The sequence below is a fragment of the Streptomyces sp. SS8 genome (assembly GCF_054072955.1).
In genome coordinates this window covers 1-56,084 of the sequence record NZ_JBSVCZ010000033.1, presented here as the reverse complement: position 1 = coordinate 56,084, position 56,084 = coordinate 1, and the positions used below count along the sequence as shown (strand labels likewise).

General features: G+C 75.0%; 48 protein-coding genes, 1 tRNA gene and 1 pseudogene. 19 read left to right on the top strand and 31 right to left on the bottom strand.

From position 1 onward, the window contains the following. Positions 1 to 210: 210 nt before the first annotated feature. Both ACW69E_RS25010 and ACW69E_RS25005 read right to left on the bottom strand, forming a co-directional pair. The gene (locus ACW69E_RS25010; RefSeq protein ID WP_457500554.1) at positions 211 to 1,845 is read right to left on the bottom strand and encodes an MDR family MFS transporter; all 1,635 of its coding nucleotides are present in this window, start codon (positions 1,843 to 1,845) and stop codon (positions 211 to 213) included. 146 nt (positions 1,846 to 1,991) lie between these two features. Beyond that, complete coding sequence (locus tag ACW69E_RS25005; protein ID WP_457500557.1) at positions 1,992 to 2,678, bottom strand: TetR family transcriptional regulator; 687 nt, start codon at positions 2,676 to 2,678, stop codon at positions 1,992 to 1,994. A gap of 250 nt (positions 2,679 to 2,928) precedes the next feature. Between ACW69E_RS25005 and ACW69E_RS25000 the strand changes: the two are divergent. Beyond that, positions 2,929 to 3,036 (top strand): annotated as a pseudogene (locus ACW69E_RS25000) (GNAT family N-acetyltransferase); the annotation flags it as partial. Here the strand turns inward: ACW69E_RS25000 and ACW69E_RS24995 are convergent. Further along, complete coding sequence (locus ACW69E_RS24995; RefSeq protein WP_457500553.1) at positions 3,023 to 4,606, bottom strand: PH domain-containing protein; 1,584 nt, start codon at positions 4,604 to 4,606, stop codon at positions 3,023 to 3,025. The pseudogene ACW69E_RS25000 and the gene ACW69E_RS24995 sit on opposite strands and share 14 nt — an antisense overlap. A 314-nt stretch (positions 4,607 to 4,920) precedes the next feature. Between ACW69E_RS24995 and ACW69E_RS24990 the strand changes: the two genes are divergently transcribed. Beyond that, complete coding sequence (locus ACW69E_RS24990; protein WP_457500552.1) at positions 4,921 to 5,817, top strand: CAP domain-containing protein; 897 nt, start codon at positions 4,921 to 4,923, stop codon at positions 5,815 to 5,817. An 80-nt stretch (positions 5,818 to 5,897) separates the two neighbouring features. Here ACW69E_RS24990 and ACW69E_RS24985 read toward each other — a convergent pair. The 3 genes from ACW69E_RS24985 to ACW69E_RS24975 form a co-directional block, all read right to left on the bottom strand. Beyond that, positions 5,898 to 5,971, bottom strand: a tRNA-Met gene (locus tag ACW69E_RS24985). A gap of 63 nt (positions 5,972 to 6,034) precedes the next feature. Further along, positions 6,035 to 6,463, bottom strand: a complete 429-nt coding sequence (locus tag ACW69E_RS24980) for an EamA family transporter (protein WP_457500556.1) — start codon at positions 6,461 to 6,463, stop codon at positions 6,035 to 6,037. Beyond that, a complete protein-coding gene (locus ACW69E_RS24975; RefSeq protein WP_457500551.1) occupies positions 6,402 to 6,971 on the bottom strand; it encodes an EamA family transporter in 570 nt (189 codons plus the stop codon). Before ACW69E_RS24975 ends, ACW69E_RS24980 begins: the two co-directional genes overlap by 62 nt. On the opposite strand from ACW69E_RS24975, the gene ACW69E_RS24970 reads away from it, so the two are divergent. The 6 genes from ACW69E_RS24970 to ACW69E_RS24945 all read left to right on the top strand — a co-directional run bounded on the left by ACW69E_RS24970 (position 6,970) and on the right by ACW69E_RS24945 (position 13,348). Continuing rightward, positions 6,970 to 8,385, top strand: coding sequence for an aminotransferase-like domain-containing protein (locus ACW69E_RS24970; RefSeq protein ID WP_457500550.1), 1,416 nt, complete (start codon positions 6,970 to 6,972; stop codon positions 8,383 to 8,385). The two genes, ACW69E_RS24975 and ACW69E_RS24970, sit on opposite strands and share 2 nt — an antisense overlap. A 276-nt stretch (positions 8,386 to 8,661) precedes the next feature. Continuing rightward, positions 8,662 to 9,501, top strand: coding sequence for a UbiA family prenyltransferase (locus ACW69E_RS24965; RefSeq protein WP_457500549.1), 840 nt, complete (start codon positions 8,662 to 8,664; stop codon positions 9,499 to 9,501). After that, positions 9,498 to 10,697 (top strand): NAD(P)/FAD-dependent oxidoreductase, encoded by a 1,200-nt coding sequence (locus ACW69E_RS24960; protein ID WP_457500548.1) that lies wholly within the window; start codon positions 9,498 to 9,500, stop codon positions 10,695 to 10,697. Before ACW69E_RS24965 ends, ACW69E_RS24960 begins: the two co-directional genes overlap by 4 nt. Further along, the gene (locus tag ACW69E_RS24955; RefSeq protein ID WP_457500547.1) at positions 10,694 to 11,782 is read left to right on the top strand and encodes a type III polyketide synthase; all 1,089 of its coding nucleotides are present in this window, start codon (positions 10,694 to 10,696) and stop codon (positions 11,780 to 11,782) included. The genes ACW69E_RS24960 and ACW69E_RS24955 overlap by 4 nt, the downstream gene beginning before the upstream one ends. Beyond that, on the top strand, positions 11,779 to 12,297 hold the full coding sequence (locus ACW69E_RS24950; RefSeq protein WP_457500546.1) for an isoprenylcysteine carboxyl methyltransferase family protein: 519 nt from the start codon (positions 11,779 to 11,781) through the stop codon (positions 12,295 to 12,297). The genes ACW69E_RS24955 and ACW69E_RS24950 overlap by 4 nt, the downstream gene beginning before the upstream one ends. 22 nt (positions 12,298 to 12,319) lie before the next feature. Beyond that, a complete protein-coding gene (locus ACW69E_RS24945; protein ID WP_457500545.1) occupies positions 12,320 to 13,348 on the top strand; it encodes an FAD-dependent oxidoreductase in 1,029 nt (342 codons plus the stop codon). Positions 13,349 to 13,376: 28 nt separating this feature from the next. Here the strand turns inward: ACW69E_RS24945 and ACW69E_RS24940 are convergent, their stop codons facing one another. From ACW69E_RS24940 to ACW69E_RS24915, 6 genes are all read right to left on the bottom strand, one after another. Further along, positions 13,377 to 14,777, bottom strand: a complete 1,401-nt coding sequence (locus ACW69E_RS24940) for an alpha/beta hydrolase domain-containing protein (RefSeq protein ID WP_457500544.1) — start codon at positions 14,775 to 14,777, stop codon at positions 13,377 to 13,379. 78 nt (positions 14,778 to 14,855) lie between these two features. Beyond that, a complete protein-coding gene (locus ACW69E_RS24935) occupies positions 14,856 to 15,131 on the bottom strand; it encodes a hypothetical protein (RefSeq protein ID WP_457500543.1) in 276 nt (91 codons plus the stop codon). 395 nt (positions 15,132 to 15,526) lie between these two features. Next, positions 15,527 to 16,312 (bottom strand): ABC transporter permease, encoded by a 786-nt coding sequence (locus ACW69E_RS24930; RefSeq protein WP_457500542.1) that lies wholly within the window; start codon positions 16,310 to 16,312, stop codon positions 15,527 to 15,529. Then, positions 16,309 to 17,289, bottom strand: a complete 981-nt coding sequence (locus ACW69E_RS24925) for an ATP-binding cassette domain-containing protein (protein WP_457500555.1) — start codon at positions 17,287 to 17,289, stop codon at positions 16,309 to 16,311. Before ACW69E_RS24925 ends, ACW69E_RS24930 begins: the two co-directional genes overlap by 4 nt. A gap of 89 nt (positions 17,290 to 17,378) precedes the next feature. Further along, the gene (locus ACW69E_RS24920; protein ID WP_457500541.1) at positions 17,379 to 18,224 is read right to left on the bottom strand and encodes a DUF4097 family beta strand repeat-containing protein; all 846 of its coding nucleotides are present in this window, start codon (positions 18,222 to 18,224) and stop codon (positions 17,379 to 17,381) included. An 84-nt stretch (positions 18,225 to 18,308) separates the two neighbouring features. Next, positions 18,309 to 18,818: a toxin-antitoxin system HicB family antitoxin gene (locus ACW69E_RS24915; RefSeq protein ID WP_457500540.1), complete on the bottom strand. Its 510-nt coding sequence runs from the start codon at positions 18,816 to 18,818 to the stop codon at positions 18,309 to 18,311. A gap of 420 nt (positions 18,819 to 19,238) precedes the next feature. Here ACW69E_RS24915 and tap point away from each other — a divergent pair, with 420 nt between their 5' ends. Both tap and tpg read left to right on the top strand, forming a co-directional pair. Then, complete coding sequence (gene tap, locus ACW69E_RS24910) at positions 19,239 to 21,431, top strand: telomere-associated protein Tap (protein WP_457500539.1); 2,193 nt, start codon at positions 19,239 to 19,241, stop codon at positions 21,429 to 21,431. Positions 21,432 to 21,434: 3 nt separating this feature from the next. Beyond that, positions 21,435 to 21,989 carry a telomere-protecting terminal protein Tpg gene (gene tpg, locus ACW69E_RS24905; RefSeq protein WP_237881330.1) on the top strand — a complete coding sequence of 185 codons (555 nt, stop codon included), beginning with the start codon at positions 21,435 to 21,437 and terminating at the stop codon, positions 21,987 to 21,989. 101 nt (positions 21,990 to 22,090) lie between these two features. Here tpg and ACW69E_RS24900 read toward each other — a convergent pair whose 3' ends face one another. The 8 genes from ACW69E_RS24900 to ACW69E_RS24865 form a co-directional block, all read right to left on the bottom strand. Further along, positions 22,091 to 24,499, bottom strand: a complete 2,409-nt coding sequence (locus ACW69E_RS24900; protein WP_457500538.1) for an ATP-binding cassette domain-containing protein — start codon at positions 24,497 to 24,499, stop codon at positions 22,091 to 22,093. Between the two features lie 85 nt (positions 24,500 to 24,584). Beyond that, on the bottom strand, positions 24,585 to 25,001 hold the full coding sequence (locus ACW69E_RS24895) for a VOC family protein (protein ID WP_457500537.1): 417 nt from the start codon (positions 24,999 to 25,001) through the stop codon (positions 24,585 to 24,587). Positions 25,002 to 25,011: 10 nt separating this feature from the next. Beyond that, complete coding sequence (locus ACW69E_RS24890) at positions 25,012 to 25,431, bottom strand: helix-turn-helix domain-containing protein (RefSeq protein WP_457500536.1); 420 nt, start codon at positions 25,429 to 25,431, stop codon at positions 25,012 to 25,014. Beyond that, positions 25,428 to 25,745, bottom strand: a complete 318-nt coding sequence (locus ACW69E_RS24885; protein WP_457500535.1) for a hypothetical protein — start codon at positions 25,743 to 25,745, stop codon at positions 25,428 to 25,430. Before ACW69E_RS24885 ends, ACW69E_RS24890 begins: the two co-directional genes overlap by 4 nt. 43 nt (positions 25,746 to 25,788) lie before the next feature. Next, positions 25,789 to 26,199 (bottom strand): VOC family protein, encoded by a 411-nt coding sequence (locus tag ACW69E_RS24880; protein ID WP_457500534.1) that lies wholly within the window; start codon positions 26,197 to 26,199, stop codon positions 25,789 to 25,791. 69 nt (positions 26,200 to 26,268) lie between these two features. Then, entirely contained in the window at positions 26,269 to 26,616 is a 348-nt protein-coding gene (locus tag ACW69E_RS24875; RefSeq protein ID WP_457500533.1) for a DUF1330 domain-containing protein, read from the bottom strand. A gap of 121 nt (positions 26,617 to 26,737) precedes the next feature. Next, positions 26,738 to 27,421, bottom strand: coding sequence for an ABC transporter ATP-binding protein (locus tag ACW69E_RS24870; RefSeq protein ID WP_457500532.1), 684 nt, complete (start codon positions 27,419 to 27,421; stop codon positions 26,738 to 26,740). Continuing rightward, positions 27,418 to 28,524, bottom strand: a complete 1,107-nt coding sequence (locus ACW69E_RS24865) for an ABC transporter permease (protein ID WP_457500531.1) — start codon at positions 28,522 to 28,524, stop codon at positions 27,418 to 27,420. Before ACW69E_RS24865 ends, ACW69E_RS24870 begins: the two co-directional genes overlap by 4 nt. Positions 28,525 to 28,701: 177 nt before the next feature. Here ACW69E_RS24865 and ACW69E_RS24860 point away from each other — a divergent pair, with 177 nt between their 5' ends. Continuing rightward, on the top strand, positions 28,702 to 29,958 hold the full coding sequence (locus ACW69E_RS24860; RefSeq protein WP_457500530.1) for a sensor histidine kinase: 1,257 nt from the start codon (positions 28,702 to 28,704) through the stop codon (positions 29,956 to 29,958). Further along, a complete protein-coding gene (locus tag ACW69E_RS24855; protein WP_457500529.1) occupies positions 29,955 to 30,590 on the top strand; it encodes a response regulator in 636 nt (211 codons plus the stop codon). The genes ACW69E_RS24860 and ACW69E_RS24855 overlap by 4 nt, the downstream gene beginning before the upstream one ends. A gap of 43 nt (positions 30,591 to 30,633) precedes the next feature. Here ACW69E_RS24855 and ACW69E_RS24850 read toward each other — a convergent pair whose 3' ends face one another. Both ACW69E_RS24850 and ACW69E_RS24845 read right to left on the bottom strand, forming a co-directional pair. Next, the gene (locus ACW69E_RS24850) at positions 30,634 to 30,834 is read right to left on the bottom strand and encodes an IclR family transcriptional regulator domain-containing protein (RefSeq protein WP_457500528.1); all 201 of its coding nucleotides are present in this window, start codon (positions 30,832 to 30,834) and stop codon (positions 30,634 to 30,636) included. A 59-nt stretch (positions 30,835 to 30,893) separates the two neighbouring features. Further along, positions 30,894 to 31,571, bottom strand: coding sequence for an ArsR/SmtB family transcription factor (locus tag ACW69E_RS24845; RefSeq protein ID WP_457500527.1), 678 nt, complete (start codon positions 31,569 to 31,571; stop codon positions 30,894 to 30,896). Positions 31,572 to 31,656: 85 nt separating this feature from the next. Here ACW69E_RS24845 and ACW69E_RS24840 point away from each other — a divergent pair, with 85 nt between their 5' ends. The 3 genes from ACW69E_RS24840 to ACW69E_RS24830 all read left to right on the top strand — a co-directional run bounded on the left by ACW69E_RS24840 (position 31,657) and on the right by ACW69E_RS24830 (position 34,682). Then, positions 31,657 to 32,937, top strand: a complete 1,281-nt coding sequence (locus ACW69E_RS24840) for an MFS transporter (RefSeq protein WP_457500526.1) — start codon at positions 31,657 to 31,659, stop codon at positions 32,935 to 32,937. A gap of 154 nt (positions 32,938 to 33,091) precedes the next feature. After that, positions 33,092 to 33,499, top strand: a complete 408-nt coding sequence (locus ACW69E_RS24835) for a YciI family protein (protein WP_457500525.1) — start codon at positions 33,092 to 33,094, stop codon at positions 33,497 to 33,499. Positions 33,500 to 33,506: 7 nt separating this feature from the next. Continuing rightward, positions 33,507 to 34,682: an RNA polymerase sigma factor gene (locus ACW69E_RS24830; protein ID WP_457500524.1), complete on the top strand. Its 1,176-nt coding sequence runs from the start codon at positions 33,507 to 33,509 to the stop codon at positions 34,680 to 34,682. A 72-nt stretch (positions 34,683 to 34,754) separates the two neighbouring features. Here the strand turns inward: ACW69E_RS24830 and ACW69E_RS24825 are convergent, their stop codons facing one another. From ACW69E_RS24825 to ACW69E_RS24790, 8 genes are all read right to left on the bottom strand, one after another. Further along, positions 34,755 to 35,348, bottom strand: a complete 594-nt coding sequence (locus ACW69E_RS24825) for a DUF4291 domain-containing protein (protein ID WP_457500523.1) — start codon at positions 35,346 to 35,348, stop codon at positions 34,755 to 34,757. A gap of 85 nt (positions 35,349 to 35,433) precedes the next feature. Further along, entirely contained in the window at positions 35,434 to 37,311 is a 1,878-nt protein-coding gene (locus ACW69E_RS24820) for a hypothetical protein (protein ID WP_457500522.1), read from the bottom strand. After that, a complete protein-coding gene (locus ACW69E_RS24815) occupies positions 37,308 to 40,949 on the bottom strand; it encodes a DUF5682 family protein (RefSeq protein WP_457500521.1) in 3,642 nt (1,213 codons plus the stop codon). The genes ACW69E_RS24820 and ACW69E_RS24815 overlap by 4 nt, the downstream gene beginning before the upstream one ends. A 5-nt stretch (positions 40,950 to 40,954) precedes the next feature. After that, on the bottom strand, positions 40,955 to 42,124 hold the full coding sequence (locus ACW69E_RS24810) for an ATP-binding protein (protein ID WP_457500520.1): 1,170 nt from the start codon (positions 42,122 to 42,124) through the stop codon (positions 40,955 to 40,957). 35 nt (positions 42,125 to 42,159) lie between these two features. After that, complete coding sequence (locus ACW69E_RS24805) at positions 42,160 to 47,295, bottom strand: hypothetical protein (protein ID WP_457500519.1); 5,136 nt, start codon at positions 47,293 to 47,295, stop codon at positions 42,160 to 42,162. Next, positions 47,292 to 48,146, bottom strand: coding sequence for a DUF4132 domain-containing protein (locus ACW69E_RS24800; RefSeq protein ID WP_457500518.1), 855 nt, complete (start codon positions 48,144 to 48,146; stop codon positions 47,292 to 47,294). The genes ACW69E_RS24805 and ACW69E_RS24800 overlap by 4 nt, the downstream gene beginning before the upstream one ends. A 170-nt stretch (positions 48,147 to 48,316) precedes the next feature. Further along, positions 48,317 to 49,492 (bottom strand): macrolide family glycosyltransferase, encoded by a 1,176-nt coding sequence (locus tag ACW69E_RS24795; protein WP_457500517.1) that lies wholly within the window; start codon positions 49,490 to 49,492, stop codon positions 48,317 to 48,319. A 203-nt stretch (positions 49,493 to 49,695) separates the two neighbouring features. Further along, a complete protein-coding gene (locus ACW69E_RS24790; RefSeq protein ID WP_457500516.1) occupies positions 49,696 to 50,802 on the bottom strand; it encodes a protein kinase family protein in 1,107 nt (368 codons plus the stop codon). Between the two features lie 291 nt (positions 50,803 to 51,093). Here ACW69E_RS24790 and nagB point away from each other — a divergent pair, with 291 nt between their 5' ends. From nagB to ACW69E_RS24775, 3 genes are all read left to right on the top strand, one after another. Continuing rightward, entirely contained in the window at positions 51,094 to 51,879 is a 786-nt protein-coding gene (gene nagB / locus ACW69E_RS24785) for a glucosamine-6-phosphate deaminase (protein WP_457500515.1), read from the top strand. Between the two features lie 247 nt (positions 51,880 to 52,126). Beyond that, a complete protein-coding gene (locus ACW69E_RS24780; RefSeq protein ID WP_457500514.1) occupies positions 52,127 to 53,071 on the top strand; it encodes an RNA polymerase sigma-70 factor in 945 nt (314 codons plus the stop codon). 151 nt (positions 53,072 to 53,222) lie between these two features. Beyond that, positions 53,223 to 54,422 carry an NAD(P)/FAD-dependent oxidoreductase gene (locus tag ACW69E_RS24775; protein ID WP_457500513.1) on the top strand — a complete coding sequence of 400 codons (1,200 nt, stop codon included), beginning with the start codon at positions 53,223 to 53,225 and terminating at the stop codon, positions 54,420 to 54,422. A gap of 102 nt (positions 54,423 to 54,524) precedes the next feature. Here the strand turns inward: ACW69E_RS24775 and ACW69E_RS24770 are convergent, their stop codons facing one another. Further along, positions 54,525 to 55,055 (bottom strand): pyridoxamine 5'-phosphate oxidase family protein, encoded by a 531-nt coding sequence (locus ACW69E_RS24770; RefSeq protein ID WP_457500512.1) that lies wholly within the window; start codon positions 55,053 to 55,055, stop codon positions 54,525 to 54,527. Positions 55,056 to 55,314: 259 nt separating this feature from the next. On the opposite strand from ACW69E_RS24770, the gene ACW69E_RS24765 reads away from it, so the two are divergent. Next, complete coding sequence (locus ACW69E_RS24765; RefSeq protein WP_457500511.1) at positions 55,315 to 55,959, top strand: dihydrofolate reductase family protein; 645 nt, start codon at positions 55,315 to 55,317, stop codon at positions 55,957 to 55,959. The last annotated feature ends 125 nt before the right edge of the window (positions 55,960 to 56,084 follow it).

Below are 56,084 nucleotides of genomic sequence, written 5' to 3'. Positions count from 1 at the left end.
GGCCCGGCCGCAGGCGGAGAGCGGGACGGAACAGGGGGAGGACGCCATCCGCACCCTCGCCGCCGGGTTCTGACCCGCCGGACCCCGCTGCTCCGGAACACCCGCCTCACCGCCGTCCCGGCCGTACCGCGTCCACGGGACCACGGGGGCGACCGGGGCCGGGGCAGGCGTCGCAGGCCGTGCCCCCGGTTCCGGTCGGCCCTGCCGGGCTCAGCCGACCGGGGCCGCGGGCTCCCTGCCGGGCTCCCCGCCGGCCCGCGGAGCACCGTCACCGTCCGACGCCCGCTGCTCCGGGCCGCCGTCCGAGGCCCGGGCGCCGGCCTCCTCGGCCAGCCGTTCCATGCCGCTGGTGGTCTTCAGCGGTTTCTCCTTGATGAACACGACGGCGACCAGGGCGAGCAGGGCGAAAGGCGTCGCGACGAGGAAGAGGTCCGCGGTGGCGACACCGTAGGCGTGCTCCACGATCGCCCGGATCGGCGCGGGCAGGGCGGTGACGTCGGGGACGCCGCCCTCCGGGCCGCCGGGGGCCTGGGCCCCGGCGGCGGGAACGCCCGCCTGCTCCAGCCCCCGGGTCATCTCGCTCGCGACCCGGTTGGCCAGGATCGCGCCGAGCACGCTGGTGCCGATCGTGCCGCCCATGCTGCGGAAGAAGGACAGCACGGAGGTCGCCGCGCCCAGCTCGGCGGCGGGAACGTCGTTCTGCGCGGCCAGCACCAGGTTCTGCATCAGCATGCCGACACCGATGCCGAGCACCGCCATGTAGACGCCGAGCAGGCCGAAGCCCGTATCGGAGTCGATCGTGGCGAGCAGCCCGAGACCGGCGGTCATGGTGACCGCGCCCGCCACCAGGTACACCTTCCACCTGCCGGTGGCGCTGATGACCTGGCCGGCGACGGTGGAGGAGACCAGCAGCCCCAGGATCATCGGCAGGCTCATCAGACCGGCGACGGTCGGGGACTTGCCCAGCGAGATCTGGAAGTACTGGGAGAGGAAGACGGTGCCGCCGAACATGGCCACACCCACCAGCAGGCTGGCGACGGTGGTCAGGGTCACGGTGCGGTTGCGGAAGATGTCCAGCGGGATGACCGGCTCGGGCACCCGCGACTCGACGTAGACCGCGGCGATCAGCAGCACCGCGCCGCCACCGGTCAGAACGGCGGTCTGCCAGGAGAGCCAGTCGAACCGGTTCCCGGCCAGCGAGGTCCAGATGAGCAGCGCGCAGACGCCCGCGACGATCAGGAAGGCGCCCAGGAAGTCGATCCTCACCTCGCGCCGGACGGTGGGCAGCCGCAGGGTGCGCTGCAGCAGCACGATCGCCAGCAGCGCGAACGGTACGCCGATGAAGAAGCACCAGCGCCACCCCAGCCACGAGGTGTCCACCAGGACACCGCCGATCAGCGGCCCGGCCACGGTGCCCACGGCGAAGACGGCGCCGAAGATGCCCGCGTACTTGCCCAGCCTGCGGGGCGGGATGACGGCGGCCATCACCACCTGCGCCAGGGCGGTGAGGCCGCCCGCGCCGATGCCCTGGACGACCCGGCTGAAGATCAGCAGCTCGACGCCCTGGGAGAAACCGGCCAGCAGTGAGCCGGCCACGAACATGCCCAGGGAGAGTTGCAGCAGCAGCTTCTTGTTGTAGAGATCGGACAGCTTGCCCCACAGCGGCACGGTCGCCGTCATGGCCAGCAGTTCGGAGGTGACGACCCAGGTGTAGGAGGACTGGCTGGCCCCCAGGTCGGTGATGATCCGTGGCAGCGCGTTGGCCACCACCGTGCCCGCCAGGATGGCGACGAACATGCCGGCCATCAGGCCGGACATGGCCTGGAGGATCTGCCGGTTGGTCATGGATGTGGGCGGCGCCTGGTCAGGCGCCTGTGATGCGGTCACAACGTCCTTCTCTGGGGCTTTGGGGGCTTCATGGGCCGCTCATGAGCCGGCCGCGGAACGCGGGGCCTTCTCACCGGGTCCTGCCGGGGGCGGGGCGGGTCGGGTCAGCGCCGCCGGTTCTCGCCGGACGGGGCCGGCAGTCCGGCGGCCAGGTGCTCGAAGACCTGCCGGAAGACGTCGGTGAAGGCGAGCCGGTCCTGCTGTGCGCACCAGTGCTCGACGGCGACCCGGACGGCGGTGCCGCCGACGGCGGCCAGCAGGCGCGGGTACAGGTCCAGCGCTCCGCGCCGTTCCTTCTCGGAGGCGGAGGGCGCCGGGCCGGCGGCGGGACCACCGCCGAGGCGCTCGGCGAGCGCCTCGGCCAGGCCGAGTTCGTCGGCCAGATGCGCGGCGAGGCTGCGGGCGAGCAGATGCGGCGAGGCGCTCAGCACCCTGGCGTGGAGATCCCACACCTCGTGGCGCTGCTCGATCTCCGCCAGCTCCGCCGCCATGGCCTCGCGCAGCGCCTCCAGCGGGGAGAGGCCGGCCGGTGCTTCGAGCACACCGCGACGGACCCGCGCGCCCGACTCCGCGTCGACCATGACGAAGGCGTCGTCACGGGCGTCGAAGTAGTTGAAGAACGTCCGGGGGGAGACGCCGGCCGCCTCGCTGATGGCCTCGACGGTGACGTGCTCCGCCCCGTGCTCCGCCGCGAGCCGTACCGCCGCTTCCGTGAGAGCGGCACGCGTGGCCCGCTTCTTGCGCTCCCGCAGCCCGCTCCCCGCGGCCTTCTTCTCCACCACATCTTGCATGCTAGGCAAAAATGCATGCTCTGTAAAAATTATTTCCGGCCGTTCCCGGCGTCGGGGCCGCCCGTCCCGGTGCCGTGGGCCGGCCAGGCGCGCGGATCGGTGGGGAGCGGTTCCACCGCCGCGCGGGCCGCCTGCGCCGGGCCGCCCCGGTCCGTCCACCCCGGCTTCCGGTGTGCTCGTGAGCCGTGGTGTCCGGGCGTGCGGCCGCCTGGCCGGGGATCACCGGAGGGCTGAGGGGGAGGGCGGCTGTGAGCCGGTCTGGGCCCGGCGGGCGGCGGGCAACGCGCGCAGCGTGCGGGCCTTCCAGGCGGCCGGGTTCCGGCCGGTGGGCGCCGAGCTACTGCTCACCGCGCGGTAGGAACGCCCCCCGTGGCCTCGCCGGAGCTCGCGGGGGTTCTCGCGTGCTCCAGTTCCCGCAGGATGCGGGCCAGGTCGTCCGGGGCGGCGGCGAGACGGACCGGGCGGCCGGCGTCGTCGAGTTCGGCGATGTGCCAGTGGCCGGGGACGGCCTCGCGGTCACCGCCGCGGACGCGCCGCACCTCCTTGACGGTGAGCCGTTCCACGGGAATCGGTTTGGCCGCGAACCGGCCGGGACCGGAGTGGGGCGTCACCGCGGGCGGCCCGCCGCCGATGACGATGTGGGTGCCGAAGTGGTGCGGGTTGTAGTCGGTGGGCTCCAGGAATCGGGCGGTCAGGAACACCTCCGCGCCCTGTCCGGCGGGCTCCTCGGCTCCCGGGACCTCGCCGGGTGCGCGGAGGCGGGTGGCGCGCCAGGCCCAGGCGAACAGGCCCACCGTGACCAGCGACCCCGCCGCCGCCCACACGACCGCCACGGGAGAGGCGAACGGATCCGAGGGGTGGAGGTAGCAGAGCGGCAGCAACCACAGGGCCGTGCCGGCGAGCGCGCCCACGAACGGAAGCTCCGACGGGAGGGCCTCGTCGTCGGGCAGCCGCCGCCAGCGCAGCCGCAGCAGCACCCGCGTACCGGGCCAGCCGGCGGCGAGGGCGAGTCCGGCCGCGACGACGGCCACACTCCCCGGAGTGACGACGTGCTTGCGCCACACATGGCGTTCCCCGGCGGCCTCCATCACCTCGCCCCGCCACAGGGTCAGCTCGACCCTGTCGCCGGGCCGGAACTCCCGGGCGGCCTCCTGGGAGACCGAGAGCCGTTCCAGCGGCCGGCCGCCGGTGAAGTACAGATGGCTGGGGTTCCTGGGGCGGCCCGCCTCGGTCCGCTCGATCTCGGCCGGCAGGGTGCTCAGGCACTCGCTCCGCTCCGCCGCGGGCACCCGGGCGGTGCACGGGACGGCCGACTTCCACGCCCGTTCCTCGGCGGCGGTGCCCGATATGGACCACACCGCCAGGCCCGCCCCCGACAGCAGCAGCACACACAGGATCAGCGACCCGGTCCAGCCGTGCCCGGCGGTGTTGCGGGAGACGACCGGCAAGTGGTCCGACCGGGGGTTTCCGTGGCGGCGGTGCAGCGCACGGAGCGTCTCCAAGGCCGCGTCGAACTCCGGGTCCTCGGGGGACCAACTGCGCGGCAGGGGCAGCAGCGGCCTGCGCCCGTCGTGCAGCACCACACCGACGCGGCGGGTGTCCGGGGCCTTGTGGTTCCACTCGTTCCCCATGCGGATCTGCAGGTCGGCGATGCCGGACCACGGCATGCTCCGGCGGCGCGGCAGCGTCCGGACGTGCAGGCCGTACGCGTCGGCGCTCACCCGGGCGACGGCGCCGCGCAGCGAGACCAGAGCCGTCAGCGCCGACAGCAGGGCGATCCCCGACCACACCCCCCACAGTCCGCCGCGATCCGCCGAGTACACCGCGGCCGCGGCCGTCACAGCCGCCCCCGCCGCTCCCAGAACGGTGAAGATCCACAGAGCGCGCCGGTAGGGGGAACGGCAGGTCAATTCCCGGACATCGGTCATGCGCGCAATTCTGCCGCCGTCCGGCCGGGGTCTCATGTGCACGATGCGGCAGCTTTCCGCCCGGCGACGCTTCCGGATACGGGAGGCTCCACCTCCCCGGCCGGTCACCGCGGGGAGTCCTCGCGCCCGGGCGGAACCTCATGGCTTCCTTAGGACTTCCTGAAGAAGCCCTTCCCCGGCGCCTCGCGGGCCCCGGGCCTGCCTAGGCTCTCGCCCGGCCCCCTCCAAGGGGCCCGGCAGGCGCGACCGCGTCCGCCGGGCCCCTTCTCCGGGCCGACCGATCCCCCCTACCGACTCCCCGAGGTGCCGTCCGCATGAGCTCCCGCCGGGCCGACCGTTCCCGCCACCGCTCCCACGCCCGTTCCAAGGGCACCCCGTCGGCGCGCGACATCGTCCTCGCGCTCAGCGTGGTCACCATGGCGGCGGGCGCCGGCCTCACCGTGGCCGCGGGCGGGGGACAGGACGGACCGGCCGACCGTGTGGCGGCCGACGCATCCGGTACCGCGCACGACACGGAGGCCGGGGCGGCCGGCGGCGTATCTCCTCCCGCCTCCCCCGCCCCGCGAAAGAGTGCGTCCGCCTCACCGGGTGCCGACGGGCCCGAGAAGTCCGGGAAACCGGGCGAGTCCGGGGAGACGGAGGAGTCGGGGAAGCCCGCACGCGGTGCCGCCCCCTCCGCTTCCGCACCCGCCTCCGGAACCGCCGGGGGAGCGGAACAGGACAGGATGGCCAGAAGCGGGCAGAGCCGCGCGGCCGGCTCCGAAGGCACCGCCGAGTCCGGCGGCGGGAAGGGTACCGGCGCCCCCGGGGCGGACGCGCCGGGGGACGGCGGGCCACAGGCGCAGGTACTCGCGCTCGTCAACAGGGAGCGGGCCGCGGCCGGCTGCCGCCCGGTCACCGCCGACGCCCGGCTGGCACGGGCCGCGGAGGACTACAGCGACACCATGGCCGCCTCCGGCGTGCTGTCCCACACGGGACCCGACGGTTCCACGATGGCCGACCGGGTCGAGGCGGCCGGGTACGCCTGGAGCAACCTGGGCGAGAACATAGCCCAGGGGCAGCCGGACGCCGCCTCGGTCATGAAGGCGTGGATGAACAGCCCCGGCCACCGCGCGAACATACTCAACTGCGCCTTCGAGGAGCTGGGCGTCGGCGTCCACCTCGGCGACGGCGGCCCGTGGTGGACCCAGAACTTCGGCACCGGACGGTAGCGGCACGGCGCCGGCGGACGCCCGCGGGCATGGAAGAGGTCCGGCCCCGGCGCTGAGTGCACCGGGGCCGGACCTTCCAGTAGCGGGGACAGGATTTGAACCTGCGACCTCTGGGTTATGAGCCCAGCGAGCTACCGAGCTGCTCCACCCCGCGGCGGTGACACCACTGTACGGCACGCCGCGGCCCGCGGCGAAACGGGCAGGTCGGCAAGGGGATTCAGCCCGCGCCCGAGGCACGCCCGGTCCGGGTGCGCACGGTGGCGCCCGCACAGGCGATCACGGCGACGCCGCCGAGGACGGTGGGCCAGGTGATCTGCTCGCGCAGGAGCAGCGCGGCCCAGCAGACACTCATCACGGGCTGGACGAGCTGCACCTGGCCGACTTGCGCCATCGGGCCGATCGCGAGCCCCCGGTACCAGGCGAAGAAGCCGAGGAACATGCTCACCACCCCGAGGTAGGCGAAGGCGGACCACTCGGCCGGACTCCCGGCCGGGGGGTGCGAGGAGGCCGAGAGGGCGGTGAGGGCCGCCATCAGCGGCGCGGAGAGCACCAGCGCCCAGGAGATGGTCTGCCAGGCCCCGAGTTCACGGGCGAGGATCCCGCCCTCCGCGTAGCCGGTGCCGGCCGCCGCGACGGCGCCGAGCAGAAGCAGGTCGGACCAGTGGAGCCCGCCGAACCCGCCCCCCTGGAGAGGCGAACACGACCGCGGCGCCCGCGCCGACGGCCGCCATGGCCCAGAACGGGGCAGGAGGGCGCTCGTGTCCGCGGAGCACGGCCATCACCGCGGTCGCGGCCGGCAGAAGCGCGATCACGACGGCGCCGTGGCCGGCCGAGGCATTGGTCAGGGCGTAGGAGGTCAGCAGGGGGAAGCCGACGACCACGCCCCCGGCGACGACCGCCAGGCGGCCCCACTGGGCGCCGCGGGGCGGACGCTGCCGGGTGACCGCCAGCGCGACCGCCGCCAGCACCGCGGCCACCACAGCACGGCCGGAGCCGACGAACAGCGGTGACATCCCGCCGTCCTCGACGGCGGCCCGGGTGAACGGGACGGTGAAGGAGAACGCCCCGACCCCGAGCAGACCCCACCCGAGACCGGAGCGGGACGGGGATAGCGGACGGGCTTCGAGCGCGGTAGCGCTACTGTCGTATTTCATGGACAACGATAGCAGTTCGCGGATCGTCGCCGACCTCGGCGAATGGATCGCGTCGGCCGCCCCGGGCGCGAGACTGCCCTCCACGCGCACACTGGTCGCCCGTTACGGGGCGAGCCCCGTAACGGTCCAGAAGGCGCTGCGGACCCTGGCGGCGAGGGGAGTGGTGGAGAGCCGTTCCGGTGTGGGGACCTTCGTCCGCGCGGTCCGGGTGGCCCGCCCGAACGACTACGGCTGGCAGACCGCGGCGCTCGGATCGCCGCGCAACCGGGCACCGCAGCTCTCCACGGCGCTGCGCACCACCCCGAACGATGTGATCGCGCTTCACTCGGGTTACCCGGACCGGGAGTTGCTGCCCGAGCGCCTGGTCCGGGCCGCGCTCACCCGTGCGGCCCGCGGCGACGCCGCCGTCAGCCGACCCCCGGCCGCCGGGCTGCCCGAACTCCAGGCGTGGTTCGCGGCCGAACTCGCCACCGCGACACCGGCCGGGATCACGCCGCCGACACCGGGCGACGTCGTCGTCTTCCCCGGCAGCCAGAGTGGACTGGGCACCGTCTTCCGCTCCCTCGTCGGAGCGGGCCGCCCGCTGCTGGTGGAGTCGCCCACCTACTGGGGCGCGATCCTCGCCGCCGCGCAGGCGGGCGTGCGGGTCGTGCCCGTTCCCAGCGGGGCGCGCGGCCCCGACCCGGAGGAACTGGCGCGGGCGTTCGAACAGACCGGGGCGCGCGCGTTCTACGCCCAGCCGAACTTCGCCAATCCCACCGGCGCCCGGTGGTCGCCCGATCTGGCGGACCGGGTCCTCGGCACCGTCCGAAGCCACGGCGCGTTCCTGATCGAGGACGACTGGGCGCACGACTTCGGCATCGAGGAGGACCCGGCCCCGATCGCCGCCCGGGACGACGGCGGGCACGTCGTCTACCTGCGCTCCCTGACCAAGAGCGTCTCCCCGGCCGTCCGCATCGCCGGCGTCGTCGCCCGGGGCCCGGCCCGCACACGCGTCCTCGCCGACGCCCAGGCCGAGTCGATGTACGTCAGCGGCATCCTCCAGGCCGCCGCACTCGACGTCGTCACCCAGCCCGCCTGGCGCACGCACCTGCGCAGCCTCCGCCACCAGCTCGCCGCCCGCCGGGACCTGCTGACCGCGTCGCTGCGGGAGCACGCGCCCACCGCCCGCCTCGAGGCGGTGCCGCGGGGCGGGCTGAACATCTGGGTCCGGCTGCCGGACGCCACCGACCTGGCACGGCTCGTACGGGACTGCGAGGGTGACGGGGTCCTCGTCGCCCCCGGCGGCGAGTGGTTCCCCGCCGAACCGACCGGGGCCTACCTCCGGCTCAACTACTCGGGCCCCAACCCCGGCGCCTTCCCCGACGGCACGCGCGCCGTCGGACGGGCGCTCGCGCGGCAGCGGACGCGGTAGCGCCGGCGACCGGCCGGCTCGTGACACGCCATCCGGGTGCCGCCGGTGTCCGCCGGATGCCGGAGGGCCCCGTGTGAGCGGGCGGCGGCGGGGGCACCGATCCCGCATGCGCACCGTGATCAACGGGGCGGCCGGGAGCACCGGCCCCACCGTCGAAGGCCGCCCGCGCGCCGAAGGCGCGTACGGCGGCGCCGGCCGGGCCCGGCGCCCACCCACCCTGTCCGGCCCGCCGCGCGGCCGGCCCGCCGGAGACCGCGTCGCGGCACGGCGGCGCCCGTGACCGCCGGAGAGGTCCGGGCACGCCCCGGACCGCCGACCGCGCTCGCGCTGCTCACCGCCGCCCACGGCGGGCCGGCCCTGGCGGTCACCGCCGTCGCGGGCCTGCTCGCGCTCCGCGGCGGGCTGCGCCCGGCACCGGCCGCCGCCGTCACCGCCGCGGTGCTCGCCGGCCAGCTCACGATCGGCTGGGGTAACGACCTGCGCGATCTGTCCCGCGACCGCGCCGCCGGCCGCGCCGGCAAACCGCTGGCCGCCGGGGACCTCCCGGTGAGCGCGGTGGTGCGCGCACTGGCCGCGGCCGCGCTCGCCTGCCTGGTGCTGTCCGCGCTCACCGGCCCGCGCGCCGCACTGGTCAACATCGTCCTCGTCACCGGCGCGGGCCACGCCTACAACCTCGGCCTGAAAGCGACCCGGTGGTCCTGGGCCCCGTACGCCTGCGCCTTCGGGGCGCTGCCCTCGGTGGTCACCCTCGCCGGACCCGCCCAGACCTGGGCGGCGCCGTGGGCGACCGGCGCCGGCGCCGCGCTCGGAGTCGGGGCGCACCTGCTCAACACCCTGCCCGACCTCGCCGACGACGAACGCGCCGGGGTGCGCGGCCTGCCGCACCGGATCGGCGAACGCCCCTCGCGCGCCCTGGCCGCCGCTCTGCTGGCCGCCGCCTCGCTGCTCGCCGTCCTCGGCCCCGCCGGAGACCCTCCGGCCTGGGCACTCGCCGCCCTCGTACCGGTGGCCGCCCTCACCGCGCTCACCCTGGCCGCACACGGCCGCACCCCCTTCCGGGCCGCGGTGGCCGTCGCCCTGCTCGACGTCGTACTGCTCGTGGCGGCCGGCCGATGACGCCGGCATCCGCGCCACCGGCACCATCCGCGCACTGGGACCTCGCCGTGGTCGGCGCCGGGCCGGCCGGCGCCGCCGCGGCCCTGGGCGCGCTGCACACCGATCCCGGCCTGCGCGTCGCCCTCCTGGACCGGGCGGACTTCCCCCGGGACAAGGCATGCGGAGACGCGGTGGCCCCGCACGTCCTCGACCTCCTCGCACAGGTCGGCGTCACCGGCCTCCTCGACGACCGGATCCCGGTCGGCCGGCTCCGCCTCGGCCGCGGCGGCCTGACCACCGAGCGGCCGATGGCCCGCCCGGCATGGGTGGTACCGCGCAGGGTCCTCGACGCCCGGCTGGCCGACGCGGCGGTCGCGTCCGGCGCCCACCTCCTGCGACACCGAGTCCGCGGCCTGCGGCAGGACACCGAAGCGGTGGTCCTGGACGGGCGGATCCGCGCCGCGGTCGTCGTCGGTGCCGACGGCGCCCACTCGGCCGTCCGCCGCGCGCTCGGCCTGCCCGGCGGCCCGACCGCCCTGGCGCTGCGCGGCTACGCCCCGGTCCCTCCCGGACGGCGCGGCGCGCAGGTCATCGAGTTCGGCACCCTGCACCAGCCGTCGTACGCCTGGTCCTTCGACCGCGGCGACGGCCTGGCGAACGTCGGGTACGGCGAGACCCTCCGCACCGGCCGCAAGGCACCGGTCCGCGCCCGGCTGCTCGAACGGCTCGAGGCGCTGCTGCCCGGAGCGGCGGAGGGCGGGCGGCAGTGGGTCGGACACCACCTGCCGCTCTCGACGGCGCGCTGGCGCCCTCCGCCCGGCCGGGTGCTGCTCGCGGGCGACGCCGCCGGGCTGGTGAACCCGCTGACCGGCGAGGGCATCTACTACGCGGTGGCCACCGGCATCGCGGCGGGCCGTGCCGCCGCCGCGGCCTGCCGGGACCGAAGGCCCGAACGGGCGGGGGAGCGGTACGCCCGCGCCACCGGCCGGATCCTGCTGCCCCACCTGCGGCACACCGCCCTGGCGGCCCGCCTGGCCCGCAGCCGCCACGCCGTCGAGGTGGCCCTGCGCGCCTGCTCCGCCGACCAGCGCGTCTTCGACGACCTCGTCGAAATCGGCCTGGCCCGGGGCCGCCTCACACCCGCCCTCGCGTTCGGCCTCGGCCGGGCGCTCGCCGCATCCGCCCGCCCGACCGGCCGAAACCGGGAGCCAGCATGAGCACGCGCGTCCTCAGCGTTCGCGGCACCCTGCCCGAGCACTGTCACCGGCAGGAGGAGATCACCGAGTTCCTCACCACCATGCCGACCGCCGGCGCCGCCGACCGCGGCCTCGTCGAGCGGCTGCACCGCAACGTGTGCGTCGAGACCCGGCACACCGCGCTTCCCCTGGAGGAGTACGCCCGGCTGGGGGACTTCGGCCGGGCGAACGACGCCTTCATCCGGGCGGGCACCGAACTCGGCGGCCGCGCGGTCGTCGAAGCGCTCAAGGACGCCGGCCTCGCCCCCGCCGACGTCGACTGCGTCGTGTCGTGCACGGTGACCGGCCTGGCCGTCCCCTCGCTGGAGGCCCGCGTCGCGGCGGAGATCGGGCTGCGCCCCGACGTGGTGCGCCTGCCGCTGGTCGGCCTCGGCTGCGTCGCCGGCGCGGCCGGTCTCGCCCGGCTGCACGACCTGCTGCGCGGCCGGCCGGACGGGGTCGCGGTGCTGATGTCGGTCGAGCTGTGCTCGCTCACCCTCCAGCGCGACGACGCCTCGGTCGCCAACCTGGTGGCCGCCGGCCTGTTCGGGGACGGCGCCGCGGCGGTGGTCGCCGTCGGCCCCGAGCATCCGCTCGCGCACTCCGAGGACCCCGCCCGGCCCCTCGTACTGGCCTCGCGCAGCCGCCTCTACCCCGACTCGGAGCGCGCGATGGGCTGGGACGTCGGACCCGGCGGGTTCAGGATCGTGCTCGACGCCTCGGTCCCCGACCTGGTGCGCCGGTACGTCGGCGGCGACGTCCGCGAATTCCTCGCCGACCACGGGCTGAACGCCGGAGACATCGGCTGGTACGTGGCGCATCCCGGCGGCCCCAAGGTCCTCCACGCGCTGCAGGACGCGCTCGGGGTCGGGAGGGAGGCCCTGGGCGTGACCTGGGAATCGCTGCGCCGGATCGGCAACCTGTCCTCCGCATCGGTGCTGCACGTCATGGCGGACACGCTCGCCGCCCGCCCGCCCCGGCCCGGCTCCTACGGACTGATGCTCGCCATGGGGCCGGGCTTCTGCTCCGAACTCGTCCTCCTGCGCGCACCGGGCGGTGCGCGATGAGCAGTGAGCCGCTGTTCACCGTCCTGGTCGTGGCCGTCGGTCTGGAACGGATCGCGGAACTGGCCGTGTCCCGCCGCAACGCCGCCTGGAGCTTCGCGCGCGGCGGTGTGGAACTCGGGCGGGGGCACTACCCGTTCATGGTGGCGCTGCACACGGGCCTGCTCGCCGGTGTGCTCGTGGAGGTGTGGACGCGCGGGCCGGACGCCGTAGCGCCACTCGCCTGGAGCATGTTCGTCCTCGTCGCGGCCTCACAGGCGCTGCGCTGGTGGTGCATCGCCACCCTGGGCCGGCAGTGGAACACCCGGGTGATCGTCGTGCCCGGCGCCGCGCGGGTGACCGGCGGTCCCTACCGCCTCCTGTCGCACCCGAACTACCTCGCCGTCACCGTCGAGGGGATCGCGCTGCCGCTGGTCCACTCGGCCTGGATCACGGCGGCCGTCTTCACCGTGCTGAACGCCCTGCTGCTGGCCGCCCGCGTCCGCACCGAGGACGCCGCACTGGCGCGACTGGCCTGAGATGCCCGGGGGAAGGGCCACCGTGGACCTGCTCGTCGTCGGCGGCGGCCCGGCGGGGCTCGCCACCGCCCTGTACGCGGTCCGGGCAGGGCTTGAGGTCACCGTCCTCGAACAGCGCGCCGGCACCGTCGACAAGGCGTGCGGCGAGGGGCTGATGCCAGGAGCCGTCGCCGCACTGGCCGCGCTCGGCGTGCACCCGGCCGGACACGAACTGCGGGGCATCCGGTACGTCGCCGGGCCCCGCCGGGCCGCCGCCGCCTTCCGGGCGGGGCCGGGCCGCGGGGTGCGCCGCACCGTGCTGCACGCGGCGCTGCGCGAGGCGGCGCTGGCCGCGGGCGCGCGGATCGAGCACCGAACCGTGCGCGGTGTCGAGCAGGACGGGCGGGGCGTGGTGGCCGGCGGCCTGAGGGCCGCCCACCTCGTCGCGGCCGACGGCCTGCACTCGCCGATCCGCCGGGCACTGGGCCTGGACCGGCCGCACCGGGCGCGCCCGCGCTACGGACTGCGGCGCCACTTCGAACTGAACCCCTGGAGCGACCATGTCGAGGTGCACTGGGCCCGCGGCGCGGAGGCCTATGTGACCCCGGTGGCCGACGGACTGGTGGGCGTGGCGGTGCTCACCGCCGGCCGCGGCTCCTACGACGACCACCTCGCCGCCTTCCCCGGTCTGCGCGAGCGGCTGTCCGGGGCCCGGCCGGCCGGACCGGTGCGCGGGGCCGGACCGCTGCGCCGCGGCGCGAGAGCGCGCACCGCCGGCCGGGTGCTGCTCGTCGGCGACGCGGCCGGCTACGTCGACGCGCTGACCGGTGAGGGTGTGGCACTGGCACTGGCGCAGGCGCAGGCGGCGGTACGCGCGGTCACCGGGGGCGATCCGGGAGCCTATGAGCGGGACTGGCGGCGGCTCACCCGGCGCTACCGCCTGCTGACCCGCGCACTGCTCGCGGCGACCGGGCCACCCCCCGCCCGGGCGGCGCTGGTCCCCGCGGCGCAGCGGCTGCCCCGGCTGTTCTCCGCCGCCGTCGACGCGCTGGCCCGCCCGGCGGGGGAGTGAGCCCCGGCGGGCGGACGGTGACCGGTGGTCAGTGCTTTCCGATGCCGGAGCCGACCGCCTCCCGGAAGTTGCGCAGCGCGTCGCCGGGAAGCAGATGGCCGGACAGGACGTTGCGGGTGTCGGCGCGGCGGACGGCGGACACGTAGCCGGCGTGTGAGGGGTACAGCCGGTCGAGACGGCCCTCGTCGAACGGGATGTGGGTGCCGAACAGGACGCAGAAGGTCTCCCCGGAGTTGTCGCCGGTGTTGAGCGCGGTCGGTGCCTGGACCTGGGACAGCCGGATGCCGCCGCGTGCCAGGCCGAACCCGTCGCGCGCCTTGGTGCCGTCGGGGGCGAACTCCAGCGGCGGCGCCGTCGGCGGCCGGACACCGCGTTCGGCCCAGCGCACCAGATGGCCGTAGGCGGCGGCGATCACGTGGTGCAGCGGAACCCTGCTGAACGCCGGACGGTCGCAGGCGTAAGTGGGCGCGGAGCCCAGGTCGCGGTCGAGGAGGGGCCGGCGGTACTCCTGGCCGTGCCATCCGGAGTGCGCGGTGCCGGCGACCTCCCAGCGCCGGTAGCGGTCATCGTCGGCGCGCCGCTCCGGGGTGCGCACATCGGTCTCCGACAGCACGTGGAACACCGGTTCGGCGCCCTTCCGGGACGGCGCGGGACCGACGATGTGGGCGTAGGCGTCGAAGACGGGCCCGGTCCGGGGCAGGACGCGGTCGTAGTAGACCGTCATCCGCGCGGCGGACTGCGACGCACCGACGGCCAGTACCGTCTCGGCCCGGAGCGGTCCGAGGGGGGCGGCACCCTCACGGGTCCGCAGGGCCCGGGCAGCCTGCGCGAACACGTCGTAGGACAGCTCGTCGGCGGTGAAGCGGCCCCGGCCGGTGACATCGAGCCGCCCGTAGCGGGCGGGGCTCCAGCCGCGCAGCTGTTCCACCCCGATCCGCTGGGCGGAGACGCCGACCCAGGCGTAGCCCCCGCGGAGGATCTGCTCGGGGGACCACAGGGCGTCCAGGTCGTACCCGGCCGAGACGTTCTGCCACTCGGTCAGGACCGTGCCGTTGAAGTCCCCGGGGTCGGCGGGGCGGCGGACGATGACGCGGGTGGTGTACGGCACGTCGGAAGCCAGGAGTTCGCCGGTGGTGCTGTAGCCGTCGGCCTCGCCGGACAGAAGGAACTCCTCCTCCACGTACCCGGCGGCGGCCAGGTCCGTGGAAGTGGACAGCCATGGATAGGTGTCCTCCACGTCCGGGGCCGAGGGATCGCCGGGAACCGTCCCGGCGACGGGCCCCCGCACGACCGGCGTGCCGACCACCGCCCCGGGCGCCGCCTCCGCCGCCGGGGCGGACCGCGGGGCGGCCTCGGCCGCTCCCGTGGCCAGGGTGGCGGTGACCAGGGCGGCCAGTAAGATCCGCGACGTTCTGCGCCATGTGCTCATACGCGTCCGGCTCCTTTTCCCGGGCGGGCTGCGGTGCCCGCCCGTCCCCGGACAGGATGGCCGGTGCGGGCGGGGGCCTCATCGGCCGAACCACCGGCCCTGACCCCCGCCCGCTTCCCCGGTCGGCAGCGTCTGCCGGGTGATCGACGACGCCGACACCTGGAACCGGCTCGCCGCCCTGCTGCCGGAGGCCGGCGCCCGGGAGGTCAGGGACTGCTGGGAGATCGGGGAGCAGGAGGCGGGACTCGGCCTGCTCGTCTCCGGCCTTCTCGCCCACCGGGTACCGATCAGCGAGACGGTCAGGGCCCGGATCTCCGTGCTCGCGGAGGACCGGGGTGAGCGGGAGGCGCTCACACCCCGGATCCTGCGGTGCCGCGGCGACGGAGGCGTGTCCACCGTGAGGCTGGTCGAACAGGAGGGCGGTTCCGTCGGCGGGCCGGCGGCCGGAGCCGGTCCAGGCCCGGCCGGTTACGTCCTCCTGCCGTGGACCGCCTGTGACGGATGCGGCCAGGTCCTGCTGCGAGCCCATGACCGGCAGCGCGGTGGGGAGGCCTCTCCTTCTCGGCCCGGCACTACGCCATCACCTCGCCCGGCCGTGCCACCGTCCTGCGGACGATCCCCGCCGGCGCCGCTGGCGAGGCGTTCGATGTGCTCCTGCGGGAGTGCGACGGGCCGCCGGCGGCTGCCGGCCCGGGGGGACACCGCGCCGCGCGGGGCGGAGCCACAGGACGGCCCGCGCGGTCGTCGCGCTACCTCGGGTCGCGGTTGAACAGGGACTTGGACCAGAGGTGTCCGAGTGCGGCGAGGACCAGGCACCAGGCCACGGCGAGCGGGCCGTTGTGGCCGATCTCGGTGCCGAGCAGCAGGCCGCGCAGGGTCTCGATGGCCGGCGTGAAGGGCTGGAACTCGGCGACCGGCCGGAACCAGCCCGGCATCGCGTCGACGGGGACGAAAGCGCTGGAGATCAGCGGCAGGACGATCAGCGGCATCGCGTTGTTGCTCGCCGCCTCGGCGTTCGGGCTGACCATACCCATTCCGACGGCGATCCAGGTGAGCGCCAGGGCGACCAGCGTCACCAGCCCGAAAACGGCCAGCCACTCCAGGGCGGTCGCGTCCGAGGACCGGAAGCCGATGGCCACGGCGACGGCGCCGACGAGGACCACACTGGCGACCGACCGCAGCACACTGCCGACGACGTGCCCGATGAGCACGGAGCCGCGGTGGATCGCCATCGTGCGGAAACGGGCGACGATGCCCTCGGACATGTCCGTGGACACCGACACCGCGGTGCCCACCACGGTGCTGCCGATGGTCATCATCAGCAGGCCCGGCAGGAGGTAGGCGAGGTACGCGGAGCGGTCGGCGCCGCCGATGCCCGCGCTCATCACCTCGCCGAAGACGTAGACGAACAACAGCAGCAGGACGATCGGGGTGAGCAGGAGGTTCAGCGTCAGGGACGGATAGCGCCGCACGTGCAGCAGGTTGCGGCGCACCATCGTGGACGAGTCGCGGACGGCGAGGGGCAGGGAACTCATCGGGAGGTCTCCTGGGAAGGCTGGTCGGTGCCGCCGGTCAGGGCGAAGAACACGTCGTCGAGGTCGGGAGTGCGCACGGTCAGCTCGTCCGCCTCGACACCGACGGAGTCCAGCCGGTCGAGAACGGAGCGCACCTCGCGCTGGCTGCCGTCGCTGGGGATCCGCAGCACGAGGGAGTCGTCGTCGCGGGTGGCCCCGCGCAGTGCGCCGGCGGCGCACCGGTAGGCGGCCGGGTCGGTGAAACGGAGGCGGACATGGCCGCCGGACACCAGCCGCTTCAGCTCGTCGGGGGTGCCCTCGGCGGCGATCCTGCCGCCCGCGAGCACGGCGACGCGGTCGGCGAGTTCGTCGGCCTCCTCCAGGTACTGGGTGGTGAGGAGGACCGTGGTGCCGCTCGTGACGAGGTCACGGACGGCTTCCCACATGTTGTGACGGGCGCGGGGGTCGAGGCCGGTGGTCGGTTCGTCGAGGAAGATGACGCTCGGGCCGCCGACGAGTGTCATGGCGATGTCGAGGCGCCGCTTCATACCGCCGGAGTAGGTGGAGGCGGGCTTCTTCGCCGCGTCGGTCAGGCCGAAACGCTCCAGCAGTTCGGCGGTGACCCGCCGCCCCTCGCGCCTGGACAGGTGGTGCAGGCCGGCCATGAGGAGCATGTTCTCCTCGCCGGTGATCAGGCCGTCGACGGCGGAGAACTGCCCGGTGACGCCGATCGCGGCGCGCACGGACTGCGGTGACCTGGCGATGTCGTGGCCCGCGACCAGGGCCCGGCCGCCGTCGGCGCCGATGAGGGTGGAGAGGATCTTGACGGTGGTGGTCTTGCCGGCGCCGTTGGGTCCGAGCAGCGCTAACACGGCCCCGGCCGGGATGTGCAGGTCGATGCCGTCGAGGACGGTCTTGCCGCCGTAGGACTTGTGCAGCCCGGTGGCGGAGACGGCGGCGGGTGGTCGTGAACCACCGTTCCTTTTGGATGTGGGCATGACAGATGAAGGCATGGAGTCCTCCCTCTCGGAGGCCGAAGCGGTGAAACGGTGAAGTGGTGGGGCGAGCCGGCCCGCGGGGCCGGTGTTCAGGCCCGGGCTCGGCGGATGTCGATGTTGCCGTAGCGGGTCCGGGCGCGTACCTCGACGGTGTCCTCGGTCTTCTGCGGGGCCTCGGAGGCGGCGAGGGTGTTGCGCACCTGCCCGCGGGCGGAGCTGACGTCGAGCCAGGCGGCCGTCCCTTCACGGACGCCGACCTCGATGGCTCCGTAGGAGGTCTCCAACTGGACTGTCCCGCGAGCGACTTCGGCGACGCGCAGGGTGCCGTGGGCAGTGGTGGCGACGACCGGGCCCTCTGCGCGCGTGATGTCGATGTCGCCGTTGGAGCCGCTCACCCGCAGCTCGTCCGCCGCGGTGCCGACAGTCGTGGTGCCGTGCGAGTTCTTCAGTGCGGCGGGACCGCGGACGGCGCCGACACGCAGGCTTCCGGAGCTGGTGGTGATCTCGGCCGGACCCTCGACCCGGTCGACGGTGATCGAGCCGTGGGAGGCCGTCAGCTTCAGCGGCCCGGTCGTATCGAGGCGGACGTCGCCGGAGGAGGTCTTCACCCGGACCTCGCCGAGCCGGCCCTCGCCGAGCACCTGGGCCCAGGCGCCGGTCATGTCGACGTGCGAGTCCGCGGGCAGTTCGACCGTGACGTCGACGGTGCCGGTGCGCCCGACGATGTGGCGCCGCCTGGGTGTCCTGACGGTCAGGGCGCCGCCGGAGTACGCGACCTCGGTCTGGTCGGCCGCACGTACGTCCTGTTCCCGCTTCGGGTCGCGGGGCCGCACCTCGACGACGGTGTCGAGGCGGTCGCCCGCGGTGAACCGGATGGAACCGGCCTCCACGTGCGCCGTGGCCGAGATCGGTTCCGGGGTGTCGAAAGAAGGCATGGCTGTCCCGTTCTCCTGGGTCTTGGTGACGTCCCCGCTGGTGGGACGTGGTGTGGGTGAGGTGGTGCGAGCGCCGGGCGCGGGCTAGCGCACCCAGCCCGTGTAGCTCTGCCCGATGGTCCGGGTCTTCTCCACCGGGCGGGGGTGGTGGCCGTCGAGCGCGGCCGACACGGCGCGCACCAGCCAGGCGTTGACCGACAGGCCCTCGCGGCTCGCGGCCTCCTCGGCCCGGGCCTTGAGATGGGCCGGAAGGCGCAGGTTGACGCGGGCGGTGCCGCCCTCCTCGCCGTCGGCCGGGACTGGGGGCGCGAGTGGCTCGGCAGGTGCGGAGGGCTCCATGGGGGCGATGTCGGAGGGCGGCATCACCACGAATTCGGGGTCGAGCCCGCGCAGCCGTACGTCGACCGAGCCGGGGGCGAGTTCGCGGGTGATCTCGTCCATCGCGGCGGAGAGCACGTTGAGCATGGTCAGCCGGGCCGCCGACTCCAGAGGGGTGGTGAGCCTCTCGGCCAGCTCACGGGCTTCACCGCCACCGGCCTCGGCGGCCACCGCGAGTTCGCGGCGGAGGGTGTCGACATACGGAGTGAGGTCCATAGCGCCATGATGGCACCATGTGGTGCCATGCGCAAGCCCGGATGGCGCCTTGTGTGGGGGAGGGGCGAGGGAATCCTTATTGAGCTGCGGAAACGCCGCTTCGATGGCCTGTTTGGCTGCGGCTTCATACGTGCACGCGGGGCTTTGGGGGTGTGTTCTGGCGCCATTGGGTGCCAACTGGAGCCACGTGGCGCCATGGAGTGCCATCGGGTGCCACTGCGGCTCCTCTCCCGTCTTTCGGGGGCTGCCGGTGAGGACCCGCCTTCACCTGGATACGGGGGCGCGAGCTCAGGGCCGGGCAGCGCGGGGTACCGGGCGCCCGGTGCCCCCCGGGGGGAGCGGGGAGGGGGTTGAAAGCGCTGGTTGGAGGCGACATGGGAAAGAGGCGAATCTGATAACTTCCCGGCGGAGGTGAAAGGCGTGCCCACCGAGGAGGAGCTGTTCGCGTCCGTGGACGCGCTGCTGGAGGAGGAGCCGCAACTGCCGCCCCCGGCGGAGCGGGCCCGGCTGCGGGAGGCCGCCGGAATCACCCAGGCCCGTCTGGCCCAGGCGATGAAGTCCACGCTGCAGACGGTGAAGAACTGGGAGAACGGGCGCGCGGAGCCGAGGCCGCCACGGCTGCAGGCGTACCAGCGGCTGCTGGAGGGCTGGGCCGCGAAGTACCCCGGAACCGAAGCCGCCTCACCCCCGTCCGCGCAGGCACCGCAGGCACCGCAGGCACCGCAGGCACCGCAGGCACCGCAGGCACCGCAGGCACCGACCGCGGCCCCCGGCTCCGGGCAGCCGGCCGCCGTCCCCGCCGCACCCGCGACGCCCTCCGAGCCTCCGGCCGGGCCGGGGCCGGCCGCCGTGCCGGACGCGAAGCGGCCCCCCGAGCCCGCGCCGCCGTCCCGCCCGGCGCGTGAGCGGCCAGCGGCGCCGGACACCGCCGCCTCGGCCGCCGACACCTCCTACCGGTCCTGCCGGCACGGCCCGCTGGCCGTCCTGGACGGCGACGGCCTCGCGTACGGCGCGCAGGGCATCGTCCTGGAGTGCCCGGCCACGACCATCCCCGAGCTGGTGGAGTGGACACTGGCCGAATCCGGCCTGGGAGCACCCCGTCTGCACCGCGCGGGCCGGGACTCCGATCCGCTGATCGTGCTCACCGCGGCCGCGGCGGTGAAACTCGGCCTGCCCGAGCGCCTGGAAGGACACGAGGCCCGCCGCACCCTGCGCCTGCCCGACGACCACCCGGTGGTCAAACAGCTGACGAAGGCGCGGTGGAAGCTGACCAAACGCGGCTTCGGGCCCTGGGCCCGCGTCTACCGCCCCGCCTCCGAAGGCCGTCGGCAGTGCGTACAGCTGGCGATCCTGTCCTGGGACGCGCTCGACCCACGGGCCTGGCCGGGCGCCGCCGACCTGGAACCGGCCCGGCTCGCCGACGCGCTGGGCCTCTACGCCACCCGGGTCATCACCCCGCGCGGCTCCACGGCCGTGACCGGCCTGGAGCTGATGACCGCCCTGCGCCCGCCCACCCGCGCCGTGCGGGACGCCGGCAGCGGCGCCTGGGTCTCCGGCCGCAACCCCGGATCACTGGGCACCGAACCGGTCGACCCCGCCCCGCCCGAGGCGCCCGCCGGGCATCCCGTGGCCCAGGGCTGGGAAGGGGGGTTCCTGGACGAGGAGGTCTACCAGTGGGTTCGCGGGGTCGACCTGCTGTCGGACGCCGAATGCCTGCTGCCGTTCGCCGTCGGCCTGGACATCAACACCGCGTTCCTGGCCGCCGCCGCCCGTCTCGCCGTCGGCCTGTCCGGCCCCGAGCACGTCATCCGCCCGGCCTTCGACAAGAAGATCCCCGGCTGCTGGTACGTGGACCTGTCCCACATCGACCTGGACCCGCGCCTGCCCTCACCCTTCACCCCCACCGGCGAGCGCCCCGAAGGGCCCGCCTGGTACGCCACCCCCACCGTCGCCTACGCCCAGGAACTGGGGTACGACGTCCGGCCCGCCGAGGCGTATCTGCGCCGGGACAGCGGCGCGTACCTCGACCCCTGGCACGACCGGCTCAAGGCCGCCTACCTCGACACCCTCGCCGACCTCGGCGTCACCCGGGACCTCAACGACACCGCCTACCTCGCCGCGATGGAGCGCCACAGGCACACCGATCCCGCCCTGGCCATGGTCCTCACCGCGATCAAGGCCACCGTCAAGGGCGGCATCGGCAAGCTCCGCGAGCGCCCCCAGGGCCGCCACCACCGCGACGGGGAGCGCTGGCCGGCCCTTCAGCGCCCGACCTGGCGCCCCGACATCCGCGCGGCCGTCATCTCCAGGGCCCGCGTCAACATGCACCGCAAGATGCTCAGGACCGCCGAGGCGACCGGCCTGTACCCCCTGGCCGTGCTCTCCGACTGCGTCGTCTACCCCAGCCCCGGCGACTCACCGCTGGACTTCCTGCCCCGCACCGCCTCCGGCAAGCCCCTGCCCGGCTCCTTCCGCCTCGGCCCCAGCCCGGGCCTGTGCAAGGTCGAGGGCGTGGCGCAGCTGGCCTGGGCGGTCGATCTGATGGAGCAGGGCTACAACCCCGCCCGCCACATCAAGGACGGCGTCGACGCCGTCCTGGACGAAGGAGAGTGACCCGTGGGGGAGATCGACGACGCCATCGAGCGCGCCGAGGCGGAGACGTTCACCCGCAACCCGCCCAAGTCCCTCCAGGCCCGGATCAACTTCCTGCTGGGCAAGCTCAAGACCACCCGCGCCGTGGCCGCCGAACTCGGCGTGAGCCAGCGCTCGGTGGAGCGCTACCGCAGAGGCGACCGGAAGAACCCGCCCCGGCACATCGCCGACCGCATCGACGCCGCCGTCCGCGCCCGCTGGCAGCCCCTGGTGCGCAGGCGCCGCCGCCGCGAGGCCGCCACCACCGGCGGCATCACCATCGAGACCCGCGCCCGCTTCGGCTACTCGGCCCCCATCGGTTCCACCGACGATCCCCGCCTGCGCCGCCTGACCGTCCACCTTCCCCCCGCCTACGCCGACCGCCTCTTCGCCGCCCGCCAGCAGGGGGCCGACGACCGGCAGCTGCGCGACATCGTCGCCGAGGGCCTGCGGGAGGAGTACTTCCGCGACGGCGGCCGCCGAGCCGAACACCTCGATGTCGCCTTCACCGACATCGACTACATCGACGTGTCCTTCTGAACGGCCGTCCGGCCCGCCGCGGCTTGCGGCGGGCCGGACCGGGACCGGCTGAGCGGCTCCGGCCGACCGCTCCGGAGAGAGGCCGGCGGGAGCCTCGCGACTCAGGCGCCGACGTAGGCCGCCAGATGCTCGCCGGTGAGGGTGGAGCGGGAGGCGACGAGGTCGGCGGGGGTGCCCTCGAAGACGATCCGGCCGCCGTCGTGACCGGCGCCGGGGCCGAGGTCGATGATCCAGTCGGCGTGCGCCATGACCGCCTGGTGGTGCTCGACGACGATGACCGTCTTCCCGGAGTCCACCAGCCGGTCGAGCAGGCCGAGCAGCTGCTCGACGTCGGCGAGGTGGAGACCGGTGGTCGGTTCGTCGAGGATGTAGACGCCGCTCTTCTCGCCCATGTGCGTGGCCAGCTTGAGCCGCTGCCGTTCGCCGCCGGACAGTGTGGTGAGCGGCTGGCCGAGGGTGAGGTAGCCGAGTCCGACGTCGACGAGCCGGCCGAGGATCCGGTGCGCGGCCGGGGTGCGGGCCTCACCGGAGCCGAAGAACTCCTCGGCCTCCGCCACCGGCATCGCGAGGACCTCGCTGATGTCGCGCCCGCCGAGGCGGTGTTCCAGCACCGACGCCTGGAACCGCTTGCCCCCGCACTCCTCGCAGACGGTGGCGACCCCGGCCATCATGGCCAGGTCGGTGTAGACGACGCCGGCGCCGTTGCAGGCGGGGCAGGCTCCCGAGGAGTTGGGGCTGAACAGCGCCGGTTTCACACCGCACGCCTTGGCGAAAGCCTTGCGGACCGGGTCGAGCAGCCCGGTGTAGGTGGCCGGGTTGCTCCGCCTGGAACCGCGGATGGGTGTCTGGTCGACGCAGACGACACCGGTGCCGTCGGCCTCCGATTGGCGCAGCAGCGATCCGTGCACCAGCGAGCTCTTGCCGGAGCCCGCCACGCCGGTGACCACGCAGAGCACCCCGAGCGGGATGTCGACGTCGACGTCTCGCAGGTTGTGCGTCGCCGCGCCGCGGATCTCCAGGGTGCCGGAGGGCTCGCGCACCGTCTTCCTGAGGGCGGCCCGGTCGTCGAGATGGCGGCCGGTGAGCGTGTCCGAGGCCCGCAGTCCTGCGACGGTGCCCTCGAAGCAGACGGTGCCGCCGGCCGTCCCGGCACCGGGGCCGAGGTCGACGACGTGGTCGGCGATGGCGATGACCTCGGGTTTGTGCTCGACGACGAGGACGGTGTTGCCCTTGTCGCGCAGGCACAGCAGCAGGTTGTTCATCCGCTGGATGTCGTGCGGGTGCAGGCCGGTGGTGGGCTCGTCGAAGACGTAGGTGACGTCGGTGAGGGAGGAGCCGAGGTGGCGGACCATCTTCACCCGCTGCGCCTCGCCGCCCGACAGTGTGCCCGCCGGCCGGTCGAGCGAGAGGTAGCCCAGCCCGATCTCCACGAAGGAGTCGAGGGACTGCCCCAGCGCCGTGAGCAGCGGTGCCACCGACGCCTCGTCGAGGCCGCGGACCCACTCGGCCAGATCGCGGATCTCCATCGCGCAGGCGTCGGCGATGGAGATCCCCTCGATCTTCGACGACCGGGCCTGCTCACTGAGGCGGGTGCCGTCGCACTCGGGGCACTCGGTGAAGGTGACCGCCCGGTCCACGAAGGCCCGGATGTGCGGCTGCATCGACTCCCGGTCCTTGGACAGGAACGACTTCTGGATCTTCGGGATCAGCCCCTCGTAGGTCAGGTTGACGCCGTTGACCTTCACCTTGGTCGGCTCGCGGTACAGGAAGTCGTACCGCTCCTTCTCGGTGTACTCGCGGATCGGCTTGTCAGGATCGAAGAAGCCCGACTCGGTGATGATCCGCACCACCCATCCGTCCCCGGTGTAGGTGGGGATGGTGAACGGGTCCTCGGAGAGCGACTTGGAGTCGTCGTAGAGCTGGGTGAGGTCGATGTCGGAGACCGTGCCCCGGCCCTCGCAGCGGGTGCACATGCCGCCGGTGCGGTTGAAGGTCACCTTCTCGGTCCGGGTCTTCTCGGCGCCGCGGTCGACCCTGACCCCGCCGCTCGCCGAGACCGAGGCGACGTTGAAGGAGAACGCGGAGGGCGGGCCGATGTACGGCTTGCCGAGCCGGCTGAAGAGGATGCGCAGCATCGCGCTGGCGTCGGTGGCGGTGCCGACGGTGGAGCGGGGGTCGGCGCCCATCCGCTGCTGGTCGACGGTGATCGCGGTCGTCAGCCCGTCGAGCACGTCGACCTCGGGCCGGGCCAGCGTGGGCATGAAGCCCTGGACGAAGGTGCTGTAGGTCTCGTTGATCAGCCGCTGCGACTCGGCGGCGATCGTGTCGAACACCAGTGAGCTCTTGCCCGAGCCGGAGACCCCGGTGAACACCGTCAGCCGGCGCTTCGGGATCTCGATGCTGACGTCCTTGAGGTTGTTCACGCGCGCGCCGTGCACACGGATCAGGTCGTGGCTGTCGGCGGCGTGCGGCTCGGGTGCCCGCGTGCCCGTCCTCGCGGTGGTGCTCATGGTGTCCCCCATCTGCCGGCCGGCTCGTCCCGGCCGGATCCGAGTGTGTGGTGTTTTCTTCCGTTCGCCGGTGAGGGCCCGCAGCTCACCGCGTACGGGGCTGGACGAAGCGCAGCATGTTGCCCGCGGGGTCGCGGAAGGCGCAGTCGCGGACTCCGTACGGCTGGTCGACCGGCTCCTGCAGCACCTCGCCGCCCGCGGCGCTGATGCGCTCGAAGGTGGCGTCGCAGTCTTCGGTCGAGAAGATCACGCCGCGCAGCATGCCCTTGGCCAGCAGTTCCGCCATGGCCCGCCGGTCGGACGGAGAGGCGTTGGGGTCCGCGACGGGAGGTTCCAGGACGATGTCCACACCGGGCTGCGACGGCGCGCCGACGGTCACCCAGCGCATCCCCTCGAACCTGACGTCGTCGCGGACCTCCAGGCCGAGGGCGTCCCGGTAGAAGGCGAGCGCCTCGTCGTGGTCGTCGACGGCGATGAAGCACTGTGCCAGGTTGATGTCCATGGGGCTCACGCTACGGACGGGAAGCGGGTTTCGCTTCTCCGTTTCTGACCGGCCGCGTGTGGATCTTCGCGATGCAGGCCGGGACGGCGGCGCCCTCGTCGTGCGGACGGGCCCGGTACGCGCTCGGGCTCTCGCCGACCAGCTCGGTGAACCGTGAACTGAACGACCCCAGCGACGTGCAGCCGACCGCGAAGCAGACCTCCGTCACCGACAGGTCACCACGCCGCAGCAGCGCCTTGGCCCGCTCGATCCGGCGCGTCATCAGATAGCTGTACGGCGTCTCGCCGAAGGCGGCGCGGAAGCTGCGGGAGAAGTGGCCCGGCGACATGAGGGCGACGCGCGCCAGCGCCGGGACGTCGTGCGGCTCCGCGTAGTCGCGGTCCATCAGGTCACGGGCCCGGCGCAGCCGGACGAGATCCTCCAGCGTCACATGTCCACCATCCCACAGCGCCGGGCGCCCCCGGCACCGTTTCCGGCGCGCGGCGGGAGCGTCCGGCGGCGCCGCGCCGCCACCGCGCGTTCGGCCCGGCGTGCCGTCAGGTACGCGTACGGCGATCTGCCGTAGGCCAGCCGGAACCAGCGGCCGAGGTGTGCGACGGGCACGCCCGCCTCGCGGGCGAGCGCCTCGACGTCCAGCGGTCGCGCGTACTCCCGGTCGATCCGGTCGCGGACGCGGCGCATTCGCGTGAACTCGCTCAGGCGCTGCGCCTGGACGAGCGCGCGTCTCCAGGCAGGGCGGCACATGGCGGAACTCCTTCCCGTCGGTTCCCGTCGGCGGCCGGCCGGCTCAGCGCAGTTCCTGGACGCGGACCAGGTTGCCCGCGGGGTCGCGGAAGGCGCAGTCGCGGACGCCGTACGGCTGCTCGACCGGCTCCTGGACGACCTCGGCCCCCTTGGCCCGCACCTTCTCGAAGGTGCCGTCGAGATCCGGCGTGCCCAGCTGGATCCAGCCGTAGGTGCCCTTGGCCATCATCTCGGTGATGGTGCGGCGCTCGTCCTCGGTGATCCCGGGGTCGGCGGCGGGCGGGGCCAGGAGGACGGAGGTGCCGGCCTGGCCGGCGGGGCCGACGGTGATCCAGCGCATCCGGCCCTCCCCGACGTCGGTGCGGACCTCGAAGCCGAGGACGTCGCGGTAGAAGGCCAGGGAGGCCTCCGGGTCCTCGTGCGGAAGGAAGACGGTGTGAATGGTGATGTCCATGTGATCAGGCTAGGCACGGTCGTGCGGCCCGCGCTTCTCGAAACCTGACCGGCTCCCGGCCGTCCCGGCTCACCCGGCGGGCAGGGCCTCCCGCATCGCCCGCGCGGTGGTGGCCGGGTCGTATCCCTCGGCGACGCCCTCGACCAGGATGATGTCGCCTGCGATGTGCCGGGAGCGCAGCGGTGCGATCTCCCGGTAGGCCGGCGAGTCCCACCAGGCCCGCGCCTCGTCGATCCCGGGGAAGCCGATCACCACGACGTGCCCGGGCCAGCTCCCCTCCTTCACCTCGTGCTGGGCGCCGTGCACGAGGAAGCGGCCGCCGTACGGCTCGAAGGTGGCGGGGATGCGCTCGATGTACTCGGCGATCTCCGGGTGCGGGGCCGCTTCCCGCAGATGGGCTATGGCGTAGGCGGGCATGGGGTCCTTCCGTTCGGCCGGGTTCTTCCGTACGCGGACGATCCTGGCAGCCGGACGCGCCGGGGGCGATTACCCGCCGGGTAATCGCCCCCGGCGCCAGGGCCTGCGGGAGGCGTGCGGCCTACCGGACGGCGGAGGGCAGGCGCAGACGCCCGTCGTGCATCTCGGCGACCCGGTCGACCGCGGTGAGGTGGGCGCGGTCGTGGGTGACCAGGACGGTCGCGGTGGTCTGCCGGTGGGTGAGACGGGTGATCAGGTCGACGACGGCTGCGCCGCGTTCGTGGTCCAGGGCGCTGGTGGGCTCGTCGACCAGGAGCACGGTGGGGTCGTTCATCAGGGCGCGGGCGATGTTGACGCGCTGGCGCTGGCCGCCGGAGAGCTGATGGGGGCGCCGGTCGGCCCGGTCGGCCAGGCCGACGGCGTCGAGCAGTTCCATGGCCCGGGCGCGGGCCCCGGACGGGGACCGTCCGTCGATCCGCGCCATGACCTGGAGCTGTTCGGCGGCGGTGAGGGAGGGCAGCAGGTTGGGCTGCTGGAAGACGATGCCGATCTTGCGGCGGCGGAGCCCGGCGAGATCGGCGCGGGTCATGCCGGTGGTCGTGGTGCCGTCGACGGCGACGGTGCCGCGGTCGGGGGTGACGAGGGTGGCGGCGACCGCCAGCAGGCTGGACTTGCCCGAGCCCGAGGGGCCGACGACCGCGGTGATGCTGCCCCCGGGCACGTCCAGGCTGACACCGTCGAGGGCGGTCAGGCGGGAGTCGCCGTCGGGGTAGGTGAGGGTGACGTCGGTCAGGTGCAGGCTCATCGGGCGCTCCCCAGGGCGGTCAGCGGGTCGACGGAGGTGATGCGGCGGATGGACAGGGCGGCCCCGAGCGCCCCGAGCGCGGTCATCACGGCGGCCGGGACGAGGACGGTGGCGGGCGTGAGCAGGAAGGGCACGTCCATGCCGGAGACGAGGGCACCGGCGGCCGCGGCCGCGCCGGTGCCGATCAGGGTGCCGCAGGCCAGCAGGACGACGGCCTGGCCGAGAGCGTCCCCCAGCAGGGTGGCGGTGGAGGCGCCCAGGGCCTTCAGGACGGCGATGTCACCGCTGCGCTGGATGGTCCACACGGTGAAGAAGGCCCCGACGACCAGAGCGGAGATCACGAACAGGAAGCCGCGCATCAGCTGCAGTGAGCCGTTCTCGGAGGCGTAGGAGCCGATCGCGGACAGGGAGTCGTCCCTGGCGACCGTCCTGGTGCCCGCCGCCCGGTCGGCGGCCTCGACATCGGCGGCGGAGGTGGTGTTCAGGGCGATGACGGTGGCCGCCGGTCCGTCGGCCCCGCCCGTGGGAGGCGTGATCTCCCGCCAGAAGCCCAGGCCGGTCCAGACGACCGGGGTGTGGCTGAAGAAGGCGTCACCGCTCACGGCGGCGACGGTCGCCCGCCGCCCGGCGAGGGTGAACGCGTCGCCCACCGCGAGGCCGAGATCGTGGGCGGCGGTGGCGGACAGGACCACCGCGTCACCGGGCCCGCCGTTCAGCCCGCCGCCGGGCCCGCCGTCGGGGACGAGCGCGGAGCCGGGCCGGACGCCGAAGACGGACACCCCGGCGCTCCTTCCCCCGGCGGCCGCCTTCGTGGTGGTGATGCCCAGCGGCTCGGCGCCGCTCACGCCGGGCGTCCGGGCCCACCGCCGCCACTGCCGCTCGGTGACGGCGGAGTCCGCGTACGACGGCTCCCCGCCCTCCTCCGGCGCCGCGAAGGCGATCGCGTCGGCGGGCAGGGAGGTGATCGCGGAGACGTTCTGCCGGCCCAGGCCGGCTGTCAGGCCGGACAGCAGCCCGACCAGCAGGGTCATCAGCACGATGACGGCGCCCATCAGGGCGAAGCGCCCCTTGGCGAACTTCAGGTCTCTCCACGCTACGAACACGGTGCTGCCCGCCCTTTCAGAGGACACCGGGGGAAAGCGGTGTGCCCCCACTCTCGGCCGCCGCCCCCCGGGCGGGCATCCGGCCCAGGGCGGCAATCGGCGGGCCGAAGGGCGGCGTGCCGGTTCCAACTTTCGACAGAGGCCGGGCCAGGGCCGTCTCCCTAGGATGGAAGGACTGTGAACACCGCCGCCCCCGCCCCGACCCCCACCGCCCGGGCACTGACCTGGTGCCTGCATCTGCTGGTCGTCGGGCTGCTCGCGCTCGCCGCCGGACGGGCCGTGACCGGCGGCCGCCCGCACGCCGGGTGGGTCGTCGCCGCGGCGGCGGTGTGCGGTCTGTCGTACGCGGCCGGCCCGCTGCTGCCCCGGGTGAGCCGCTCGCGGCGGGCCGCCGCGCTGTGGCTGGCCTCCGTGGGCGCCGCCTGGCTGGTGCTGCTGGCCCTCTCCGCGGACGGGGTGTGGGTGGCGTTCCCGCTGTACTTCCTCCAGCTCCATCTGCTGCCCCGCCGCGCCGGTCTGGCCGCGGTGGCGGCCACCGCGGCGGCCGCCACCGGCGGTTTCGCCGTCCATCAGGGCTCCTTCGGCGCGGCGATGGCGATCGGGCCGTCCCTGGGCGCGGCGGTGGCGGTGGCGGTGGCGTGGGGGTACCAGGCCCTGTACCGGGAGAGCGAACGGCGCAGGCAGCTGATCGAGGAGCTCACCGCCACCCGTGCCGATCTGGCCGCGGCCCAGCACACCGCCGGTGTGCTGGCCGAGCGCGAACGCCTGGCCCGCGAGATCCACGACACCCTCGCTCAGGGGCTGACCAGCATCCAGCTGCTGCTGCGGGCCGCGGAGCGGGCCCTGCCCGGCGCGCCGGAGACCGCCGCCCGCCATGTCGGCCAGGCCCGCCGCAGCGCCGTCGACAACCTCGCCGAGGCCCGCCGCTTCGTCGCCGCCCTCGCCCCGCCCGCGCTGGAGGGCACCACCCTGGCCGGAGCCCTGGAACGCCTGTGCGCCACCACCGGCGCCCATCACCGGATCGCCGTACGCCTCCGCACCACCGGCGACCTCGGACCGCTGCCGACCGCACACGAGGTCGCGCTGCTGCGGATCGCCCAGTCGGCGCTGTCCAACACCGTCCGCCACGCCGGTGCCACCACAGCCGAGGTCACCCTCGGCCTGCTCGGCGACCACGTCACCGTGGAGGTCGCCGACGACGGACGCGGCTTTGACCCCGCCCGCCTGCCCGCACCCGATCCGGAGACCGGCGGGTTCGGGCTGGCCGCCATGCGCGCCCGCGCACACGCCCTCGGCGGGGAACTCACCGTCGACTCCGCCCCTGGCCGGGGCACCGTCCTGACCGCCCGGCTGCCCCTGGGCCGGTCCGGCGGCACCGCGCCCGAGCCCGGCCCCGATCCCTCACCCGACACCTCGTCCGGGGCACGCCCGTGACCGATCCCGCCATCCGCCTGCTCCTGGCCGACGACCACCCCGTGGTGCGGGCGGGGCTGCGCGCCGTACTGGAGACCGAACCCGGCATCGAGGTGGTGGCCGAGGCCGCCACCGCCGAGGCCGCCGTCGCCCGCGCCGCCGGGGGCGACATCGACGTCGTCCTCATGGACCTCCAGTTCGGCGGGGGGATGAACGGGGCCGAGGCCACCGCCGCGATCACCGCCCGCCCGTCGGCGCCCCGGGTGGTGATCGTCACCACCTACGACACCGACGCCGACACCCTCCCCGCCATCGAGGCCGGCGCGACCGGCTACCTCCTCAAGGACGCCCCGCCCCAGGAGCTGGCCGCCGCCGTACGCACCGCCGCCGCGGGCCGCACCGCGCTGGCCCCGGCCGTCGCGGACCGGCTGATGAACCGGCTTCGCACCCCCGGCACCGCCCTGACCCGGCGGGAGACCGAGGTGCTGGCCCTGGTCGCCGAGGGCCTGTCCAACCAGGCCGTCGGCGCCCGGCTCCACCTAACCGAGGGGACCGTCAAGTCCCATCTGGCCCGTGTCTACGCCAAGCTCGGGGTCGAGTCCCGTACCGCCGCCGTCGCCACCGCCACCGAACTCGGCCTCATCCGGCGGTAGCGGGCGGCACCGGCGGGCGCGCACCGGGCGCCGGGCAGGGCGGTCAGGAGCGTCCGGCCGGATCCGCCTCCAGCGCCCGCGCCGCGGCGCCCAGGGCCGCCACCAGCGACTGGAGGTCGTGCGGGTCGTGGCGCACGCCGGGCATGGACACCGACAGACCGGCCGGCGCGGTGCCGTCGGCGTCGCGCACGGGGACGCCGGCGGCGACGAGTCCGCGTTCGGAGCGCGCGGCCTGCAGAGCCACGCCGACGGTGCCCGGGGACCGGCGAGGTGATGGGTGGGGGGCGGCGGCCGGGGGAGGGGTCAGGCGCCGGTTCCGGTGGCGACGGGCAGGCCGGCCAGGCGCCACTCGAGCATGCCGTCGCTCAGGCGGATCGCCCTGCGGCCCTGTCCGGCCAGCAGGCGTACGGCCTCATGGGCCATCACGCAGTACTCGCCGCGGCAGTAGGCGACGACCTCGACCCCGTCGGGCAGCTCGCCGACGCGCTCGGCGAGCTCGCCGACGGGGACGGATATCGCACCGGGGATGTGCCCGGCCGCGTACTCCTGCGCGGGGCGCACGTCCAGCACGACGACATCGCCGGACTCGGCCCGGGCCAGGAGTTCCTCCCGGGTGACCTCCCGGTCCGCCTCCGGGCCGAGGTAGGCGGCGCGGGCCGGTTCGACGGCGGCCTGATGCGCCTGGGCGACTTCACGCAGCAGCGCGAACAGGCGGGCCACGTCCTCGCCGGCGAGCCGGTAGTGGACGCGCACCCCCTCGCGCCGGGTGGAGACCAGACCGGCCTGCTTGAGGGTCTGGAGATGCGCGGACGCGGTGGTCAGGTTCAGTCCGGCCGCCCTGGCGAGCGCGTCGACGGTGCGTTCCCCCTGGGCGAGCAGGTCGAGCAGTTCCAGACGTTTTCCGCTGGCCAGGGCCTTGCCTGTGGCCGCGAACGCGTCGTAGAGCCGGGCCTTGGCCCGGGCCTTCGGAGTTCCCTCCATGAAATCCTCCATAATTCCATGGAATATCGTAGACGAGGGTGGGCGCACCGGCCCACCCTTCCGTACCGAGACCCGGAGGAGCGCCGTGAGGTTCTTTGACGACCACCCGGCAGCGCCGCCCGACGCCGCCGGACGCCCCGTCCGGCTGGGCCTGGCGGAGAACCGGCTCCAGTTCACCCTGCTGGTCATCGTCAACGTCTGCGTCGGCGGCCTGGTCGGCCTGGAACGCACCACCGTCCCGCTGATCGGCACCGACGTCTTCGGGCTGACCAGCGACCTGGCGGTGTTCTCCTTCATCATCGCCTTCGGCCTCACCAAGGCGATGACCAATCTCGCCGCCGGTGCGCTCACCGCCCGTTTCAGCCGCAAGCAGCTCCTGGTCGCCGGCTGGCTGATCGGCGTACCCGTCCCCTTCGCCCTGGCCTGGGCGCCCTCATGGGGCTGGATCGTCGCGGCCAACGTCCTGCTCGGCCTCAACCAGGGCCTGACCTGGTCGATGACCGTCAATATGAAGATCGACCTCGTCGGCCCCTCCCGCCGGGGTCTGGCCACCGGTCTCAACGAGGCCGCCGGCTACACCGCCGTCGGCGTCACCGCCCTGCTTACCGGCTATCTCGCCACCGCCTACGGCCTGCGCCCGGTCCCCGAACTCATCGGCGTCGTCTTCGTCGGGGCCGGCCTCGCACTGACCCTGGTCGTCCGCGACACCGCCGCCCACGTCGCCCTCGAAGTCGCCCGGCACTCCAGGCCCCTGCCCGACGGCGAGAACACCGCCCCGGCCGCCACCTTCGCCCGCACCTCCTGGCGCGACCGCTCCCTGCGCGGCGCGAGCCAGGCGGGCCTGGTCAACAACCTCAACGACGGCCTGACCTGGGGCGTCTTCCCCCTGCTGTTCACCGACCGCGGTCTGGGGCTGGCGGCGGTCGGGCTGATCAAGGGGCTCTACCCGATCCTGTGGGGCATAGGCCAGATCGCCACCGGCCACCTCGCCGACCGCGTCGGCCGCAAGCCCCTGATCGTCTCCGGGATGCTCGTCCAGGCCGCGGGCTTCGTCCTCGCCCTCGCACTGCTGGACCGTCCGCTCCTGGCCGGAGTCCTGTCCGCGGTCGCGCTCGGGATCGGCACCGCCATGGTCTACCCGGCCCTGATCGCCTCCGTCTCCGACCACGCCCATCCCGCCTGGCGTGCCAACGCCCTGGGCACCTACCGCTTCTGGAGGGACATCGGTTACGCCGCCGGCGCGCTGGTGGCAGGAGTCCTCGCAGACGCACTCGGGCTGGAGGCCACCGTCGTCGCCGCCGCGGTGCTCACCGCCGCCTCCGGTCTGCTGGCCGCCCGCTGGATCGCCGAGCGCCCCGCTCGGTGAGCGCCCGGCCGCCCGGCCGGTGAGGGACGGCTCCTCCGGGTTCGCCCGCACGGGTCGAGAAAGCCCGCGCGGTGATGTCGAGAACCCGCGGCCGGCTCCGTCCCCGGGGTGAGCGCGGCCACAATGGGCCGCACCGGCACCAAGGAGAGACACGATGGCCAAGTACCTGCTGCTCAAGCACTACCGCGGCGCCCCGGCCCCGGTAAACGACGTGCCCATGGACCGGTGGACGCCGGAGGAGATCTCGGCCCACGTGCGGTACATGCAGGACTTCGCGGCCCGGCTCGAGAAGACCGACGAGTTCGTGGACAGCCAGGCGCTCGCTCCCGAGGGGACCTTCGTCCGGTACGGCGGCGAGGGACGCCCGCCGGTCACCGACGGCCCCTTCGCCGAGACCAAGGACCTCATCGCCGGCTGGATGGTGATCGATGTCGACAGCCACGAGCGCGCCGTCGAGCTGGCCGGGGAACTGTCGGCCGCACCCGGAGCGGGCGGGAATCCGCTCCACGAGTGGCTCGAGGTGCGCCCGTTCCTGGCCGCACATCCCCCCACCACGGAGTGACCCCCAGGTGGACGAGACGCTGCTCCGGAGCCTCGTACCGGGCGTGCTCGCGATCCTCGGCCGCCGCGGAGCCGATTTCGCGGCGGCCGAGGACGCCGTACAGGAAGCACTTCTGGAGGCGCTCCGCGTCTGGCCCGTCGACCGGCCACGGGACCCGAAGGGCTGGCTGGTCACCGTGGCCTGGCGCAAGTTCCTCGACGCGACCCGGGCGGACGCCGCCCGCCACCGGCGCGAGGAACTGCTCGGGCGGGAACCGGAGCCCGGGCCGGCGCCCGCGGTGGACGACACCCTCCGGCTCTACCTCCTGTGTGCCCACCCGTCGCTGACACCGTCGTCCGCGGTCGCGCTCACGCTGCGCACCGTCGGGGGACTGACCACCCGCCAGATCGCCCGGGCCTACCTGGTGCCCGAGGCGACCATGGCCAGGGGGCACCTCCCATGCCGAAGGCCATGGGGGAGGATCAGCCGGGCCAAGCGCGCCGTGGCCGGTGTACGCCTGGACCGGCCCGGCGATGTGGCCACCGTGCTACGCGTCCTCTATCCGGTCTTCAACGAGGGCTACTCCGGGGACGTCGACCTCGCGGCCGAGGCCATCCGGCTCACCCGGCGGCTCGTGGCCGCCGCCGACCACCCGGAGGCGTCGGGGCTGCTCGCCCTCATGCTGCTCCACCATGCCCGGCGCGCCGCCCGGACCGCACCCGACGGCAGCCTCGTGCCGCTCGCCGAGCAGGACCGCGGCCGGTGGGACACCGAACTGATCGCCGAAGGTGTGGACATCCTGCAGGCGGCCCTCGTCCGCGGCCGACCGGGCGAGTACCAGGTCCAGGCCGCCATCGCGGCGCTGCACGCCGACGCGCCCACCGTGGAGGAGACCGACTGGGTGCAGATCGTCCAGTGGTACGACGAACTCGTGCGCCTGACCGGCAGCCCGGTCGCCGAACTCAACCGCGCGGTGGCCGTCGGCGAGGCCGACGGGCCGCGCGCCAGCCTGGCGGCACTCGCCGCGCTGGACGACTCCCTGCCCCGCCGCGCCGCGGTGGCGGCGTACCTCCACGAGCGCGACGGCGACACGGCGACGGCGGCACGGCTGTACGCCGAGGCGGCAGGGAAGGCCCCCAGCCTCGCCGAGCGCGACCACCTGACGCGCCGGGCCGCCCGGCCCAACTCCCGCCGACGCTGCTGACGGGGCCGTCGGCGGGTCGCGGCAGGACCGTCCAGCCCGGGCCGGCGCCTTGATGCCCCGACCGGCCCCCCGTCAGGCGCGCAGATGGGACAGTAGACCGCCGTCCACGGGATAGGGGTGCTCCGCGGGCAGGAGTCGCCGGGCGGCCTCCAGCGCTCCGTTACGCACATGGGCGTGAACCGTGTGCGCGAGCGCGGTGACGTCGGTGATGGACACCGTCCACTCGTCCGCGTACCTGCGCGCCGCTTCGCCGGTGAGGCCGAGTTGCAGGGAACGGTGGGGCAGCGGCCGCAGGCGCAGGTCGCGTTCGGGGTCCCACTGGACCCGTGCCGGGGCCCGCTTCAGCCGACGCCTCCAGGTGGCGGGATCGGGGTGCAGCCCGCGTTCGTAGTGGCTCAGGCAGGCGTGCTCCAGAGCCCACTCGAAGCCCTCGCGGGTGATCTCGACGGCGAGGACGGTCTGCTGGCCGTCCTTGGTGCCCCACCCGGAGCGGTACATCATCCACAGGAAAGACGGCTTGACCCACGTCATCCGGTCCCTCTTCCACGCCGCGGGGAAGCGTCCGTCCCGGGCGGCGGGCACGCCGATCTCCGGTGCGTACGCCTGGTACACGGTCACGGTCGAGGCGGTGTGGAGGGCGCGGATCCGGTGTCTGGGTTCTGTCACGGTGACCAGAGTCGGTGCCCGCCGGGGCCGGGGCCACCGAATTATCGGGCCGGCCCCGCCGCCGGCCCCGCCGCCGGGCCCGGCGTCACGGCCCCGCCGCCACGGAGCGGGCGGGGCCCGGGGAGGGCGCACCGGCTGCGGTGGTCTTCCAGGCGCTCGCGCACAACGCCCGCTCCACCGTGCCGAGATAGACCGCGGCGGCCAGCCAGGCCCGGGCGAAACGGCCGGTGTCGGCCGGGAGCAGGCGGCCGAAGGCGTCGCGGGAGCGGTCCGCGGCGGCGGCGTGGAGGCCGTCCAGGAGATCGGCCCCCGTGGCGAGGCCGAGGCGGCGCAGCCGGGCGCCGTCGCCCGACTCGCCCCCGGGGAGGGCGAGGACACGACGCCCCCCGGAGACCGCCTGGTGGACGCGGCGGCGCAGCAGGTGCAGCGGGGCGGAGGCGTCGCGGTCCCCGGTGAGGGCGGCCGGGACCCGCGGCGCGACCGCTCCGGCGGGCAGGTCCGCGCGCTGGAGGCGGTCCAGGCCCAGGTCCACCCGGGCGCCGGGGTCGCAGGGGTGCTCGGTGGCGAGCAGCAGGGCGCGGGGCAGCGGTCCGGGCACCAGCCGGGCGACGATCCGCCGCCGACCGTCCCCGGCGGCGGCGAGCAGACGGAGGTTGTCGCGGCAGGGAAGTGCGGGATCGTCGTGGGCGGCGGCCAGCCGCAGGGTGAGGCCCGCGCAGTCGGCCAGCAGGCAGTCGCCCGCCGCCTCCCGCACCGTGCCGGTGACGGCCACATCGAGGAACAGCAGGTCCTGCCCGCCGTCCAGCGCCCGGGCCACCTGCTCGGCGGCGGGCACGGCCCACAGCCGGTCCAGCGGTTCGGCACGCCAGGCGGCACCGGGCGCGCGGACCGCCCGCACCCCGGCCCCCGCGCCCAGACGGCCCGTCGGGGAGACGGTGGCGCCGGACACGGCCAGCCCCGCACGCGACAGCTCGCGGTGGGTCAGGGCGGTGTCGCCGATCCGCACGGACCGGTCGGCGGCGCCGATCGCCCGGGCGGGTCCGCCCGGCGCCACGTCCGACACCGTGTACAGGCGCCCGTCCGCGTCGGCGGTCCAGGTGACCGCGCCCGCGTAGCCGGTCGCGGTGAGGACGGGCTCGCAGAAGAGCCCGTACAGGCGCAGGGAGCCGTCCGGGCGGTACGGCTGCCGGGCTCTGCCGCGCAGCCCGGCCAGCTCCGGGCCGGTGGCGTGCGGGAGACGGTGGGCGGTGCCCAGGGTGTCGGCCAGCGCGCCGGCGAGATCGGCGAGGCGGTACCCGGGGTCGGCGGAGCGGGCCGCGCGCACCCCGGTGACCACGGAGACCGCCGCGGCGCCGGCTCGTGGGAGGCCGGCGAGCCGGGCGGTGTGCGCGGCGCGCAGGAGCTCCGCCTGGAGCACCGCGCCGGCGCCGTCCGCACCGGCCTCCAGGACGGCGGCGGCCGCGTCGAACACCGCCCGTGCGGCGGCGCGTTGCCCGGCGGTGGCGGTCTCGGCCCCGGCCCCTTCCTCACGGTCCGCCCGGTCCGCCCGGCCCGTCCGCGGCGCCGGTCCCGTATCACCCCGCGCCCCTGCCTCCCCCCGCGACGCCGGGGCCTCGGCCGCTTCGGCCGCCCCGGCGGGTCCCCCGGTCCCGGCGGGCTCCGGGGCCGGGGCCTCGTCGGCGACCGGCGCGGCCGAGGCCGCCGCCGCGCGGTGCAGGCAGCCGGGGGCCAGCAGGCATCCGCAGCGGATCGCGTCCGCACCGGTCACCGTCCCGCCGGGTGCGTGCAGGACGACGTCGGTCTCGTCGTCGACGGCGATCCGCACGGTGTCGCCCTCGCGGACGGCCGGCCGCGCGGCGAGCTTGGCGACGCCCGCGTCCAGCCGCTTGCGGAGCCGGGGCGTGAGCGCCGCGACGAGCTCGGCGGTGACGGACGGGGCGACCGGAGGAAGGTCCTGGCTCATGTGATCTTCTCCCCTACCCAGCGGGCGAGTTCGAGCGGACTGAGGGCGGCGACGGGCATGCCCGCCGCGACGAGCTGACCGGCGACCGATGTGGAGTAGCGGGGCCGGCCCGTGTCGTCCAGGCTGGCGCAGCCCAGGACGTGGCAGCCGGCCGAGACCAGCGCGCGGACCTCGGCGAGCAGACCGCCGAGCGGATAACCCTCCTCGAAGTCGCTGACGACCACGACGAGGGTGCGCGAGGGGACGGTGACCAGCTCGCGCGCGTGCCGCAGCCCCGCGGCGATGTGGGTGCCGCCGCCCACGCTGACCTCCAGCAGCAGCGACAGCGGGTCGTCCACGTGCCCGGTGAGGTCGACGACCTCGGTGGAGAAGGCCAGGAAGTGGGTGGAGAGCGCCGGCACCCCGGCCAGTACCGAGGCGGTCAGCGCGGCCCACACCGTGGACGCCTCCATGGACCCGGACACATCCGTGACCAGGATCAGCCGCCAGTCGGCGGCCCGGCGTCCCCGGGCGCGGAAGACCGGACGCTCGGGGATCACCCGCACCGTGCCGTCCGGGCCGCGGCGGGCCGTGGCCAGGTTGGCCCGCAGTGTGCGGGGCAGGTCCAGGCCGCCGCCGGGGCGTCTGCCGGGACGCGGCAGGGACGCGCCGTGCAGTGCGGGCCGCAGCCGGGTGGCCAGCTGCCGGGTCAGCTCCTCGACCAGCCGCCGCACCAGCGGGCGCAGTGCGGCCAGCCGGGCCTCGGGCAGCCCGCCCGCGTGCCGCAGCACGGTGCGCAGCAGGTCCACCGAGGGCCGCACGGCCTCCGCGTCCAGCTCCGTCAGGACGTCCCGGCGGCCCGCCTCGGCGGCCGCCGCCAGCACCTCCTCCCGGATGCCCGGCCCGAACAGCGCGGCCAGCTCCTCGGACCACTCCCGCACCCCGGGATACGGGGCCTCCCGCCCACCGCCTCCCGCCGGGCCGGTGAGCTCCCCCCGGCTGCCCTCACCGCGGCCGCTGCCGTACAGCTCGTCCAATGCGGTCGCCAGCGGTGCGGCGGAGGGCGGCAGCCGGTCGGTGCGGCGGCCCAGCAGCAGACGCCAGCGGTCGGCGGGGGCGAGGAGGCGGTCCCGAGCCGGGGGCACGGAGGGTGCGGCGGTCCCGCAGGCGCCGCCGGCCGCCGGGGCCCCGTCCGGCGCGGGCCCGGGGGCGGTGCCCTGCGGGGCGTCCTTCGCCGGGGCGCCCTCCGGCCCGGGCGGCAGTCCCCACGAGCGCAGCGTCTCACGGGCCGCGAGGTCCGCCTCGGCCCAGGCGGCGAGAGCGGCCGGATCGACGCCGCCGGTGTCTGCGACACGCGTGGTGCCCAGGCGCTCCTCGACGGCCGCGAGAAGGCGGTCGCGGGCCGCTGGGCTGAGGGTGTCGAAGCCGCCGCGCAGCGCGGGGAGCCGGTCCAGGAACGCCCGGTCGGGCAGCTCGGTCACCCGGCCGAGCAGGGGCTCCAGGGCGGGCGGCGCCGCCTCCAGCAGCGGGCCCGCGGCGGTCAGCAGCCCGCCGAGCCGGGCGGTCAGCGCGGTGCGGGAGTCGGGGTCGGTGGCTCCGTCGACCCAGGAGGCCACGCGGTCGCCGAGGGCCCGAGCGTCCTCGTGCCCGAGCAGGACGCGCACGGCCGCGGCGGCACCGCGCATCAGGGGGGAGCCGTCGTCGGACAGGCGGGCCAGGGCGCCGGACAGCCGGATTCCGCCCAACAGGTCGGCCCGGGAGGAGAGTTCGAGCAGGGCGCGGGCGTCGGCCGGGTCCTCGGACCCGGTCAGGCCGTCCACCTGCCGCACCGCCGCCGCCGTGAGCGGCTCCGCGGCGGCCGCCGCCCGGGCCTCACGGCCGCTCCCGGCGCCGAGCCCCGGGACATGGCCGGACCGCAGCCGGTCCAGCAGGGCCAGTCCGGCCAGCAGCTCCGGCAGGGTACCGGCCCGTGGCAGGACGTCGGCGACCTCGGCGAGGCGCTCGTCCGCGAGCCCGGCCAGACCGCACTGCGCCGCCTGCCGGAGCCCTTCGAGGGCCTGCGCGGCCGTCGGCCCGCCCTCCTCGCGCTCCAGGCGCAGCCGTTCGCGCAGCACGCCCTCGGCGGCCTGCGCGGGGGTGACCCCGCGTGCGCCGGCAGCGGTCAGCATGGCGTCCGTGGCCGGTGTCCAGCGCACCTCCCAGCGGGAGGTGAGGGCCTCGGCGCCGCCCGCGCCGACGACCTGTCCGGCCTCCCCGTAGGGCACCCCGCACACCACCAGCCGGCGCAGCAGCAGCTCACGGCGGCGGTCGAGGTCGGAGCGCAGCGGGTCCAGCCGCAGGTCCCGCGAGGGGCCGGGGCCGCCGGAGGAGGGGCCGGGCAGGCCCAGCCGAGCCACCTCGGCCTCGACCGCGGGAGCCAGGCCGCTGCGGGGCGCCCGCGGGGCGGGGCGCCCGACGCGCGTGCCGACGAGCACCCGCTCCATCGCACGCGCCACGGCCCGCCCACGCCCGTACGGCTCGCCCTGCGCGAGCACCGCCTGCACGGCCTCGACCAACTCCCCGCGGCCCGCGGCGGGCAGGCCCCGCAGCCGGGCGAGGTCCGAGGCGAGCCGGGTTATCTCCCGCGCGTCGGCGGGGCCCGAGGGGTGCCCCAGGCTCCGCAGTTCGCCGCAGACGCGTACGGCCGCCCGCGTCAGGGCCTCCTCCATCGCGGCCGGATCTCCCGCCGCGCGCAGGACCATGTCCTGCCACTGAGGGTCCCGGATGCCCGCCGGGTAGCCGGACCGCTCGTCGAGGAGGGCGTATGTGTACGGGATCAGGGAGGTGGTCCAGGCGGGCCGCCCCGCGTCGGCGGCCGTCCCGGCCTCCCCGCCGCGCTCCTTTCCGGCCTCCTGACCCACGAGCGCCGGGGCGTGGAACGCGCCGACCACCACGGCGGCCCGCCGACCGTGTGCGGTGGCCTCGGCCAGCCGGGCCCGCATCCAGCGCTCGCGGCGCAGGTCCAGCTCCGGTACACCGCCCGAGGCGGCCGCGTCCTCGCGCAACGCCCACCCGGTGAGCAGGGCGGCCCGGCGCAGGGCCTCGGGCGGGGAGCCGGGAGCGGCCGCCTCGACGAGCCGGTCCCACAGGTCGTCCCCCGCCCGGCCCGTCAGCCGGGCCCGCAGAGCGGTGGCGAGACGGGGCCCGCCTGTCCATCCCTCCCCGGCCCGCCGCCCCTCGGCCCACGCGGGGTCGGCGAGCGGCAGGTCGCAGGCGACCACGTCGACACCGCGCCGGACGGCCCAGCGCACGGCGGCCAGCTCGGGCGAGAAGTCGGCGAACGGGTAGAACGCCGGCTCCCCGCCGCCGCTCCCGTCCGAGGGGGCGGCGGCCAGCGCCACCGGGGCCTGTGTCTCCTCGTGCCCCAGCCAGGGCAGCCACCGCTGCATCTCGGCGGGCAGTTCGACCAGCAGCACGTCCGGCTCCGCATCGTCCAGCAGCGCGGGCACGGCGGCGGCCAGGGAGGGCGCGTGGTGCCGTATCCCGACGAGGTAGGGCGCGGACGGGCCGGTGAGGGCGGCGAGCACCTCGCCGGGCGGGGCCGGCGCGGCAGGGTCGCCGGGGGAGGGGGAGCCGCCCGGGGCGGGGGAGACGGGGGCGGCCCCGTGGGAGAGGGACACGGCCGTCAGCCCTCCAGGACGGTGCGCAGGTCCCACAGGGTGCGCCAGGTGGCGGACCCCTGCTCGGCGCGGCGGCGCACCGGGCCGTCCCAGTAGCCGCGCAGCCGGGCGGCGTCGGCGGGATCGTCCTTGCGGACCACGCCGAGCAGATGGCCCGGCAGCAGGGAGAGCACGTCCCGGTCGCCGGGGAAGTACGCCGCCGCCAGAGCCAGCGCCCCGGCCACGGACACCGCCTCCGCGGTGGACATCACCGTGGAGGGCCGCTCCACCTCCCAGCCTTCCGCCGAACGGCCCTCGCGCAGGTCCCGGAAGGCGGTGACCAGGGCCTCCAGCACGGTGTCGTCCACCCGGAACGGCGCCCCGGCCCGCTCCACGGACGCCCGCGCCTGGCCGCGCACCAGCGCGGTCTCCGCCTCCAGGTCCCCGATGGGGCCGACCGTCTCGAAGTTGAAGCGCCGCTTGAGGGCCGCGGACATCTCGGAGACGCCCTTGTCGCGGAGGTTGGCGGTGGCGATGAGGGTGAAGCCGGGCGCCGCGTGCGCCAGGGCGTCCTCGGTGCCGGCCAGTTCGGGGACGGCGATCCGCCGCTCCGAGAGCAGCGACACCAGGGAGTCCTGCACCTCGGGCAGGCAGCGGGTGACCTCCTCGACGCGGGCGACGGCGCCCCGGGACATGGCGGTCAGCACCGGGGAGGGCACGAGCGCCTGCCGGCTGGGCCCCTGCGCCAGCAGCAGCGCGTAGTTCCAGCCGTACCTGAGCTGGTCCTCGGTGGTGCCGGCCGTGCCCTGCACGGTCAGGCCGCTGGTGCCGCACACGGCGGCGGCCAGTAGCTCCGACAGCATCGACTTGGCGGTGCCGGGCTCACCGACGAGCAGCAGGCCGCGTTCCCCGGCCAGGGTCACCACGCACCGCTCGACCAGGGCGCGGTCGCCGACGAACTTGCCCTCGACCACCAGGCGGCGCGGCACCCCCTCGGGGACCTCGGCGCCGTCGGGCAGCTTCAGGGCGGCGCCCCCGCTGCCCATGACGAACGTGACGACCGCGCGCGGGGTGAGCCGCCAGGCGGGCGGGCGCGGTCCGCCGTCGTACGCGGCGAGGAAGGCCAGCTCGGTCGCGTACCGTTCCTCGGGCGGGACGATCTGGCGGGCCGGCGCGGAAGCGAGGGTGGTGGTCATGGGCGTTGCTTCTTCCGGGTGGAGACGGGCGGTGGTCATCGGCGGCCCTTGCGGCCGGCGCGGGTGGTGAGTTCCTCGTAGGCGGGGGCGTCACCGGCGCGGACGCGGTCCCAGGCGCGCTCGAACAGCTCGGGCACCGGTACCAGGGGCACCGCGCGGGAGCGGCCGGGGACCGGGTACAGGCCCTGCTTCCAGATCTCCACCGGCAGTGCGGGGGACTTCAGGTCGAGCCAGCCGCACGGCAGGAAGAGGGTGCGCCCGGCGCGTGCCCGCTTCGCCTCGACGACCAGATTCGTGGCCGCCAGTTCGGCGCGGGCCTTCCTGGCCCGGGCGGGCTTCCAGCCCGTCCAGCGGGCGATGTTGCGGTCCGTCGGATCGGGCAGGGCCAGCAGTTGCAGGTAGAGCGCCGCCGCGTCCTGGCCCAGGCCGTGGGTCCGGGCGGCCTCGGCGACCAGTTCGGGCACGGTGGCGGCCGGGTCCTGGGCGTACCCGGTGGGCTCCCCGGGGCCGGATCCGGCCGCGAGGGCGCGGGCGAGTCCGTCGTCCAGGACCGTCCGCAGTGCCCGCATGCCCTCGCCCCGGCTCGGCCCGACGATCCCCTCGAGCAGCCCGAAAACGGGATCGTCCGCGCCGGTGAGGGCGCTGGGGCGGACCAGGACGGCCTCCTGGTCGCCGTACCAGGGACGCAGCGCCAGCGCCCCGCCCACCTGCGTCAGACCGTGCGCGCCGGCACCGCCGGTGGCGGGCAGCCCGTACGCCCTGCGCAGCTCCGGGGCGGACGGCGAGCCCTTGTGCGTCCACGACAGGTCCAGGTCGAGCAGCAGGTCCGGGTCCGCGACGCGGCGGCGCAGCGCGGCCAGCCCTTCCGGCAGGGCGGCGCGCAGGGGGTGTCCGTACGGCAGGTGGTAGGCGAGGCCGGCCAGGGCGGTCACGGCATATGTGAGGCCGTGGTGGCCGGGCAGCGCCGCGGGGTCCTCCGCCACCAGATCGCCGTCCTCATCGAGTCGCTGGACGGTGGTACGGCTGATCCAGGGGGTGCGGCGCGGGTTGAGCACCGCCTCGGCCGAGCCGGCGGGCAGACCCGCCTGGGAGAGTTCCCCGGCCGTGTCCTCGGGCAGGCGGACGAACCCGGCCAGGCGCTCGGCCCACACCCGGCCCGCCGCGTCCGTGTCCGGTCCGGCCGTCCACAGGTCGCCGGGGTCCTTCGGCAGCAGCGCGCCGACGAGTGCCGTCAGGTCGCCGGGCTCCAGCGAGTCCAGCAGTGTGTCGCCGAGCTTCTTCTGCCCCGGCTTCAGGGCGGTGACGGCGGCCGCCTCGTCGGTGAGCCGCGACGGCCTTCCGGCGAGCAGCAGGGCCGCCTGCACGGGGCCCAGGCCGCCCCGCGTCGCGGTGGCCAGGGCGGCGGGCGCCTCCGGTCGCCAGGGCGCGGGACCCTTGTCCCGGATCAGCCCGGTCACCGCGGCCAGCGCTTCCGCGGGGAACACCGGCGGGTGAGCGCTCTCCCTCGACAGCGTGAAGTGCGCGACCGCGCCGAACGAACCGGCCGGGTCGTGGTCCAGCGCCAGCCAGTTGACACGCTCGTTTCGCAGATCGACGTTCTGGCGGCCGAGGATGACGACGGTGCGGCCCTCCCGGCGCAGCACCTGGCCGGTGCGCTCCCGCCGGTCGTGCGGTTCGCTCAGCACGATCTCGCGCAGCGCGGCCCCGGGCGCGGCCAGCGGCCCCCGCGCGACCGCCTCGAACAGCAGCAGCAGCGCCCGGCGGTGCGCCTCGGACAGGGCCGGTGAGGCGGCGCGGTAGGCGAGTGGACGCAGCATGTCCAGCACGGGCAGCCACACGATGCCGATGCCCGGGACGGTGAACTCCTCGCTGCGCCACCCGTCGGCCGCCCCGGCGAGCCGGGCGGACTCGGGCAGGGGCCTGCCGTCGGCGGGCTCGCCGGACAGCACGTGGTTCACGGCGCGGATCTGGCGCAGCGCGCTCCAGCGCCGCTCGCCGCCCCACCAGCCGTACAGTCCGGCGAGACCCGCGACCGCCTCGTTCAGCGTCCGGTCGTCGCCGTCCTCGGGGCTGTAGTCGGCGAACATGCCCTCCACTCGCCTGCGTTCCACCCTGGGCCGCTCCACCGGGGGCGCCGTGAACGCGGTGACGGACTCCGCCAGACGCAGCACCGCGTGCACATGGGCGGCGACGCCGGCGAGCAGGGAGGGCTCGGTGAGAGCGGGGAGAACGCGGGAGACGGCCTTCCGCAGCACCTCGTCGGCGGCCGGAACGGCGGACTGCTCGGTGGCGGCCCCCGATCCGTTCCGCCGCCCGGCCCCAGGACGGCCCGGCCTCCTCGTCCGCCCGGCCTCCGCCGCGGCTTTCGCCTTGGCCTCGGCCTCGACCCTCGCTTGCCGCTCGGCCAGCGCCCGGGCCCCGGCACGCAGCAACCCGGCCGCCTGCTCGTCGCTCAGCGCCCGCAGAACCGCCGAGGAGCCCTCGTCGCGTGGCCGCAGCGCGTGCCAGAAGTCGGCCGGCGGGACCAGCCGCGTGCCGGCGGCGAACTCGCCGCCCCGCTCCAGCGGCGTCACCCGGCCCGACTCCCACACGCCGCCGTCGTCACCGCCGGCGTACAGGGCCATGTGACGGTGCCCGGCGACGACGACGGGCTCGGCGCCGCCGGGCAGCCGCAGCGCGCCGATCGGGACGCCCGGCCCCCGACCGCCCGACGTCGGCAGGGTGACGGTCCGGCCGTCCGGCGTACCGGCGGTGGTGCGGGCCTGGTCGCCCTCGCCCTCGGTGCGCACCCAGCGGCCCAGGACCGTGCCGTCGGTGCCGAGCGGGCTGTGCTCCAGGCCGGGCCGGAGGGGCAGCACGGCGCAGTGCTGCTGGAGCAGGGTGGCTCCGTCGCGGATGCCGGACCGCAGGAACGCGGGCAGCGAGGCGCGCCCGTGCGTGCCGGTGGCCGGGTCGTACTCGAGCCACACCTGCCGCAGCCCCTGTCGCCCCCGGCGCCAGTAGGAGGTGCCGTCCCCCAGTACGGGGCGGCCGGGGGGCAGGACCGTGTCGCCGGCGTGCAGGGCACGCCCGCCGGTGGCGCGGCCGCCGCCCGGCAGGGGGATGGAGGTCTCGTCCGCGTCGTGGCCGCCGTACCAGTGCGGGAGCCTCTCGCCGCCGAGCGGGAACACCTCGGTGGGGCGGGCCGACCAGTAGCCGTGCTGTCTGCCGTCCTGCCGCCACATCACCAGCAGTTCGCCGTCGGTGTAGCGGAACGACGGGCGGTTCCAGCGGTCCGGCTCCACCGGCAGCCGCAGGTCGTGCTCCAGCAGGATGTCCTGCGGCCCCACGACGATCGCCTTGTGCCCGCGGGAGAGGATCAGTGCCGGCCAGGCCTCGTGGACGGTGAGCGTGTCGTCGCGGTCGCGCCGGGTCTGTTCGTCCAGGCGCCGCAGTGCCTCCTCCAGGGCGGGCCAGCCCAGTTCGTCCAGGATGCCGGAGCGCAGGGTACGGCCCAGCAGCGGCGCGGCGTCGAACGCGGCGGCCCCGGCGACGGCCCGCGGGCTGACGCGGGCGGCGACCGCGTGGAACGGGCGCAGCCGGTTCAGCGCAGCGCGCGCGGCGGGCAGGCCGGCCGCGGCGGCCAGTTCCCCGGCCGCGTCGTCCAGCCACTCGCGCAGTACGTCGGCGAGTACGGGGTGCCCGGCCACCTCCTCCAGCAGCCCGGTGCCGAGGTGGCGGCCGCTCAGACTCCCCACGCAGTGGTACAGCAGGCGCCGGCAGCGCGGGTCGGCCGCGGCGGCCGTCAGGTCCCGCCGCCCGGCCCGGGTCTCCCTCAGCCACCGGTCGAGCGGGAGGAGGACAGCCTTGCCGGCCTCCGGCAGCGTCAGCGGTATGCCCTGCGCCACGCACAGGTCCAGCAGGTCGAGGTCGGCGCCGGCGTTCCAGCGGCCCGTGAAGAGGTCCACGGGACGGCCCTGGGCGCGCAGACGCGGCGCCATGCGCTCCACGAGGGCGAGGGTGGCCGGTGAACGGCCGCTGACGGACGAACCGTGCTTGCGGTGCAGCGCCCAGCGGCTGAGCCAGTCCGCCGCGTCGACCCCGTCCGCGCCGGCCTCTGCTCCGTCCTCCCCGGCCTCGCCCGTCAGCAGCCGGTCGGCGCCGGTCTCGGCGAGCAGCGCCAGCCAGAACTCGTCGTCCTCGGTGGAGCGGCCCAGCCCGGCAGGCATGATCTCCAGCAGCCGGGCCCGTACGGAGGGCCGCTGCCCGGCCAGGGCGGCCAGCGTGGACCGATAGGTGTTCCAGAAGGAGGCGGGGGCCCGCACCGCAGCGGGCGACGCGAGCAGGTCCGCCACCAGGGCGCACTCCTCGGCGGCCCGGTCCAGCCCCGCCGCCCGGATCAGGCCGCGTGCGTCCTGCGGCAGGGAGGCGTACGGCGGCATGCCCGCCGCGCAGCGCTCCACGATCAGCTGCCGGAACTGCGCCCACGCCTCGGCCGGGGCGAGCCGCGCCGAGAGGGCCCTCACATGCTCCTTGAGCGCCTTGACCGTCAGCGCGCCGGCGAAGGCGAACTCCAGGAAAACCGCACGCTGCCGCTCCTCGTCCACGGGCAGCGCGTGCACCCGCTCCGCCTCGCGGGCCCTGCCGAAGAGGGCCGCCGCGTAGGTGGTGTTCTCGTGCCGGAGGAAGACGCGGGCGGCCTGCTCGTAGAAGGTGGGCAGGAAGTGCGGCACGGCCCGGCCGAGCCGCTCGCCGAGCTCCTCGAAGCCCTCCTTCGCCGTGCCGGGACGGGACTTGGCCTGCCGGGCGAGCCGCTCGACGTCCCTGACCAGCGCCAGCGCGTGGTGGCCGTTGGCCGGGTCGTTGACCAGCGCCCACGCCGGGAAGCCCAGGGTCTCCCGGCGTACCTGCCCGACCTCGTGGACCACCGGTTCCCGGGCCAGCCCGAGGAAGTCCAGGGCGAGGTCCTCGGCCTCGCCGAGCGTGCCCGGCACCAGTCTGGCGATCCTGCGCTCGTCCAGCGCGGGGTGGGTGTAGGCGCGGACGGTGAGGACGTCCGCGTCCTCCCGGTCCGTGGTGCCCACCGGCAGCACGGCGCCGGCCTCCAGCAGCGCGGCGCAGGCGGCCTCGTCGTACGCGATGCCGTCGTATGCGGTGTTGTCGTAGTTGCCGTGGTTGTGGTAAGTCGTCATGCCGCACGCTCCTCGTCCTCGATGTCGCGTCCGGCGTACAGCGCGGCCGCCATGCGCATGCCCTCCGACCAGGCCACCGGACCGACCTGACCGAGCTTCAGGACCCGGCCGGCCGGGTCGGTGAAGACCAGCGGGCCGGTCTCCGTCTCCGAGTAGCCGTCGTAGTCGCCGACCCACACCCGGGCCTCGACACCGCGGCCGCCCTCCAGAACGGAGCACACCGCGTGGCCGCCGCGCACGCGGTAGCCCAGCTGGGCGGCCCGCCCGTGCAGGAACCTCAGCTCCTTGAAGACGCCGCCCGCGTAGTCCTCGACGCAAGCCGCCTCGGCGTCCAGCGCCGCGGGCCGGCGCCACACCTCCCGGAAGAGCTGCTGGGCGCGCTGCTCGACGCCCAGCTCGACGGCGAACTCGCGCAACTCCTCCAGCTCCTCCAGCAGCACCGGATGCGGCAGGCGGACCAGGCCGGGGGTGAGACGGACGGTGTCGCCGTCGAGGTCGACCACACCGAGGCCGCGCCCGGGATCGGCGTCCCGCAGGAACCCGGCCACCTCCCCGTCCGCCCCCGTGACCACCATGTCGCGCAGGGCGGCCTGCCAGGCCGGATCCGGCCACACCCGCGCCAGGACCGCGAACGGCACCGGCAGCGAGCGCACCATCCACCGCTCCACATCGGCCAGGCACTGCCGCTCGTGCCGCTCCAGCCACTCGGCGAGCTGACGCAGTCCCACCACCGCCGGATCGTCGGCGATCTTCGGCGGTACGGACTTCAGCCGCCGTCCGGCCGCGTTGCGGCACACCACCTTTCCCTCGTCGAGGGCGACCTCGTAGCCGCCGGCCGACACCCACCCCATACGTGCCTCCCCGCACCCGCAGTGATCAAGTGACGGGAACTGTAGGGCAGGGCGCTGACAACGGTGCCGGCGAGCGCTTTCGGCCGGACGCGGGCGGAGCGGCGGGGGTGACGGGCGGTGAGGTTCCGCGCCGTCACCCCTGTCGCCGTACCTGCCGCCGTAGGCGCAGGTCAGGCCAGCATTTCCTCGATGAGGCCGACGGCGCGCCGGGTGCCACCCTCGGCCCGTGCGGCGGCGCTCAGCAGCGCCGAGCGGCGGGCGACACCCGAGTCGGCGACCAGCTCCTCCAAAGCCGCCCGCAAGGCCCCGGCGGTGGCCTCCTCGGTGTCGATGCGGTGGGCCACGCCCAGTTCCACGAGCCGGTCGGCGTTCATGAACTGGTCGGTGGCCTGTGGCACGGCGATCATCGGGACACCCGCCAGCAGTCCCTCGTTGCAGCCACCCATGCCGGCGTGGGTGACGAAGGCGTCCGCCTGCTCCAGGATCGCCCGCTGCGGGACCCAGGGGTGCACCTCGACGTTCGGCGGGACGGCGCCGAGCTCCCGCGGGTCGGTGTACCTGCCGATCTGGAGGACGACGTGCCATCCGGGCAGGCCGCCGAAGGCGGCGACGCACCGGCGGTAGAACTCCGGCCGGCGGGTGTACGCCGAGCCCAGGGAGACCAGCAGCACCTTCTCCGCGTCCGCGGGACGGGCCCAGCCGTCCGTGCCCGCGGACATCTCGAGACAGGGCCCGACGAAGGTCACCGTGGTGGTGTCGACCCTGTCGGCGTGCGGCTGCATCGCGCGCGGGATCAGTGCCAGGGTGTGCGCGGGGCGGCCGGGGAAGGCGTCCACGTCGGTGGTGGACGCCCCGCAGTCGGCGAGCCACCGCGCGAACCGGGCCCGGTAGGCGTCGGCGCCCGGCAGCCGCCACAGGTGTGCCGCGACCTCCTGGTCGTAGCCCTCCCAGGCCACGAACGTCGGGGAGAGCTGCATGAGGGGGCGGCCCTGCGACTCGGCGAGGGCGCGCGCGGCGTAGGCGCCGATGTCGTACAGGTACAGGTCCGCCGGGTCGCGGTCGTAGGCGGCGCGCAACCGGGGCAGAGTCTGTACGGCGTCATCGAGGAAGAGGCCCATCGCGGCGATGGGGTCGTCGGGCCAGTCGTTGTCGGCGACCGGCAACCCGGACGCGCAGGGGAGGAGTTCGGCGCCGGTGGGCGCGATCAGACCGGCCACCGCCGGGTCGTTGGCATACGTCACACGGTGGCCGCGGGCCACCAACTCGCTGATGATCGCCAGGCTGGGCAGGACATGGCTGACGGCGGGGATGCCGACCATCGCGATATGGGCACGGCGACGGGACATGGATGATCACTCACTTCGGGTCCACGGCTGACAGGACACCGCAGGCCCGCGCGCCGGTCTGTTCGGGAGTTCCGGACACCGGTGCGCGCATGGGCGTGCGGGCGGAGAGGCGGGGCGCTGCCCCGGCCGTGTCAGCCGTAGATCTGAAGGAAGGAGGACATGTCCGCGACCCTAGACCCCCGCCGGGCTGTGGCGCATCCCGATTACCGCCGGCCGCCGCCCGGGGCATGCTGTGGTCCGGTGGACGGAGCGCCTGCCCCCTCGATCCGCCGGATCTCATCCAGCGGGTACGGGGTCTGCCTGCTGCCGTACCGGAACCCGTGGTTGAAGTCCGACATCACGGCGGCGACCGGCGCGTGCCGGGCGATGATCTGCGCGGCCTCCTCCGGGATTCCCGTGGGGCGCCTGCCCTCGGCGTAGGCGCGCACCAGCGCCCGGCGGCCCTCCCGGTCCTCGACGCGGTATCCGCACAAAGCGGTGACCAGCCAGTTCACCAGGTAGGTGACGGTGTAGCAGCGGTCGTAGGTCCGATGCCGTGCGAAGAAGTCGGCCTCTTCCCGCGACAGTTCGAACCGGGAGGAGAGCGCGAGACCGTAGTCCGCGAAGTAGAGGCGCCGGCCGTCGGTCAGGATGTTCTCGAAGTGCGCGTCGAAGTGGAGGAGCCCGCGGCCGGCCATGAAGGAGGTGCCGGCCGCCAGTTCCCTCTCGACCATGGCGCAGGCCCGGTTCGCGGCCTCGTCTCCGGCGGCCACCCGCTCGCCCAGCCACTGGTGCAGGTTCCGCGGGATGTACTCCAGGAACACCACGACGCTCGCCGAGGACCTCCGCAGGGCCTCGATCCGGCGGCGCACCTGCGGCCGGCCGCCCCAGTAGGCCACGGCCCGTTCCACGTCGGCCAGTTCCCCGGGCAGCGGTGCCGAGCCCGGCAGCACCCTCCAGTGGTACATCAGGGGGAACCCCTCGTGTTCCCCGGCGAGCACCCAGTCGGTCGTCATGGCGTGCACGGCGAGCTCCCGCCAGGCCCCGAAGCCCGGCCCGCCGATGGCGCCGACGCCGTACTGGCAGAAGACGGGCAGTCCGAACAGGTTCGCCGTGGAGCGGATGTGCGCGGGTTCCCTCTCCAGATCGGTGAGGGGTACCCGTTTGACGAAGACCGGGACCCCGGAGACCTCCAGCAGGGACGACTCTCCGCCGATGCCGGAGCCGAGCGGTACGGCCGTGTCCACCAGTCGGTGCAGTTCGCGGTCGCCGAGCCGGGCCAGGGCCGTGGAGACGGCGCCGTGGGCGGCCAGACGAGTACCGTGCGGCATGTCGGGGTGCTCCACACTGCCTCCGTCCGGGCGCCCGGCAACGGTCGCCGGTCTCGATTCCGCGACGGCCACCCTACGCATGGTGACCGGGTCGCGTCCGCGCCTTCGGACCGCCGTGTCCGGCAGAGGGCACGGAGGGTTCCGCCGGCGGCGGTGGCCTGCCCGTCGCGAACGGCGGTGCCGTGCGTCCGCCACCCGGTTCCGCGGGAGCGGCGGGGTGCGGTGCGGGGCCGCCTCCCTGCTATGGTGGTCTATACCACTGGTGTTCACTCTTGGATCGGCAGGCCCAGCGTGGAAGTTGTCATCGTTCCGGACGCCGACGCAGGCGGGGAGATCATCGCCGAGGCCGTGGCAGGCCTCCTGCGGCGCAAGCCCGACGCGCTGCTCGGTGTGGCCACGGGCTCGACACCGCTGCCCGTCTACCGGGCGCTGGCCGCCAAGGCCGCCGCGGGCGATGTGGACGTCTCGCGCGCCCGGATCTGCCAGCTCGACGAGTACGTCGGCCTGCCGGCCGGGCACCCCGAGTCCTACCGCTCGGTGGTGCTGAGGGAGGTGGTGGAGCCGCTCGGGCTGGACGAGGCATCCTTCATGGGACCGGACGGCTCCGCCGAGGACGTCCCGGCGGCCTGCGCGAGATACGAGAGGGAACTGGCCGGGGCCGGCGGCGTGGACCTCCAGCTGCTCGGCATCGGCACCGACGGGCACATAGGCTTCAACGAGCCGTGCTCCTCACTGGCCTCCCGCACCCGCATCAAGACACTCACCCGGCAGACCCGCGCCGACAACGCCCGCTTCTTCGGCGGTGACATCGACCAGGTGCCGCACCACGTCATCACCCAGGGCATCGGCACCATCCTGGAAGCCCGCCATCTGGTGCTGCTGGCCACCGGCGAGGCCAAGGCGGAGGCCGTCGCGCAGACCGTCGAGGGACCGCTGTCCGCGATGGTCCCGGCCTCCGCGCTGCAGATGCACCCCCACGCCACGGTCGTGGTGGACGAGGCGGCCGCGTCAGGGCTGAAGCTCGCGGACTACTTCCGCGCCACCTACGAGGCCAAGCCGCACTGGCAGGGTCTCTGACGGCCGTGGCGCGGGACCACCCGTGCCACAGCCGTGACCGCGGGGCCCGGTGTCCGCCCCGCACCACGCGCAGACCGTGCACCACCTGTCCGAGCGCATCGCCGTGCCGTACCTCGGCCGTGTCGTCGGGGAGGGCGGGGCCGCGCAGGTCGCCGGCGGCTCCCGGCATCGGCCGCAACCGCGTCTGACGCCCCGCGGGCCGCGCAGGTCGCCCGGCGCGGCCCGGCGCGGCACTAGGATCCGGGCCATGCCGCTGACCGCGAAGGATGTGGACCGCTTCGAGGCCACCAGGCCCCGCCTGGAGGCCATCGCCTACCGTCTCCTCGGCTCCGCGAGCGAGGCCGAGGACGCCGTGCAGGAGACCTTTCTGCGCTGGCAGGCCGCCGACGTCGGGCGCATCGAGGTACCCGAGGCCTGGCTGACGAAGGTGCTCACCAACCTGTGCCTCAACCAGCTCACCTCGGCCCGCGCGCGGCGCGAGGCCTACGTGGGCCAGTGGCTTCCCGAACCGCTGCTCGAGGGCGATCCGATGCTCGGGCCGGCCGACACCGCCGAGCAGCGCGAGTCGGTCTCGTACGCCGTCCTCGCCCTCATGGAGCGCCTGTCCCCCCATGAGCGGGCCGTGTACGTGCTGCGGGAGGCCTTCGACTACCCGCACCGAGAGATCGCCGGGATCCTCGGCGTCACCGAGGCCGCCAGCCAGCAGACCCTCCACCGCGCCAGGAAGCACATCGCGGACGGCAGGGCCCGCACCGAGGTCGACGAGGCCGCCGCCCGGCGGATCGTCGAGGAGTTCCTGGCGGCCGCCGCCGACGGGAGGACCGAGCCGCTGGTGCGGCTGCTCACCGCCGACGCCTTCTCGGTCGGCGACGGCGGCGGGAAGGTCCCGGCCCGCCCCAGGCCGGTCGAGGGCGCTCTCGCGGTCGCGAAGTTCATGCGGGGGCTGTTCAAGCCCGCACGGGCCAAGCGAGCCCTGGTCGGCGGCTCGCCCGGACTCCACATCGCGACCGCCAACGGCGGACCCGCCGTCGTGGCGGTCGTGGACGGCCGGGTCGTCGGCGTCGTGTGCCTGGAGGTCACCGCCGCGGGCATCACCGCGATCCGCAGCCAGGCCAACCCCGACAAGCTCGGGCGTGCGACCGAGATGTGGGCGGCCACCGATCACGGAGAGCCCCTGTTCCGCGTCTTCTGACCGCGGAGCGAGGCCCCCGGCGCCGGAGCCGGGGGCCTCCGGCCGGATGTGACCTGTCTCACTCCCTTTTCCTGTCAGGAAACGGCTCGCTCCCCGGTTCAGGGGGCGAAACCGCGCAGGAGACGGAACCGCGCAGACAGGAGCCAGGGAAATGAAGCACCGCATCATCGTCCTCGGAGCCGGATACACCGGATCCGCCGCGGCCGGCCGCCTCGCCAGGCGGCTGCACCGTGACGACGTCGCCATCACCCTCGTCAACGCCGACCCCGACTTCGTCGAACGCGTCCGGCTGCACCAGCTCGCGGTCGGCCAGGACCTCAGGCACCGGCCGCTTGCCGAGATGTTCGCGGGCACCGGCGTCGAGCTGACGACCGCCGAGGTCACCGGCATCGACGCCGACCGCAGGACCGTGACCGTCGCCGGCACCGGTGCGGGCGTCCGGGAGCTGGAGTACGACACCCTGGTGTACGCCCTCGGCAGCGGCTGGAACGACCGGGGCGTCCCCGGCGCCGCCGAGCACGCCCACGAGGTCGCGAGCCGGGCAGGGGCGCTCCGGCTGCGCGAGCGCCTGGCCGGCCTGGCCGCCGGGCAGCCCGTGGTCGTCGTAGGCGGCGGCCTCACCGGTCTGGAGGCCGCGACCGAGATCGCCGAGGCCCGTCCGGACCTCGAGGTCGCCCTCGCCGTCCGCGGCGGCCTCGGCGACCACCTCTCGGACAAGGGGCGCGGCCACCTGCGGAAGGTCTTCGGCGGGCTCGGCATCACCGTGCACGAGCACACGGCCGTCACCGGGGTCGAGGCCGACCGCGTCATCACCGCCGGCGGCGAGGCCATCCCGGCCGCGGTCACCGTGTGGGCCACCGGCTTCGCGGTGCACCCCATCGCGCGGGCCACCACCCTGGAGACCACCGGCACGGGCCAGATCGTGGTCGACGCGACCATGCGCTCGGTCTCGCACCCCGACGTGTACGCCGTCGGCGACGCCGCCATGGCGACGGGCCCCGGGGGGAAACCGCTGCGGATGTCGTGCGCCTCGGGCAACCCCACCGCGTGGCAGGCCGCCGACACCATCGCCGCGCGCCTGACCGGCGGAAAGCCTCCGAGGATCCCGATCCGCTACTTCAACCAGTGCGTCTCGCTGGGCCGCCGGGAAGGCCTGATCCAGTACGTCACCGCCGACGACCGGGCCACCAGGGCGGCCCTGACCGGCCGGCTCGCCGCCGTCTACAAGGAACTGGTCTGCAAGGGCGCGGCCTGGGCCGTCGCCAACCCGACCCTCGGCCTGCCGGTCCGCCGCCGCCGTGTCGTACGGGAGGCGGCCCGGACGGGTCCGGCCGCCGGGGTGTCTGCCTGACCGGCGCCGCGCGGTGGGCGTCCGCGATACGGGGCGCCCACCGCGCCCCCGCTGCGGGGACCACTCATCCCCTCCCGGGGCCGGACGCGGCCCGTGCTCCGGTCAGGACGGAACCGCCGGGGCGAGCTTGGAGTCGTCGGGCGCGTAGACGGTCATCCAGTGCGGACGGAGCCGGTAGTAGACCACCTCCTCGTCCCAGTCGAAGGCGTCCTCGCCGTAGAAGTCCTTGAAGTACGCGAGCAGGCCCGGCCAGTCCGCGGCCGGTTCGCCGCCGTGGGGGTTGAGGACCTCCACCGTGCCGTGGGTGAACACCCCCAGGTCCTCGCCCCGCATGTGCGCGGCGCTTACGGCGGGCCGCGCGGCGAGATGGCGGGCCTTGGCGGCGCCGCGTGCCGTGCCGAAGTGCCACTTCCCGTGCAGGAAGTGCCCGTCCGCGCCGCTGATGCGGGGTTCGCACTTCGCCGTCACAGTGGCCAGGGAGAGGGTGCACATGCCGGTGAGGACCTGGGTGAGCCGCTTCGCGGTCAGTGTGCGCTCGGCGTTGATGATCGAGCGCAGGTGCGGGGTGGAGCGGGAGAGCGAGGAGTCGAGGAGGGTCTGGAGCTCCGCGAGCTCCTCCGGTGTTTCGCGCATGGGAATCCTTGTCTGCCGGTGGGACTCCGGCCGTGTCCACCGTCGACGCCGACCGGTGAGGCCATGATCGGCCCGAAACCCGACATCTAATGTCGGGTTTTCCTGGCGCCCTCACTCGCCCCCGCACCCGCCACCCGCCTCCGCCGGAACCGGGGCGGCCGCTCGCTTCCGGGACCGCCGACGCGGCGACGACGGGGGCGGCGATGAGTTTCTCCGGCCCGGAGAGTCTCACCACCATCCGACAACACAGGAGGAACGCATGACCCAGCTGCTGAGGGTCCAGAACTTCAACGTCTCCAGCGACGGCGTCGCCGCCGGGGAGGACCAGAGCTTCGACAGCCCGTTCGGGCTCGCCGGCGCCGAGAGGCTGTTCGCCTGGGCCGGCGCCACGGCGAGCTGGCCCGGGCGCACCGATCCCGGAGGGAGCCGGGGCCTGGACGACTACCTCACGCGGGACTACGCCCACAACATCGGCGCCGAGATCATGGGCCGTAACAAGTTCGGCCCCCAGCGCGGGCCCTGGCAGGACCATCAGTGGCGCGGCTGGTGGGGCGAGGAGCCCCCGTTCCACACCCCGGTGTTCGTCATGACCCACCACCGGCGGCCTTCGTTCACGCTCTCCGACACCACGTTCCACTTCGTCGACGGCTCCCCGACCGAGGTCCTCGAACAGGCGCGGGAGGCGGCGCGGGGCGGAGATGTCCGGCTCGGCGGCGGGGTCACCACCATCCGGCAGTTCCTCGACGCCGACCTCGTCGACACCATGCACGTGGCGGTCTCGCCGGTGAAGTTCGGGTCCGGTCTGCGGCTCTGGGAGTCGCCCGGTGAACTGCTCGACCGGTTCCACATGGACGTCGTCCCCAGCCCGAGCGGGGTGACGCACCACCTGTTCTGGCGGAAGTGACGGATCCCGGCGGGGGGGGGGGGGGGGGGGGCCCCCCCCCCCCCCCCCCCCCCCCCCCCCCCGCGCGCCCGCCCGGGGGGGGGGGGCCCCCCGCCGGGGGGGGGGGGGGGGGGGGGGGGGGGGGC

What these genes read in the sequence shown, in the direction of transcription:
- ACW69E_RS25005 (WP_457500557.1), bottom strand. Translation starts at nt 2,678, where the DNA reads ATGCAAGATGTGGTGGAGAAGAAGGCCGCGGGGAGCGGGCTGCGGGAG.
- ACW69E_RS24970 (WP_457500550.1), top strand. Translation starts at nt 6,970, where the DNA reads ATGGACAACGATAGCAGTTCGCGGATCGTCGCCGACCTCGGCGAATGG.
- ACW69E_RS24770 (WP_457500512.1), bottom strand. Translation starts at nt 55,055, where the DNA reads ATGCGCGAAACACCGGAGGAGCTCGCGGAGCTCCAGACCCTCCTCGAC.
- ACW69E_RS24960 (WP_457500548.1), top strand. Translation starts at nt 9,498, where the DNA reads ATGACGCCGGCATCCGCGCCACCGGCACCATCCGCGCACTGGGACCTC.
- ACW69E_RS24765 (WP_457500511.1), top strand. Translation starts at nt 55,315, where the DNA reads ATGACCCAGCTGCTGAGGGTCCAGAACTTCAACGTCTCCAGCGACGGC.
- ACW69E_RS24805 (WP_457500519.1), bottom strand. Translation starts at nt 47,295, where the DNA reads ATGACGACTTACCACAACCACGGCAACTACGACAACACCGCATACGAC.
- ACW69E_RS25010 (WP_457500554.1), bottom strand. Translation starts at nt 1,845, where the DNA reads ATGACCAACCGGCAGATCCTCCAGGCCATGTCCGGCCTGATGGCCGGC.
- ACW69E_RS24940 (WP_457500544.1), bottom strand. Translation starts at nt 14,777, where the DNA reads ATGAGCACATGGCGCAGAACGTCGCGGATCTTACTGGCCGCCCTGGTC.
- ACW69E_RS24835 (WP_457500525.1), top strand. Translation starts at nt 33,092, where the DNA reads ATGGCCAAGTACCTGCTGCTCAAGCACTACCGCGGCGCCCCGGCCCCG.
- ACW69E_RS24820 (WP_457500522.1), bottom strand. Translation starts at nt 37,311, where the DNA reads ATGAGCCAGGACCTTCCTCCGGTCGCCCCGTCCGTCACCGCCGAGCTC.
- ACW69E_RS24990 (WP_457500552.1), top strand. Translation starts at nt 4,921, where the DNA reads ATGAGCTCCCGCCGGGCCGACCGTTCCCGCCACCGCTCCCACGCCCGT.
- ACW69E_RS24975 (WP_457500551.1), bottom strand. Translation starts at nt 6,971, where the DNA reads ATGAAATACGACAGTAGCGCTACCGCGCTCGAAGCCCGTCCGCTATCC.
- ACW69E_RS24895 (WP_457500537.1), bottom strand. Translation starts at nt 25,001, where the DNA reads ATGGACATCAACCTGGCACAGTGCTTCATCGCCGTCGACGACCACGAC.
- ACW69E_RS24885 (WP_457500535.1), bottom strand. Translation starts at nt 25,745, where the DNA reads ATGTGCCGCCCTGCCTGGAGACGCGCGCTCGTCCAGGCGCAGCGCCTG.
- ACW69E_RS24845 (WP_457500527.1), bottom strand. Translation starts at nt 31,571, where the DNA reads ATGGAGGGAACTCCGAAGGCCCGGGCCAAGGCCCGGCTCTACGACGCG.
- ACW69E_RS24800 (WP_457500518.1), bottom strand. Translation starts at nt 48,146, where the DNA reads ATGGGGTGGGTGTCGGCCGGCGGCTACGAGGTCGCCCTCGACGAGGGA.
- ACW69E_RS24955 (WP_457500547.1), top strand. Translation starts at nt 10,694, where the DNA reads ATGAGCACGCGCGTCCTCAGCGTTCGCGGCACCCTGCCCGAGCACTGT.
- ACW69E_RS24995 (WP_457500553.1), bottom strand. Translation starts at nt 4,606, where the DNA reads ATGACCGATGTCCGGGAATTGACCTGCCGTTCCCCCTACCGGCGCGCT.
- ACW69E_RS24790 (WP_457500516.1), bottom strand. Translation starts at nt 50,802, where the DNA reads ATGCCGCACGGTACTCGTCTGGCCGCCCACGGCGCCGTCTCCACGGCC.
- ACW69E_RS24930 (WP_457500542.1), bottom strand. Translation starts at nt 16,312, where the DNA reads ATGAGTTCCCTGCCCCTCGCCGTCCGCGACTCGTCCACGATGGTGCGC.
- ACW69E_RS24900 (WP_457500538.1), bottom strand. Translation starts at nt 24,499, where the DNA reads ATGAGCACCACCGCGAGGACGGGCACGCGGGCACCCGAGCCGCACGCC.
- ACW69E_RS24795 (WP_457500517.1), bottom strand. Translation starts at nt 49,492, where the DNA reads ATGTCCCGTCGCCGTGCCCATATCGCGATGGTCGGCATCCCCGCCGTC.
- ACW69E_RS24780 (WP_457500514.1), top strand. Translation starts at nt 52,127, where the DNA reads ATGCCGCTGACCGCGAAGGATGTGGACCGCTTCGAGGCCACCAGGCCC.
- ACW69E_RS24880 (WP_457500534.1), bottom strand. Translation starts at nt 26,199, where the DNA reads ATGGACATCACCATTCACACCGTCTTCCTTCCGCACGAGGACCCGGAG.
- ACW69E_RS24915 (WP_457500540.1), bottom strand. Translation starts at nt 18,818, where the DNA reads ATGGACCTCACTCCGTATGTCGACACCCTCCGCCGCGAACTCGCGGTG.
- ACW69E_RS24950 (WP_457500546.1), top strand. Translation starts at nt 11,779, where the DNA reads ATGAGCAGTGAGCCGCTGTTCACCGTCCTGGTCGTGGCCGTCGGTCTG.
- ACW69E_RS24925 (WP_457500555.1), bottom strand. Translation starts at nt 17,289, where the DNA reads ATGCCCACATCCAAAAGGAACGGTGGTTCACGACCACCCGCCGCCGTC.
- ACW69E_RS24920 (WP_457500541.1), bottom strand. Translation starts at nt 18,224, where the DNA reads ATGCCTTCTTTCGACACCCCGGAACCGATCTCGGCCACGGCGCACGTG.
- ACW69E_RS24775 (WP_457500513.1), top strand. Translation starts at nt 53,223, where the DNA reads ATGAAGCACCGCATCATCGTCCTCGGAGCCGGATACACCGGATCCGCC.
- ACW69E_RS24810 (WP_457500520.1), bottom strand. Translation starts at nt 42,124, where the DNA reads ATGACCACCACCCTCGCTTCCGCGCCGGCCCGCCAGATCGTCCCGCCC.
- ACW69E_RS24875 (WP_457500533.1), bottom strand. Translation starts at nt 26,616, where the DNA reads ATGCCCGCCTACGCCATAGCCCATCTGCGGGAAGCGGCCCCGCACCCG.
- ACW69E_RS24870 (WP_457500532.1), bottom strand. Translation starts at nt 27,421, where the DNA reads ATGAGCCTGCACCTGACCGACGTCACCCTCACCTACCCCGACGGCGAC.